Origin of the sequence: Spirulina sp. CCY15215, assembly GCF_016888125.1 — a bacterium.
GTDB lineage: Bacteria > Cyanobacteriota > Cyanobacteriia > Cyanobacteriales > Spirulinaceae > CCY15215.
Genome location: NZ_JACSWA010000621.1, coordinates 56,764 through 108,936 on the forward strand (window position 1 = coordinate 56,764; position 52,173 = coordinate 108,936).

At 41.6% G+C, this 52,173-nt stretch carries 54 protein-coding genes, 3 pseudogenes and 1 other annotated feature (1 of these 58 only partly in view); of the genes and pseudogenes, 26 read left to right on the forward strand and 31 right to left on the reverse strand.

Annotated elements, in window-relative coordinates:
- From nusG to rplL, 5 genes are all read left to right on the forward strand, one after another.
- On the forward strand, positions 1–650 hold the 3' portion of the coding sequence (nusG, locus tag JUI58_RS26140; RefSeq protein ID WP_204106796.1) for a transcription termination/antitermination protein NusG. 1 nt of this gene lie to the left of the window's left edge; only the last 650 of its 651 coding nucleotides appear in the window; its start codon straddles the left edge of the window (only 2 of its three bases are visible, at positions 1–2); its stop codon occupies positions 648–650.
- A 1-nt stretch (position 651) separates the two neighbouring features.
- Positions 652–1,077 carry a 50S ribosomal protein L11 gene (gene rplK / locus JUI58_RS26145; RefSeq protein ID WP_204106797.1) on the forward strand — a complete coding sequence of 142 codons (426 nt, stop codon included), beginning with the start codon at positions 652–654 and terminating at the stop codon, positions 1,075–1,077.
- A 142-nt stretch (positions 1,078–1,219) separates the two neighbouring features.
- On the forward strand, positions 1,220–1,930 hold the full coding sequence (gene rplA / locus JUI58_RS26150) for a 50S ribosomal protein L1 (RefSeq protein ID WP_204106798.1): 711 nt from the start codon (positions 1,220–1,222) through the stop codon (positions 1,928–1,930).
- 33 nt (positions 1,931–1,963) lie between these two features.
- Positions 1,964–2,130: a sequence feature (ribosomal protein L10 leader region), on the forward strand.
- Positions 2,131–2,154: 24 nt separating this feature from the next.
- Positions 2,155–2,724, forward strand: coding sequence for a 50S ribosomal protein L10 (gene rplJ / locus JUI58_RS26155; RefSeq protein WP_204106799.1), 570 nt, complete (start codon positions 2,155–2,157; stop codon positions 2,722–2,724).
- A gap of 84 nt (positions 2,725–2,808) precedes the next feature.
- Positions 2,809–3,210 (forward strand): 50S ribosomal protein L7/L12, encoded by a 402-nt coding sequence (gene rplL, locus JUI58_RS26160; protein WP_204106800.1) that lies wholly within the window; start codon positions 2,809–2,811, stop codon positions 3,208–3,210.
- A gap of 90 nt (positions 3,211–3,300) precedes the next feature.
- On the opposite strand, the gene JUI58_RS26165 is transcribed toward rplL, so the two are convergent.
- The 8 genes from JUI58_RS26165 to JUI58_RS26200 form a co-directional block, all read right to left on the reverse strand.
- Positions 3,301–3,618: a hypothetical protein gene (locus tag JUI58_RS26165; RefSeq protein ID WP_204106801.1), complete on the reverse strand. Its 318-nt coding sequence runs from the start codon at positions 3,616–3,618 to the stop codon at positions 3,301–3,303.
- A 25-nt stretch (positions 3,619–3,643) separates the two neighbouring features.
- Complete coding sequence (locus JUI58_RS26170; protein WP_204106802.1) at positions 3,644–4,096, reverse strand: thioredoxin domain-containing protein; 453 nt, start codon at positions 4,094–4,096, stop codon at positions 3,644–3,646.
- Positions 4,097–4,131: 35 nt separating this feature from the next.
- On the reverse strand, positions 4,132–4,746 hold the full coding sequence (locus JUI58_RS26175; RefSeq protein WP_204106803.1) for a hypothetical protein: 615 nt from the start codon (positions 4,744–4,746) through the stop codon (positions 4,132–4,134).
- Between the two features lie 113 nt (positions 4,747–4,859).
- Positions 4,860–5,513: a DUF3365 domain-containing protein gene (locus JUI58_RS26180; RefSeq protein ID WP_204106804.1), complete on the reverse strand. Its 654-nt coding sequence runs from the start codon at positions 5,511–5,513 to the stop codon at positions 4,860–4,862.
- A 55-nt stretch (positions 5,514–5,568) separates the two neighbouring features.
- Positions 5,569–6,375, reverse strand: a complete 807-nt coding sequence (locus tag JUI58_RS26185) for a cytochrome c3 family protein (protein ID WP_204106805.1) — start codon at positions 6,373–6,375, stop codon at positions 5,569–5,571.
- Positions 6,372–7,058: a cytochrome c3 family protein gene (locus tag JUI58_RS26190; RefSeq protein WP_204106806.1), complete on the reverse strand. Its 687-nt coding sequence runs from the start codon at positions 7,056–7,058 to the stop codon at positions 6,372–6,374. The genes JUI58_RS26185 and JUI58_RS26190 overlap by 4 nt, the downstream gene beginning before the upstream one ends.
- 10 nt (positions 7,059–7,068) lie before the next feature.
- Positions 7,069–8,298 carry a globin family protein gene (locus JUI58_RS26195; protein WP_204106807.1) on the reverse strand — a complete coding sequence of 410 codons (1,230 nt, stop codon included), beginning with the start codon at positions 8,296–8,298 and terminating at the stop codon, positions 7,069–7,071.
- 295 nt (positions 8,299–8,593) lie between these two features.
- Positions 8,594–9,496: an ABC transporter ATP-binding protein gene (locus JUI58_RS26200; RefSeq protein ID WP_204106808.1), complete on the reverse strand. Its 903-nt coding sequence runs from the start codon at positions 9,494–9,496 to the stop codon at positions 8,594–8,596.
- Between the two features lie 18 nt (positions 9,497–9,514).
- On the opposite strand from JUI58_RS26200, the gene JUI58_RS26205 reads away from it, so the two are divergent.
- Positions 9,515–9,916: a thioesterase family protein gene (locus JUI58_RS26205; protein WP_204106809.1), complete on the forward strand. Its 402-nt coding sequence runs from the start codon at positions 9,515–9,517 to the stop codon at positions 9,914–9,916.
- A gap of 83 nt (positions 9,917–9,999) precedes the next feature.
- On the opposite strand, the gene JUI58_RS26210 is transcribed toward JUI58_RS26205, so the two are convergent.
- Positions 10,000–10,989 carry an RNA polymerase sigma factor, RpoD/SigA family gene (locus JUI58_RS26210; RefSeq protein WP_204106810.1) on the reverse strand — a complete coding sequence of 330 codons (990 nt, stop codon included), beginning with the start codon at positions 10,987–10,989 and terminating at the stop codon, positions 10,000–10,002.
- A 516-nt stretch (positions 10,990–11,505) separates the two neighbouring features.
- Between JUI58_RS26210 and JUI58_RS26215 the strand changes: the two genes are divergently transcribed.
- Positions 11,506–11,835 carry a hypothetical protein gene (locus JUI58_RS26215; RefSeq protein ID WP_204106811.1) on the forward strand — a complete coding sequence of 110 codons (330 nt, stop codon included), beginning with the start codon at positions 11,506–11,508 and terminating at the stop codon, positions 11,833–11,835.
- Positions 11,836–11,875: 40 nt separating this feature from the next.
- Here JUI58_RS26215 and rpsN read toward each other — a convergent pair whose 3' ends face one another.
- Positions 11,876–12,178 (reverse strand): 30S ribosomal protein S14, encoded by a 303-nt coding sequence (gene rpsN, locus JUI58_RS26220; RefSeq protein ID WP_204106812.1) that lies wholly within the window; start codon positions 12,176–12,178, stop codon positions 11,876–11,878.
- 129 nt (positions 12,179–12,307) lie between these two features.
- On the opposite strand from rpsN, the gene JUI58_RS26225 reads away from it, so the two are divergent.
- Positions 12,308–13,144, forward strand: a complete 837-nt coding sequence (locus JUI58_RS26225; protein WP_204106813.1) for a Uma2 family endonuclease — start codon at positions 12,308–12,310, stop codon at positions 13,142–13,144.
- A 6-nt stretch (positions 13,145–13,150) separates the two neighbouring features.
- Here the strand turns inward: JUI58_RS26225 and JUI58_RS26230 are convergent, their stop codons facing one another.
- Complete coding sequence (locus JUI58_RS26230) at positions 13,151–13,612, reverse strand: DNA phosphorothioation-associated protein 4 (protein ID WP_204106814.1); 462 nt, start codon at positions 13,610–13,612, stop codon at positions 13,151–13,153.
- A 149-nt stretch (positions 13,613–13,761) separates the two neighbouring features.
- Here JUI58_RS26230 and ilvN point away from each other — a divergent pair, with 149 nt between their 5' ends.
- Positions 13,762–14,283, forward strand: a complete 522-nt coding sequence (gene ilvN / locus JUI58_RS26235; protein WP_204106815.1) for an acetolactate synthase small subunit — start codon at positions 13,762–13,764, stop codon at positions 14,281–14,283.
- 93 nt (positions 14,284–14,376) lie between these two features.
- On the opposite strand, the gene psaC is transcribed toward ilvN, so the two are convergent.
- Positions 14,377–14,622: a photosystem I iron-sulfur center protein PsaC gene (psaC, locus tag JUI58_RS26240; protein ID WP_204106816.1), complete on the reverse strand. Its 246-nt coding sequence runs from the start codon at positions 14,620–14,622 to the stop codon at positions 14,377–14,379.
- 262 nt (positions 14,623–14,884) lie between these two features.
- Between psaC and JUI58_RS26245 the strand changes: the two genes are divergently transcribed.
- Positions 14,885–15,388, forward strand: a complete 504-nt coding sequence (locus JUI58_RS26245) for an Hsp20/alpha crystallin family protein (protein ID WP_204106817.1) — start codon at positions 14,885–14,887, stop codon at positions 15,386–15,388.
- A 34-nt stretch (positions 15,389–15,422) separates the two neighbouring features.
- Here JUI58_RS26245 and JUI58_RS26250 read toward each other — a convergent pair whose 3' ends face one another.
- The 3 genes from JUI58_RS26250 to JUI58_RS26260 form a co-directional block, all read right to left on the reverse strand.
- Positions 15,423–15,731 carry an urease subunit beta gene (locus tag JUI58_RS26250; RefSeq protein WP_204106818.1) on the reverse strand — a complete coding sequence of 103 codons (309 nt, stop codon included), beginning with the start codon at positions 15,729–15,731 and terminating at the stop codon, positions 15,423–15,425.
- Between the two features lie 69 nt (positions 15,732–15,800).
- Complete coding sequence (locus JUI58_RS26255; protein ID WP_204106819.1) at positions 15,801–16,793, reverse strand: glycosyltransferase family 2 protein; 993 nt, start codon at positions 16,791–16,793, stop codon at positions 15,801–15,803.
- The gene (locus JUI58_RS26260; protein WP_204106820.1) at positions 16,790–17,689 is read right to left on the reverse strand and encodes a lysylphosphatidylglycerol synthase domain-containing protein; all 900 of its coding nucleotides are present in this window, start codon (positions 17,687–17,689) and stop codon (positions 16,790–16,792) included. Before JUI58_RS26260 ends, JUI58_RS26255 begins: the two co-directional genes overlap by 4 nt.
- Before the next feature lie 206 nt (positions 17,690–17,895).
- Here JUI58_RS26260 and JUI58_RS26265 point away from each other — a divergent pair, with 206 nt between their 5' ends.
- Positions 17,896–19,368: a glycosyltransferase family 39 protein gene (locus tag JUI58_RS26265; protein WP_204106821.1), complete on the forward strand. Its 1,473-nt coding sequence runs from the start codon at positions 17,896–17,898 to the stop codon at positions 19,366–19,368.
- 139 nt (positions 19,369–19,507) lie between these two features.
- The gene (locus tag JUI58_RS26270) at positions 19,508–21,664 is read left to right on the forward strand and encodes a histidine kinase dimerization/phospho-acceptor domain-containing protein (protein WP_204106822.1); all 2,157 of its coding nucleotides are present in this window, start codon (positions 19,508–19,510) and stop codon (positions 21,662–21,664) included.
- Here the strand turns inward: JUI58_RS26270 and JUI58_RS26275 are convergent.
- Complete coding sequence (locus JUI58_RS26275) at positions 21,654–22,256, reverse strand: alpha/beta hydrolase (protein ID WP_204106823.1); 603 nt, start codon at positions 22,254–22,256, stop codon at positions 21,654–21,656. The genes JUI58_RS26270 and JUI58_RS26275 overlap by 11 nt on opposite strands.
- 25 nt (positions 22,257–22,281) lie before the next feature.
- On the opposite strand from JUI58_RS26275, the gene JUI58_RS26280 reads away from it, so the two are divergent.
- Positions 22,282–22,608, forward strand: a complete 327-nt coding sequence (locus tag JUI58_RS26280) for an STAS domain-containing protein (protein ID WP_204106824.1) — start codon at positions 22,282–22,284, stop codon at positions 22,606–22,608.
- A gap of 54 nt (positions 22,609–22,662) precedes the next feature.
- Positions 22,663–23,472 carry a tetratricopeptide repeat protein gene (locus JUI58_RS26285; RefSeq protein WP_239121725.1) on the forward strand — a complete coding sequence of 270 codons (810 nt, stop codon included), beginning with the start codon at positions 22,663–22,665 and terminating at the stop codon, positions 23,470–23,472.
- A gap of 28 nt (positions 23,473–23,500) precedes the next feature.
- Here the strand turns inward: JUI58_RS26285 and JUI58_RS26290 are convergent, their stop codons facing one another.
- The 5 genes from JUI58_RS26290 to JUI58_RS26310 form a co-directional block, all read right to left on the reverse strand.
- A complete protein-coding gene (locus JUI58_RS26290) occupies positions 23,501–23,842 on the reverse strand; it encodes a hypothetical protein (protein ID WP_204106825.1) in 342 nt (113 codons plus the stop codon).
- 95 nt (positions 23,843–23,937) lie between these two features.
- Entirely contained in the window at positions 23,938–25,524 is a 1,587-nt protein-coding gene (locus JUI58_RS26295; RefSeq protein WP_204106826.1) for a hypothetical protein, read from the reverse strand.
- Between the two features lie 435 nt (positions 25,525–25,959).
- Positions 25,960–26,556 (reverse strand): hormogonium polysaccharide biosynthesis acetyltransferase HpsU, encoded by a 597-nt coding sequence (gene hpsU, locus JUI58_RS26300; protein ID WP_204106827.1) that lies wholly within the window; start codon positions 26,554–26,556, stop codon positions 25,960–25,962.
- The gene (locus JUI58_RS26305) at positions 26,543–27,556 is read right to left on the reverse strand and encodes a glycosyltransferase family 2 protein (RefSeq protein WP_204106828.1); all 1,014 of its coding nucleotides are present in this window, start codon (positions 27,554–27,556) and stop codon (positions 26,543–26,545) included. Before JUI58_RS26305 ends, hpsU begins: the two co-directional genes overlap by 14 nt.
- A 57-nt stretch (positions 27,557–27,613) precedes the next feature.
- Positions 27,614–28,351 (reverse strand): hypothetical protein, encoded by a 738-nt coding sequence (locus JUI58_RS26310; protein ID WP_204106829.1) that lies wholly within the window; start codon positions 28,349–28,351, stop codon positions 27,614–27,616.
- A 179-nt stretch (positions 28,352–28,530) separates the two neighbouring features.
- Here JUI58_RS26310 and cobU point away from each other — a divergent pair, with 179 nt between their 5' ends.
- Positions 28,531–29,109 carry a bifunctional adenosylcobinamide kinase/adenosylcobinamide-phosphate guanylyltransferase gene (cobU, locus tag JUI58_RS26315; protein WP_204106830.1) on the forward strand — a complete coding sequence of 193 codons (579 nt, stop codon included), beginning with the start codon at positions 28,531–28,533 and terminating at the stop codon, positions 29,107–29,109.
- 75 nt (positions 29,110–29,184) lie between these two features.
- Here cobU and JUI58_RS26320 read toward each other — a convergent pair whose 3' ends face one another.
- Positions 29,185–30,405, reverse strand: coding sequence for an aspartate aminotransferase family protein (locus JUI58_RS26320; RefSeq protein WP_348539980.1), 1,221 nt, complete (start codon positions 30,403–30,405; stop codon positions 29,185–29,187).
- Positions 30,406–30,824: 419 nt separating this feature from the next.
- On the opposite strand from JUI58_RS26320, the gene JUI58_RS26325 reads away from it, so the two are divergent.
- Positions 30,825–32,027, forward strand: coding sequence for an argininosuccinate synthase (locus tag JUI58_RS26325; protein WP_204106831.1), 1,203 nt, complete (start codon positions 30,825–30,827; stop codon positions 32,025–32,027).
- Between the two features lie 156 nt (positions 32,028–32,183).
- Here the strand turns inward: JUI58_RS26325 and corA are convergent, their stop codons facing one another.
- Entirely contained in the window at positions 32,184–33,335 is a 1,152-nt protein-coding gene (corA, locus tag JUI58_RS26330) for a magnesium/cobalt transporter CorA (protein WP_204106852.1), read from the reverse strand.
- Positions 33,336–33,411: 76 nt separating this feature from the next.
- Between corA and JUI58_RS26335 the strand changes: the two genes are divergently transcribed.
- Entirely contained in the window at positions 33,412–34,539 is a 1,128-nt protein-coding gene (locus JUI58_RS26335; RefSeq protein ID WP_204106832.1) for a pentapeptide repeat-containing protein, read from the forward strand.
- Between the two features lie 45 nt (positions 34,540–34,584).
- Here JUI58_RS26335 and JUI58_RS26340 read toward each other — a convergent pair whose 3' ends face one another.
- Positions 34,585–35,094 carry an ASCH domain-containing protein gene (locus JUI58_RS26340; RefSeq protein WP_204106833.1) on the reverse strand — a complete coding sequence of 170 codons (510 nt, stop codon included), beginning with the start codon at positions 35,092–35,094 and terminating at the stop codon, positions 34,585–34,587.
- Position 35,095: 1 nt separating this feature from the next.
- Positions 35,096–37,252, reverse strand: a complete 2,157-nt coding sequence (locus JUI58_RS26345) for a GNAT family N-acetyltransferase (protein ID WP_204106834.1) — start codon at positions 37,250–37,252, stop codon at positions 35,096–35,098.
- Positions 37,253–37,628: 376 nt separating this feature from the next.
- Here JUI58_RS26345 and JUI58_RS26350 point away from each other — a divergent pair, with 376 nt between their 5' ends.
- Positions 37,629–37,826: a hypothetical protein gene (locus JUI58_RS26350; RefSeq protein WP_204106835.1), complete on the forward strand. Its 198-nt coding sequence runs from the start codon at positions 37,629–37,631 to the stop codon at positions 37,824–37,826.
- Positions 37,827–37,840: 14 nt separating this feature from the next.
- Here JUI58_RS26350 and JUI58_RS26355 read toward each other — a convergent pair whose 3' ends face one another.
- Positions 37,841–38,479: a hypothetical protein gene (locus JUI58_RS26355; RefSeq protein WP_204106836.1), complete on the reverse strand. Its 639-nt coding sequence runs from the start codon at positions 38,477–38,479 to the stop codon at positions 37,841–37,843.
- Between the two features lie 528 nt (positions 38,480–39,007).
- Here JUI58_RS26355 and JUI58_RS28305 point away from each other — a divergent pair.
- From JUI58_RS28305 to JUI58_RS26365, 3 genes and pseudogenes are all read left to right on the forward strand, one after another.
- Positions 39,008–39,622: pseudogene (locus JUI58_RS28305) on the forward strand (DUF4912 domain-containing protein); the annotation flags it as partial.
- A 1,464-nt stretch (positions 39,623–41,086) separates the two neighbouring features.
- Positions 41,087–41,476, forward strand: a pseudogene (locus JUI58_RS28310) (hypothetical protein); the annotation flags it as partial.
- A 110-nt stretch (positions 41,477–41,586) separates the two neighbouring features.
- Complete coding sequence (locus JUI58_RS26365) at positions 41,587–42,489, forward strand: ABC transporter permease (protein ID WP_239121728.1); 903 nt, start codon at positions 41,587–41,589, stop codon at positions 42,487–42,489.
- Positions 42,490–42,506: 17 nt separating this feature from the next.
- Here JUI58_RS26365 and JUI58_RS26370 read toward each other — a convergent pair whose 3' ends face one another.
- Entirely contained in the window at positions 42,507–43,607 is a 1,101-nt protein-coding gene (locus JUI58_RS26370; protein WP_239121729.1) for a spermidine/putrescine ABC transporter substrate-binding protein, read from the reverse strand.
- Positions 43,604–43,993 carry a hypothetical protein gene (locus JUI58_RS26375; protein ID WP_204106838.1) on the reverse strand — a complete coding sequence of 130 codons (390 nt, stop codon included), beginning with the start codon at positions 43,991–43,993 and terminating at the stop codon, positions 43,604–43,606. Before JUI58_RS26375 ends, JUI58_RS26370 begins: the two co-directional genes overlap by 4 nt.
- A 176-nt stretch (positions 43,994–44,169) precedes the next feature.
- Between JUI58_RS26375 and JUI58_RS26380 the strand changes: the two genes are divergently transcribed.
- Both JUI58_RS26380 and JUI58_RS26385 read left to right on the forward strand, forming a co-directional pair.
- Positions 44,170–45,831 (forward strand): CocE/NonD family hydrolase, encoded by a 1,662-nt coding sequence (locus JUI58_RS26380; RefSeq protein WP_239121730.1) that lies wholly within the window; start codon positions 44,170–44,172, stop codon positions 45,829–45,831.
- Between the two features lie 16 nt (positions 45,832–45,847).
- Entirely contained in the window at positions 45,848–46,114 is a 267-nt protein-coding gene (locus JUI58_RS26385) for a hypothetical protein (RefSeq protein ID WP_204106839.1), read from the forward strand.
- A gap of 55 nt (positions 46,115–46,169) precedes the next feature.
- Here the strand turns inward: JUI58_RS26385 and JUI58_RS26390 are convergent, their stop codons facing one another.
- On the reverse strand, positions 46,170–47,885 hold the full coding sequence (locus JUI58_RS26390) for a cytochrome c biogenesis protein ResB (protein ID WP_204106840.1): 1,716 nt from the start codon (positions 47,883–47,885) through the stop codon (positions 46,170–46,172).
- A 317-nt stretch (positions 47,886–48,202) separates the two neighbouring features.
- Here JUI58_RS26390 and JUI58_RS26395 point away from each other — a divergent pair, with 317 nt between their 5' ends.
- The gene (locus JUI58_RS26395) at positions 48,203–48,898 is read left to right on the forward strand and encodes a PHP domain-containing protein (RefSeq protein WP_204106841.1); all 696 of its coding nucleotides are present in this window, start codon (positions 48,203–48,205) and stop codon (positions 48,896–48,898) included.
- On the opposite strand, the gene JUI58_RS26400 is transcribed toward JUI58_RS26395, so the two are convergent.
- Positions 48,887–50,263 (reverse strand): ATP-binding protein, encoded by a 1,377-nt coding sequence (locus JUI58_RS26400; RefSeq protein ID WP_204106842.1) that lies wholly within the window; start codon positions 50,261–50,263, stop codon positions 48,887–48,889. The genes JUI58_RS26395 and JUI58_RS26400 overlap by 12 nt on opposite strands.
- A 188-nt stretch (positions 50,264–50,451) precedes the next feature.
- Here JUI58_RS26400 and JUI58_RS26405 point away from each other — a divergent pair, with 188 nt between their 5' ends.
- Positions 50,452–50,823 carry a hypothetical protein gene (locus tag JUI58_RS26405; protein ID WP_204106843.1) on the forward strand — a complete coding sequence of 124 codons (372 nt, stop codon included), beginning with the start codon at positions 50,452–50,454 and terminating at the stop codon, positions 50,821–50,823.
- Between the two features lie 53 nt (positions 50,824–50,876).
- A complete protein-coding gene (locus JUI58_RS26410) occupies positions 50,877–51,215 on the forward strand; it encodes a hypothetical protein (RefSeq protein ID WP_204106844.1) in 339 nt (112 codons plus the stop codon).
- A 707-nt stretch (positions 51,216–51,922) separates the two neighbouring features.
- On the opposite strand, the pseudogene JUI58_RS28315 reads toward JUI58_RS26410, so the two are convergent.
- Positions 51,923–52,173 (reverse strand): annotated as a pseudogene (locus tag JUI58_RS28315) (DUF433 domain-containing protein); the annotation flags it as partial.

The following is a 52,173-nucleotide window of genomic DNA, read 5'->3' on the forward strand; positions in this document are numbered from 1 at the left end:
TGAATGTGACGAGGGACAATCTCGAAGATACAAATCTTGAAGAAACCGATGAAGACTTCCAAGAGGAAGAGTCTTTTCCGACGATTAAAAATGCGCGTTGGTATGCCGTTCAAGTTGCCTCGGGTTGTGAAAAACGAGTTAAGGCCAACTTAGAACAGCGCATCCACACTTTAGACGTGGCCGATCGCATTCTGCAAATTCAAATCCCCCAAACCCCAACGGTTAAAGTGCGTAAAGACGGCACGCGAATTCATGGGGAAGAAAAGGTTTTTCCTGGCTATGTTCTCGTCAAAATGATTTTAGATGATGACGCATGGCAAGCCGTTAAAAATACACCTAACGTGATTAATTTTGTCGGTGCGGAAAAACAACGTCCCTATGGAAGAGGAAGAGGCCACGTTAAACCCGTCCCTCTGAGTCCGTCAGAAGTCGAACGCATTTTCAGACAGACCCAAGAACAAGAACCTGTTGTCAAAATTGATATGGCAGTGGGTGATAAAATAATGGTTCTGTCGGGTCCCTTTAAAGACTTTGAAGGTGAAGTGATTGAAGTTAGTCCCGAACGGAGCAAACTCAAAGCACTTCTTTCAATTTTTGGACGGGATACGCCAGTGGAATTGGAGTTCAATCAGGTCGAAAAACAAAGCTAAAATGGCAAAAAAAGTAGTTGCATTGGTTAAGTTGGCACTTCCTGCGGGAAAGGCTGCTGCTACCCCACCAGTTGGTCCCGCTTTGGGTCAACATGGTGTCAATATCATGGCATTTTGTAAGGAATACAATGCCAAAACTGCGGATAAAGTGGGAATGATTATTCCTGTGGAAATCTCTGTCTATGAAGATCGCAGTTTCACTTTCGTTCTCAAAACCCCTCCTGCTTCAGTTTTAATTAAAAAAGAAGCGGGAATTGAAAAGGGTGCGAGTCAACCCAATAAAGAAAAAGTGGGTTCTATTAGCCGCGAACAATTGCGGAAAATTGCTGAAGTAAAAATGCCCGATCTCAATGCGAATGATATTGATGCTGCCATGAAAATTGTGGCAGGAACAGCTAGAAATATGGGTGTTAGCATTACTGATTAAGGATGTTAATTTAACATTCCTGCATTAATGTTTTAGTGTCCTGTTTTAGCGCAATATTTCAGTTTCAATCTCGAATTTCAGATATTTTGCCACCTTATATTGGGGAGAGGCGATCGCTTCGTTAGAACCCAAGGAGTAAACCATGACCAAGAAGATTTCTCGTCGCTTGAAAGCAGCGATCGCGAAAGTAGAAGAAAGAGCTTATGAGCCATTGGAAGCCATCAGCCTGTTAAAAGAAACAGCAACGGCTAAGTTTGATGAAACTGCCGAAGCGCATATCCGCTTGGGAATCGATCCTAAATATACCGATCAGCAGTTGCGGACTACAGTGAGCTTTCCTAAAGGAACCGGGCAAACTATCCGGGTTGCGGTTATTGCTCGCGGGGAAAAAGTCAACGAAGCAACAGAAGCTGGAGCAGATTTGGCGGGATCGGAGGAATTAATCGAAGAAATACAGAAAGGGATGCTGGACTTCGATAAACTAATTTCTACCCCGGATATGATGCCGAAAGTGGCTAAATTAGGGCGCTTATTGGGTCCTCGCGGCTTGATGCCTTCCCCCAAAGCAGGAACCGTTACCACAGATTTAGGGGCGGCGATCGCCGAATTCAAAGCGGGAAAAATTGAATTTCGTGCCGATCGCACGGGCATCGTTCATGTTATGTTTGGAAAGACATCCTTTGCGCCAGAAGATTTGTTAGCAAATCTGAAAACACTACAGGAAACTGTCGATCGCAATCGTCCTTCCGGGGCAAAAGGTCGTTACTGGCGCAGTGTCTTTGTTTCCGCTTCGATGGGACCCTCAATTGAAGTAGACATTAGTACATTACGGGATTTAAAATTGTTGGAATAAGGTAGGCAATACCCCCTCGATCCAACTCAATAAAAATTCATCAAAGGCAAACCGAAGACCGCAGGAGCCATCAGGCTTAATCAATATCCTGCCGAGGCGAGTTAAATGATGGTAAGCAAATGGGATAGTTAATATCTTTAGTTCTTGCCGCATTTAGACCCCGACCTCGGCACCAGAGGCGGGGTTTGATTTTGGAGTTAATTATGAAAAGGAGGTGAAACTGAATGGGAAGAACCCGAGCGAATAAAGAAACGGTAATTGCCGATATTAAAGGACTTTTGAGCGAGGCTCAATTGGCTGTTGTCGTTGATTTCCAAGGGTTAACCGTTGCCGAAATTACCGATTTGCGCGATCGCCTGCGTCCTACGGGGGCAGTGTGTAAGGTGACTAAAAACACCTTAATGCGGATCGCCGTTGAGGAAAACGACGAATGGAAGCCGATGACAGAATTTCTGTCCGGTACCAACGCCTTTTTACTCGTTAAAGACGATATTGGCGGTGCTGTCCGCGCTTACCAAGACTTTAGAAAAGCGGCCAAGAAAAGCGAATTTCGCGGCGGTGTCATGCAGGGACGCGCCCTGAATGAAGAACAAGTCAAGGCGATCGCGGATCTACCTTCCAAGGAAGAACTCATGGCGCAAATTGCTGGAGCTATCAACTCCATTCCGACGCAATTGGCTGTGGGTATCAAGGAAGTGCCGTCTTCTCTGGCGCGGGGTATCAACGAAGTGCCGTCTTCTTTGGGTCGCGCAATTCACGCGATCGCCCAAAAAGAAGAGCAAGATGCAGCGTAAGCCAAATTTTGCTCGCAAACCAAGTTCGTTAAGCAAACGGACTCGAAATTTACAAGTTAATCTTTACTGACAAGGAGTTTACCAATGTCTGCTGCAACTGAAGAAATTCTCGAAAAGTTGAAATCTTTGACCTTACTCGAAGCCTCTGAATTAGTCAAAGGAATCGAAGAAGCCTTTGGCGTAAGTGCGGCTGCACCTGCTGGCGGTATGATGGTGGCAGCGATGCCTGGTGGCGGCGGTGCTGCTGCGGCTGCCGAACCCGAGGAAGAACAAACCGAATTTGATGTGGTCCTCACGGAATTCCCTGGGGATAAGAAAATTGCCGTTCTGAAAGTGGTTCGCGCTATTACTGGTTTGGGTCTGAAAGAAGCCAAAGAGGTTGTAGAATCGGTTCCCAAGGCACTCAAAGAAGGGATTACCAAAGATGAAGCTGAAGCCATCAAGAAACAGTTGGAAGAAACTGGCGCAAAAGTTGAAATCAAGTAATTTTTGGTTGGCTGCGATCGCCTAAGCGATTAAAGTGGGGATGGTACTTGCTACCATCCCTATTTTCTTGTAGGAAAATTAAGTATTTTTTTATAATTCTATCTTATCTAATTCTCCTAATATTTTCTGCATAAATTCTTCTGGATTTTGTGTAGGAAGTTCGCTCAACGCGACATATTCTTCTGGTGTATATTCGCCATCACTTTCCATTGCTTCTTGAATGAAATCTGATAAAATATTGGGATGTTCTAAAAGATCGCAAGCCATTTCATAAGCCGTTTTTCCTGTTGGTTCTGACTCCACTTTTGTTGCTAGGCAAAAGTTCAACAATTTTCCCAGATTACTCTCCGGGCGAATTGACATCAGAAAAGACATGGTTTGAGCGAGAACTTGTTTTTGCTTATCCATTTTTACTCCATTTTTTATTATATTTTTATAAAAGTTTGGCAAAATATTGAGTCATAATCGATCGCGGTACTTTTCCGACTAATGTTTTCTGTGTGTGGCGATCGCCATCTAAAAAGGTAAACTGAGGCACTCCTGTGACGCGATATTGTTGAATAATATCCACCCATTGAGGATCGTCAATATCGAGCATCACGAAATTGAATTTTTCTCCATACTCTGATTCTAGATTTTCCATTGTCAACGCCATTCCTTGACAAGTGGTACACCAGTTAGCATAAAATTCTAAAATTGTTGGTTGATTATTTTTCATGGCTAAATTGTAAGGAGTAGAACGTTCTGCCATATTTTTCATAGTCACTAAACCCGCTAAAGAAGAACTCGAAAAAAGTCCCGCTTTTGCTTCAGGAATGAATAATAAACTATTTAAAAATAAACAGAAGAGCAATGCGATCGCAATTTTTCTAAAGTTCAATAACATAGTTTGAGATAAATCAATAATGAATCAATGTTCCCTCACTGATAATAATAAGCGAGAAAAATATGAAAAACAAGCATGACGCAAAAGACAGCGACTAGAAAAATATGGGTATTCAGCCACCAAGCACGCATATTGCGAATGAGTGCAGCTTTAGAAATCAGGAAACGGCTCTTATGCACCTCTTTAGTATCTTGAGGTATCCACCCAAAATAACGCCGAGAAGACTCTAAAACCCCCGTTTCTGCAACAGCACCAACTAAAGCCGACAGCGTGACCCCAAAAAAGACCCAGAGAAATATCGCATTAAAATTTAAACCTCGCGATCCAATAGTATGAATAAGAGTCGTTCCTAAAAGCGCAATACCGAGAAAAATATGCAAACTGCGCCAAAATTGTAACGATCCTGGGAGTTTAATTTTAATCAGCCAACTTCGCCCTCGTTTGCGAGCCATTAAAAGCATTTCTAGGAAAACAAATAATAGAGAACTATACCCTGTAATTTGCTTATAAATTTCTCCTTGTAGAATCAGATGTAACTCAAAAGCGCGATCGCGGAGATTGGGCAAATAGTAGGGACTGAAAACAAAAGGAGCGAGCAGAATTGCTGCCAATAGGGTCAAAATAATTAAAGTTGAAAATTTTGGCTTCATTGCAAAATCTTGAGAACTTAATTTTGTTTTTGTTCGCGCGATCGTAGCATTAAGGGACGTTGCAGAAAACGTCCCTACAGAATTTACAGAAATTAGAGTCAAACCAATTGGGATTAAGTTCCTTCTACAGGTAAATTGATGACAATTCCCCCCATAACTTCTCCCATTTCAAATTGCTTATCAGGATAGCGTTCTTGGTGAACGGGATGGGTATTATGACAAGTAATGCAAGCCTCAGCTACTGCTTTGTCGGGATAGACCGCAGAGAAGTATTTCTGACTGCCAATTTCCTGATAATCTTTGTAAGGTTCTCCTGTTTCAACAACTTTTGCCATTGCTTCTTTTTCAAAGTCTGTTTTAGGGGCTTGGGAATCATTAATATTCCAAGGAGAAATTAAACCGTAAGTAAATGTTCCTTCTTCAGCCGCAATTTCCGAACCCAAACGAAACATCTGTGCGGGAAGAGGAATACCACCTGTTTCTTTCCAGGCTTCTGTTGCTTCTGCGGGGACAACTCCATCTTCTTTTGGTTTTCCTTCTAAGGTTTTCAAGCGGTTAACAACGTGCTTGGTATAAGCTGTTCTGTCTGCTAATAATACCGTGTGAATGTAATCGACAACCACTTCGGGATTAATGCCACTGCTACTCCCTTCCGCTTGGGGTGTAGGGCTACCTCCAGCACAGGCGATCGCGGTAAAACAAATTGCAGCTGCTAAGGTTAATAAAGCGATAGTTTTCGCTTTCAAGTTACGCAAAAAAGCAAACATTGTAGGTTCTCCTCTTCAATTAAAAAACTGTCTCGAAATACGCAATTTTGCGTAATTAATTCTCTGTCCCCGATCGCTTTTCCTCGAGAGCTTTGACCATCTCTAAAGTTTGTAAATATTGCGTCGGGGGCGCAGCAAAATTTGCCTCCACTAACTCATCATCAAAGATACTATTGTAGGAATATTCCATGCCGTGACAATTCATACAAACATCTTTGACCATGCGATCGCGAGGCAACAAATTGTAAGTATTGTTGTGGTTGACAAATATAGTTTTTGTCCCTTCAATTTTCTGTCGGGGTAAGTGACAAGTGGCACAAGTTACTAAATCTGCTGTAGGTTTGGGCAGCGATCGCCCTTGGTCAAATAATAAGCCGTGTTTTGACTTGACATAATTCAAGGAATGTGAATCATTATGACAAGTCAAACAGGAATCAACTGAAGCCGTAAAAGTGTTTGCAGAATGAACATCGTGACAGGTATTGCAGTTCATTTGGCGATCGCCTGCCGCTTCTTTCATCGGTAAACGTGCCATTGCTGGAGTTAGAGGGGACAGACCTTCTTGCAAGCGAATGCCATGTTTTCCTAACAAAAATGTTTCTACTTGTTGTTTGTGACAGCTTTGGCAACTTTCATGGTTTGGCGAAACAATTAATTGTTTAGTTTCCGGTTGTAGGTGGCAACTCGAGCAATTAACATCAGCAAAAGCATGAGCGCTATTTTGCCATAAAAGGTTAATTTCTTCGATATGTTTTTCCGTAAAGCTACCAGCATGGGCAGTGGGAGAAAAAAACAGTAAAGACCACCACAAAAATAAGCCCATGAAACAAACTATTAATTGTTTGGTTTTGCGACCTTTCATTCCTTCCCTCGACTGGCTAAATTAGCATTTTGAATCTCAAATTTTGCTTGCAAAAATTCTTGGTTCAAGTCTGGTTTAGGGGGTTTAGTCGGGCGATCGCCTTCTTTCAATACCGGAACTTCCGGTGTGGGCAATAATTGCGGTGCATTCATATTTTGCCGCAAAAATCCCGTTGAAATTGAGCGATGATCGTGAAAATTGTGACATCCCGCCGTCCAACAACCATCTGGTGCAAAACCATCGTGACTTGCTAATTCCCCCGTAATAATCTCCTCGTGACAGTTCATACACAAATCGGGTTTTAGATGAACGCCGCGAGCGAAAATATGTACGTGTTCCACATGACAAGCCGTGCAAGTTAAAACATCAATTCGGGTTAATAAATCAGCCCAACGGGGATCGCGAAACTTTTTCGGTCCGTGAGCATCTTCCGCCATTTCTGCTTCGTGACAGCGCAAACAAGTTTCATTGGTTACAGGACTAAATCCTTCATGACAAGAACTACAAGAAGCCTCAAAAAGAACGTGGCCAGGGGAAGTTGTACCAGGCAGAAAAATAGTGCGCCGATCCAAAGCAAAAGCGACAGAAAACCAAACAACAAGTAGCACAATAATTCCGAGAATGGCAAATTTAGATTGTAAAAATTGACTAGGCTTGAAAGCCCTACCGAACAGATTTGCCATCTTTCAAAAATTACAGCAATAGCAGCAAGAAAACGAGAATTCCTGCACCCACAAAAACCCCTCCAAATAAACCCCAATTTATTTCGCTTTCTGGCGAAACTAATGTTTGTGGTTCATTTATTTCGTTTTCTGGCAAAAATAATGTTTGTGGTTCATTTATTTCGTTTTCCGACGAAACTAATGTTTGTGGTTCATTTATTTCGCTTTCCGACGAAACTAATGTTTGTGGTTCATTTATTTCGCTTTCCGACGAAACTAATGTTTGTGGTTCATTTATTTCGCTTTCTGGCGAAACTAATGTTTGTGGTTCATTTATTTCGCTTTCTGGCGAAACTAATGTTTGTGGTTCGGGGCTAACATCAGGGGTTTTTAGCGTCACCTCCTCAGTAGAATAATCTGCCCCTTCTAGCATTAATTCAGTGATAACACCATAGGCTTTTACCCATGCCTGTTTAACTTCTTCTGTCCAATCTGTACCGAGATATTGCCCAAAAGTGGTCAAAAGAGCATTCCCAACCAGGGGATAATGTACTGGCAATGCACCGTATTTAACGTGCCTTGCACCTAATCCTTTTAATGCTTCGGTTAATTTGTCTGGGTTGCGTAGATTTTCGACAACTAAAACCAAAGAACCGAGGAGTTTTTTCTTTTGAGAAGCCATATCCGTACTACCAAATAAAGGTTTGGCTTCCGGATTAGTTGTAAAGAGATTTTCGTAAAAACTACTTACAAATTCATCGGCTTGGGGTTTGATTTTTTCAAAACTGGTTTCAAGTAGTTCTACTGCTAGTGGAGATTCTTCTTGAGGAGAATCTAAAGCAATTTCTTCAGTAGAATAGTCTGCTCCTGAAAGCATTAATTCAGTAATTGCTCCGTAGGCTTCCACCCATGCTTGTTTCACTTCCCCTGTCCAATTTTCACCGAGATATTGCTCAAAAGTGGTCAAGAGAGCATTCCCAACTAGGGGATAATGTTCTGGCAATGCACCATATTTAACGTGCTTTGCACCTAACCCTTTTAAGGCCTCACTCAATGTGTCTGGTTTGCGTAGGTTTTCGATAACCAAAACAAGAGAAGCGAGGAGTTTTTTCTTTTGAGAAGCCATATCCGTACTGCCAAATAAGGGTTTGGCTTCTGGATTAGCCGTAAACAGGTTTTCGTAAAAACTGCTCACGAATTCGTCAGCATTGGGCTTGATTTGCTCAAAACTTTGTTCTAGGGTTTCAATCTGTAATGACATGAGAATTTAGACTCCATTTAACACAATCATCTCATTTTAGGCAAAATTTATCTTGCAAAATCTATAAATTTTACAAAGTTATTTTGTCTTTTAAAATTGGAGATTGAGTTATGATGTTCGCGCGATCGCTGAAATGTATTTATAAGGGCTATATCAACTAATTTTCGTAACTTTTATTACAAAAAAAGGTATAGTATTACGTTTTTGCAATAAAAAAATGCGAGAATCGCATGAATAATATTCTCAGGGGTCTGAATATATAGAAAACGCGATCGCCTCTCTGATTTTTCAAGTATCATTTTAATGAGCGATCGCAAGTTATTTCTAGATAAATATGTTCCAGTCCCACGGGTTGACGGGAAATCGAATCTAAGGAAATGTTCTCAAAACAAGCAATAATTTCTGTCAATTCTAATACTTTTGGCAGCCAAAATGCCAAGCGTCCCCCATAATAGCGATGAGGAAATCCCAATTCTTGTCCTCGAGCGATCGCGCTATCCTCATCTTGGGTTTGTATGCTAACAATTTCTTTGGCTTTGACAAATCGGCGCAATTGTGAAATATTCCCTTCCGCTAAAAGTTGTCCCGATCGCAAAATAGCAAGGCGATCGCAGAGTTTTTCCGCTTCATCTAACAAATGCGTAGTTAATAAAATCGTCATTCCTTGCTGTTTTAATTGGCGAATTAACACCCATAAATCATACCGCGTTTCAATATCTAATCCTGTTGTCGGTTCGTCCAAAATCAGCAATTTGGGTTGATGTACCAAAGCGATCGCCAAATTTAACCGTCGCTTCATCCCTCCACTCAGGGTTTCTACAATACTATTGGCGCGATCGCTTAAATTCACAGCCGCTAAACTTGCAGAAATGCGATCGCGTTGTTGTTGACCTGTTAACCCATAGAGACGAGAAAAAAAGTGTAAATTTTCTCGACACGATAAACTTTTATAGAGTAAATTTTCCTGCGGTGCTACGCCGATAAGATATTTTGTTGCATTGGAAATGGGTAAACCATCTAGTAAAACAGTGCCGCGATCGGGTCGCAACAAATTGCATATAATATTCAAAGTTGTGGTTTTTCCTGCCCCATTAGAACCAAGAAGTCCATAAATTTCTCCAGTTTTAATTTCCAAACTTAAGTCTTGCAAAACCGGATTTTTATGATAAGATTTGCTCAAATTTTGAATACGCAACATTTCGATTATTAATTATCAATGAATTCTTACCAGCGTACTATTCATTTAGCGGATACAGACGCAGCCGGAGTGGTTTATTTTGCTAATATTTTTGTGCTGTGTCATGAAGCCTACGAGGAAGCATTAGCGCGATCGGGGATGAATCTTAAAGTTTTGGTCAGTCCTTCGGGAATTGCTCTTCCGATTGTACATAGTTCGGCAGATTTTTTGCGACCTTTGTTTTGTGGCGATCGCCTAGAAGTTCAACTCACTCCCAAACAACTAGGGGAGACAGAATTTGAGATTACCTATCAAGTATTATCTCTGACAACACCTCAAATAACCCTAGCACGAGTTATTACTCGTCATGTCTGTATTAATGCGGCAAATCGCCAGCGATCGCCCCTTCCTGAAGAGATTTTGCGATGGGTTAGTGGTTAGTGGTTAGTGGTGAATTATTTCTCTGAAAATGGGGAGGTAGCAAGCATTGCAAACCTCCCCTTCTTTGATTATTTTACGATTTTTTAAGCCATCTGATAAATATACTCTTTCACTTTACCCCGACGTTTACGGAGATGAGAGAGAGCCTGACTTTCAAGCTGGCGAACCCGTTCGCGACTAATATTGAGTTGTTTGCCAATTTTGGCTAAAGAGAGGGCTTTACCATCCTCTAAACCATAGCGTAGGGCAATAACATTACGCTGTTGGGGCGTTAATTCTGCCATCATATTCCCCAAATCTTGTCGCAAAGATTCTTGGGTTAAGTAAATATCGGGAGAGGCATTTTCATCTTCTAATAGTTCTGATAATTCTGTATCTTGGTTATCTCCTACTCGCATATCAAGGGAAATGGGTTGACGAGAAATACTCAAATATTCTCGAATTTGAGCGGTTTCTAAGCCTAATTCTTGCCCAATTTCTTTGGGTGTTGCGCTACGTCCCATTTTTTGCGAGATTTCTCTCTGAACTCGCTTGATTTTATTGAGTTTTTCGGTAATGTGAATCGGTAAGCGAATCGCACGAGATTGCTGGGCGATCGCGCGAGTAATAGCTTGACGAATCCACCAATAGGCATAGGTGGAAAATTTGTATCCTTTGGTGGGATCGAATTTTTCTACACCCCTTTCTAATCCTAGGGTTCCTTCTTGGATTAAATCCAAAAATTCCATATTGCGCTTTTGGTATTTCTTGGCGATCGCCACCACTAAACGCAAATTCGCTTCGATCATTTTTTGTTTGGCACGTCGCCCTTGATACAAGAGCTTCTCTAGTTCTTCTTCACTCAAATTGACTCGTGCTGCCCATTCTTTTCGAGTCGGTTGATGTTGCAATTCTTCTTGCAATGTTTCTTTTTCGTCCAACAATAACATCAATTGTTGAACTTGCTTTCCGTAGAGAATTTCTTGTTCGTGGGACAGTAGAGGAACTCGTCCAATTTCGCGCAAATAGGTGCGAACCATATCGGCAGAAATTGCTAGAGATTTAACTTTTGTGTCGAGTTTTGCGGTTGGCATCTTGCTTGTTATCACTCCTTAATCTTGGAAATGTATTCTGTTAGCCCGTTTTCCTCTGATGGGGAAATGCCCTGCAAAGTTCAGTTTGATTCTGGAGAAAAAAACAATCAGGCGGTTCTCTACTTTTTCCGATCGCGGGTTTTTACTCTTGCTTGTTAATAAAATTTCAACGGGGATTGTTAAGCGAAGTCATTATGACTTTTCTTTCAGTCTACTACATCTATAGACCCATGTAAAGAGGTAATTGTTCATTCTTTCTCGCCAGTAGGAAAATACTTGTATTACCATAATGGCTTGATTGGGGAGTGAAAGGAAGTGTAGATGAGGGCGGATCGCCGAACCCATTTAAGGTATAATGGAGTGGAGTTTCGGATATTCCATTCCACTACAGCGTTCTGAGGAGACATTCCGAACGCTTTTAGAAAAGTTTTAAAAAAATCTAGATAAAAATCTAGGTAAAATTGAGAAAGAAAAGTTGAAGAAATCACACTGACTGGCGCGATCGCAAACCTGAAAATGCCTAATCCAATACCTCCGATTACTCTTCCTCCCATCACAGATCACCAAAAGGAAGGGGAGTGGTTACTACAAACCTTACAGACTTGGCTCGATCACGAATTTCTTCCCGAACCTGTCAATCGAGAAATTGCTAGACGTGCATCTCAAATCTTCGTGCGTCAGCGTTTGGAGGGAGAAAACGATTTGGGGTCTTTGGTAATTGCGATCGTGACGGAAATGCAAGAGTTTGATTTTAGTCAGAGCTTTTATGGAGAGTTCGCTGTAGCCAATGCAGTCAGCGATCTGATCCTGGAGAGTTTGGGGATCGATCGCTGCTGTGGGGCATGATATAAATTTAGCTTAAACTTAGCTTAAATCTAGCTTAAATTTACCAACTGGATTTCACTACTCCAGGTAAAAGTCCTTCGTGAGCCCATTCCCGGATAACATGGCGGGAAAGACCAAAATCGCGGTAATACCCTCTAGGACGACCGGTAAGCCAGCAACGATTGCGAACGCGAATCTTAGAACTGTTTAAGGGTAAATTTTGTAATTGTCTTTGAACTTCCAGACGCTCTAAAGGAGTTTTTGCCTTTCTCACTTGTTCTTTGAGATCCGCTCGTTTAGCAGCGTATTTCTCAACTAATTTTTTGCGCTTTTTTTCGCGCTCGATCATGCTCTTCTTGGCCATGTTTGCCTAGGTTCGTAAATTTTTACAGTATTTTCTAGGATAGCATTTTTTCGATCGCGATCGTTTCCTCTCGACATTGAATTTCGATTGCGGTATAGTTGTTCTTATCGAGATTGAGGGAATGTCATTATGTCTGTTGAACTAATTCGCGAACAAGCGCCTCCAGATCGAGCGATCGACGAATTGACTCACCATCACCCTCCTACCGATTTACCCTATGACGACGGAGAACCCTTGGAAAGCAATCGCCACCGCATCGCTATGAATGTTTTAATCGACTCGATCCAGCAAGCCTATCAGGGACGAGATGATTATTATGCAGGCGGAAATATGTTTATGTATTACAGTAGCGCACAGGTCAAAAATAAAGATTTTCGCGGTCCTGATGTCTTTGTGACGTTAAATGTGGATGGGACTCGAGAGCGTCGCAGTTGGATTGTTTGGGAAGAAGAGGGACGTTATCCCGATACGATCGTAGAGTTAATGTCTCCCTCAACAGCAAGTGTGGATACAGGAGACAAAAAGCAACTTTACGAACAAACTTTCAGAACGCAGAATTATTTCGTTTACAATCCTTTCGATCGCGAATCCTTACAAGGTTGGCATTTAGGTGGCAATTTGCGCTATGAAGACCTAACACCGGATGAGCGAGGTTGGTTGTGGTGTGAAAGTTTGGGGTTATGGTTGGGAACTTGGGAAGGGACTCTGAGAAAAGAAACGGCAATTTGGTTGCGGGTTTACGATCGCTCTGGCAATTTAGTTTTATTACCTGAAGAAATTGCTCAACAGGAACGAGAAATTGCAGAACAAGAACGGGAAAGAGCAATTTTAGCTGAAGCCGATCGCGATCGCCAACGACAAGAAAAAGAACGTGCTGAGGCTATTGCAGAGGAAGAACGCAGAAAAAACAAAGCACTGCGCGATCGCCTGCAACAATTAGGAATCGATCCCGATGCGATCGGCTAATTCCCCTCAAAGAAATTGAGTCAGATCGAACTCTCCCGAGGGGACATCCTCCGCAAAACGTTCTGCATTGAGAAGTAATAATAATCGTTCTGTATAATCTACCGCACCCCTCAACTCCTCTTGCAGCAACGTCAATCCAGCGTTGGCATATTCTTCAAAAATTGTAATTCTCTCTGACTCGCTTTGGGGATTGTAAGCTGAGAGAATGGCCGGATCTTGGGTTTGCGCGATCGCAATGAGTTTGATAAGGCGATCGTAGCCGCGAGAAATAAAAATATCGAGTCCGATCGGTGCGGGTTCATTTTTAGAAGCAATGTCAATAGGAGTGCGTTTTTGCGCCTTAATTCCCAGCAGTGCAGCAAAAACCAACAGATCTGCATAAGTCTGAAAAGTCCCCTCGCGTCCCGATACCAGTGCTTGGACAAATTCAGATTTATCTTTTGAGACGCGGATTCTACTTGCACCCATTTCCAAGAAAAATGAACAACGATCGGCGATCGATAGGGATGAGGGAAAACGAATCTGTTAAACTGAAAAGTTGTGGTTTACAGAGACAAACTCTCAAACCGAATCCCCCTTGACCCGATATTGCCAAATTTTATCGAACTATAACCCTGATGAAACATACTATTTCTGTTTTAGTTGAAGACGAAGCAGGAGTTCTCGCTCGCATTGCTGGATTATTCGCCCGCCGAGGCTTTAATATTGAGAGTCTGGCTGTCGGTCCTGCCGAAAAAATGACCGTATCCCGCATTACGATGGTGGTATCCGGGGATGATAGCGTGATCGAACAAATCATCAAGCAACTTTATAAGCTCATTAGCGTTATCAAAGTACAGGACATCACTCAAACTCCTGCGGTTGAACGAGAGTTAATGTTAGTCAAGATTAATGCGACGACATCTAATCGCGCTGAGGCGATCGAAATCGTACAAGTGTTCCGCGCTCGCATTGTTGATATTTCTGAAGAGACATTAACTATTGAAGTAGTCGGCGATCCTGGGAAAATGGTGGCGATCGTGCAGATGCTCAACAAATTTGGGATTCGCGAAATTGCTCGCACGGGAAAAATTGCCCTAACGCGAGAATCTGGAGTCAATACTGAATATCTTAAGTCTTTAGAAGCGAAAGTCAGTTAAGAGGAGGGCGATCGCGCTATCCTATCCAATATATAAAAAAAGCAGGGACAATGAATAATCGTCCCTGCTTTGCTTGTGGCATGAAGGTTTTATTTAGTATGCTAAACCCATGCTGCGGGTGGTTTCTGCACCGAGATAAACTCGAATGCTTAGGAAGTCGGTCGGACAAGCCGTTTCGCATCGCTTACAACCCACACAGTCTTCTGTGCGAGGAGAGGAAGCGATTTGAGAGGCTTTACAACCATCCCAAGGCACCATTTCTAAAACGTCGAGAGGACAAGCTCGAACGCACTGAGTGCAGCCAATACAGGTGTCGTAAATTTTTACGCTATGAGACATTAGAACTATCCGCTCCTTAGCGAGGGTTTTCTTAACGAATTTTTACTCAAGGGTTAGTTTACCTCAGAGGTTAATCTCTACTGATAAAAGATGACAGAACCGTTAAATTCTGTAACAATTTATCGGAAGTGAAGGGGAAATCGCAACATTATGTTGGAAAACTCGGCTATTTCTGTCGGTTTCCCCCAATGGCAAGGAAATGCTCCTCGGAAGAAGATAAAGATGCGAGCGATCGCACTTATCTCTCTGGAGCATTGGAAAAATGTTACGAACCCAAAGATATTCCTACCCCGATTTAGCTTCTCTACGTCGCCAGATGAACCAATTGTATCGCGATGAGAGTGCCAATCATGGGCGCAATGACAGAGAAACTCCTTGGAGTCCTCCCGTTGAATTAGAGAACTTTAGCGATCGCCTTGTGTTGCGGGTTTTGCTTCCTGGGATCAGTTCTCAAGATATCGATATCAGTGTCCAAAGCAAAATGGTCACAATTCAGGGAAAACGTCCCTATCAACAAAAGGCCGACAGTCGAGGATTCTTTCAAGCAGAATTCCCCTATGGCGAATTTGAGCGCAAAATCCCTTTACCGTTAGCCGTCAGTCACGATGGTATTGAAGCGAGTTTCGCTGAGGGAATACTCACTTTGAATCTTTACAAACGGGAAGCACGAGAAAACCGTGCTGTTAAAGTCAATCTCAGCAAGACCCAAACGAGCGATCGCATTGTAAGCCAATCGGAGGCGATCGCGGATCCTTGGAATGATTAAGTTATCTAAACGGGAAACAAAATTAATAATGAAATTAATCTAATTTCCCGTTTATGCGTCCATTTAGCCCATAAACTTCGCGACTTCCCGCTAGGGTGACTAATTCGACTTCTTTTTCGTCTCCTGGTTCAAAACGGACTGCGGTTCCTGCGGGAATATTGAGACGCATTCCTTTGGTTGTCTCGCGATCGAAGTTCAATGCTGAATTAACCTCGTAAAAATGGAAATGGGAGCCAACTTGAATGGGTCGATCGCCGGAATTGCTCACATTGACGGTTAATGTCTCGCGTCCTTCATTTAACGCGATCGCCCCTTCTTCTACCAATAGTTCCCCTGGAATCATTTTTTTTAATTTGCAATTTTTCAATAACTAATTATCAACCATCAACTATCAACTATCAACTATCAACCATCAACTATCAACTACTTCGCGCACGCGATAGATGGGTCTTCCTTGGGATTCGTGGTAAGTTCTCATCAATAATTCGGCCAATAAGCCAAAACTAAATAACTGGACTCCCGCTAAAATCAGAATCGCTACGAGAATGAGGAGAGGGCGATCGCCAATTTGCTTTCCCAGTCCAAACTTGAGAAAGGTTAAATATCCCCCCAACACAGTTCCCAAAACTGTACAAATGATTCCCAATGAGCCAAAAACGTGCATGGGACGGGTGAGGAATTTTCTCATAAAGAAAACCGTGAACAAGTCCAAAACGACTCGAATCGTGCGTCCCAAACCATACTTACTGTGTCCATATTTACGGGCATGATGGCGCACGGGCAATTCTGCAATTCTGGCTCCTTCAATATAAGCTAAAGCAGGCAAGAAACGATGCAATTCCCCGTATAAGTTCATATCGGCGACTAACTCTGCCCGATAAGCCTTCAGAGAACAGCCGTAATCGTGAACTTTAACCCCCGTCATGCCCCCGATCAGCCAATTTGCAATCTTAGAGGGTAAAAGGCGAGTTAACGCATCATCTTGGCGATTTTTGCGCCACCCACTCACTAAATCGTAACCCTCCTCCAGTTTGGCTAATAAGAGGGGAATATCTGCCGGATCGTTCTGTAAATCTCCATCTAGGGTCACGATCGCCCGTCCCCTCGCATAGTTAAATCCAGCCGCCATTGCGGGAGTTTGTCCATAATTGCGCCGTAGCAATACTCCACGCAAATAAGGTTCTTTTTGCGCCAATTCCTTCAATAATTGCGTAGATCCATCCGTGGAACCATCATCAATACAGAGAATTTCATAACTCAACCCTGTCTCTTGCAATACTACATTAATCGCTGCAATCAACTCGGGTAAACTCTCTACCTCGTTGTACAGAGGAATTGCTACCGAAACATCTAAATCGGTAATAGGCAATCGTTCATCAATCAGGGATAATTGTTCCTTGTTCATTGTTTAATTAACCATGCGATCGCTGCACCAATTGCTTCTGCTGAAGTTCCAATCAGGCGATAGACGGCGATCGCCATGACAAACTCTCCTTGTAATAAGGCGATCGCCGTCCCCTCAAATACGCCAATTCCTCCTGGTGCCCCTGGAACAATCATTCCTAATAACCAAGCAAAAATAAACACGCCGAATAACTGAGGAACCTGCTCAAATTTTAAAGGATATAGTGCCAAGACAACCATTAAAAAACCACTTCCGCGCAAACCCAGAAAGATGAATTCCCCCAAAAGAGGCAAAACAGGATAGTTTTGTACTTGTGGGATTGATTTTTTGGTTGCAATGTGTTTGTTTTTTCCTTTGAGTTTGCCCGCGATCGCCAAAGCAGGATTGAGAAAAATGGGATGAATTCCCACTAATACCCCTCCTAAAAAAAGCAATTGCCAACCGAGGTTAAACTGAGGATAACTCAATAAAGCCCAGATAATCGCCGCCGCCGCCATGAGTAGTGACTCGAGTAGGATGCTAATTGTTGCGATCGCCAAGGAAATTTTCTCTTTTTCGGCTGCGCGAATGCGTCCATAAAAATGCCAAATATTACCGGGAATATATTTAGCAATATTTGTCGTCAGATAGACGCGAATGCTCCATTCTGGGGCAACGGGATGCTTTAAAAATGATAAAATCCAACCCCATACCCATCCCGTCCAACAATGTGCTAGAAGTGTCACTAGCAAGGCGATCGCTAAATAACCCCAATCTATATTTTCAATACTTGTCGCTGTCACATTCTGCCAATGAACTCGCAAAGTTTTCGCAACAAAAAAGCAAATTCCCGCCAAAATTGCCCAGCGTAAAAAGGGTTTGAGAGAAGAAATAACGGATTTGAGGGAAAATTTCATCGTGCTGCGAGAATCGACAAAGACAAAAGCACTTTTTGATTATTGAAGTTATTTTTTTGGAGTTATAGCTCGTCTTTTGATCTATGATAGAGCAAAATTATCTGATCCTCATCCTTTTTTTCAATACAATTGTTCTTAAAACGATTTTTTCAATCCAGAGAATTAGGATATCGTGTAGTGATTGGGAAAATACTCTTCTCAAGGAAATGATAGTCAAAATTAAAATCACTGTTTATCAACTATTATCTAAAGCTAAATCAAAAGGGATTTTGATATTTATAATTCTGGGTATTTCGACTTTTTTGTGTTTTTGTAAAATTAACTATAGAGGTTTGTGGATTGATGAGTTTATTAGTATTAGAGATGCCCAAAATCTTGGCTTCAAAAAAGGAAGGCTTTTATATTATGTTCTTTTGAATCCTTGGATGAATATCTCTAAACATGATATTTGGCTGAGAAGTCTTTCAGTTATCTTTGCTTTAGCAAGTGTTTATGCTATTTATCGGTTAGCTCAACAACTATTCGATCAAAAAACTGCATTACTATCTTCTTTGTTTCTGAGTATATCTCCTATTTTTGTCAATCATACACAAGAAGTTAGATATTACATCTTGAGCGTATTTTTTGGAATTATTGGAGCAATTTATTTTTGTAAATATCTCTATCAAGATAATAGAAAACAGCAAAATATTAGTCGGTATGCTTGGATATTAGCTAGGGTTCTCGCTTGTTTTACAACACCTTTAAATCTCGTCTTTGTTCTTTCTGATTTCTTTATTTTCATTATTTATTTTATTACTCGAAAAAGAAGATTAACATATCAAAATATATCTAAACTTACGTCAGATTACTCACTGATTGCATTGGCTATTTTTCCCGTTGCTGTATCCGTTTATATAGACGTTAACTCTCATAAATTAACCCCGCCAATTCCAGGATTAACAGATGTTTTAAGACAAGTCAGAATTTTGACAGTTTATGCTCATCCACCCTCATCAAAACTTACAGCATTGTTGCTACAATTTATTGTTTTGATGATTTTGGCGATTTGGGCTTTTTCTTTATGGCGAAGTAGGAATCGGAAATATGTTATCTTGATTGCAATTTGGGCATTTTTGCCAATCTTTATCGTCTTTGTGTTTTCACACGCATTTTACTCGATTTGGATAAGTCGCTATATTATGTCGAGTTTGCCCTACTTTATGATTCTACTGTCTTTAGGATTGATTGAACTTGCAAAAAAATTCCGCATACTAGCAATTGTAATGTTGGGATTTTATCTGTTTGCATCAGGAGCAGGTCTAATGAAATACTACAATACAAAAAATAGATATATTGGTGCTTCCGATCGCTATCGGGATATTGCTCACTATATTTGCAGCGATCGCCACAGAGGAGATATCCTTGTTTGGTCGATTATTCATAAAATGACTCTGCCTTTTACACATTACTGCGATCGAGATTTATCAATTTATCCACAAAACTTACCCAATAAATCTTCAGATAGTAAAGAATTAGCCGCTTGGGTGGATTCGATACCAACAACAAAAGTACCAATTTGGCTCGTTTATGGTCAAAAGTCCAAACCTCTTTTAGAACCTCTGCAAAAAAAATTCACTATTGAGGAACATAAAGAATTTGATGGATTTAGTGTTTTTGTACTTCAGAAGAAGCGGTAGGGATAAAATATTGAGACAAAAACGATCGAGGGAATCCTGTCTTGGGGTTTTTTCGCGATTTCCGTATGATAGATAAGGGGATAATATCAGGGTGAGTGCTTTTCAGACTGAAATAGAGTGACGATTGTGGAGTAGAATTATGAAAACGCTGATTATTACCGATGAATCCGTCAATCTGGCCTCGCTCGATCGCGCTTTGCGATCGCGTCATCACGAGTTATTTTTGCTCAACCGCGCCACGGTAGAAGAGAATTTGTCTCATCCTCTCTATTCCTTGATTTTTATCGCTTTATCTAATCCTCTTGAACAAGGATTACCACTCTGTCGATTCCTCAAGCACAAATTTTCTAGTTCTACTATTATTCTCTGTGTAGAAGAAATTAATAATGAGATATTACAAGAATTTCTGGGAGTTGGGATTCATGATTACTTAAATCTTCCTTTGAGCGATCAGGAATTAAATTTACGTTTATCAGTAATTGAAAAACAAATTGAGGAAAATATAGCAAGAAACACTAAAGCGAGAACCGCTAATGGCTTCAGAACAGCAGCACTACAACAATTTCCCTATATAGTCAGTCATCATCTGAGACAAACTTTAATTCAAATCAAAAAACAATTAAATGAACTCCTGATTCAACCCAGGGAAATTCCTTTTGATATTGAAACAAAAGCATATCTTGGACAACTCCTAGAACGCACTCGATTAATGCACCAATTAATTAGCGAAGTCTTAATCGATCATAACCAAAACTTAAAACAAGGTATTTCAGAATCACCCATTTCCCATCAAGATTATTTACTGGTCGATCGCAATTTCATTATTCAAGAACATTCGGATGGTATTAATCGCTATGCAGAACAAGATATTGTTATTTTTAAAGGGGAAGATGTGCGAACGAGTTTTCCAGAATTAACGGGAAGCGAAGAAACTTTAACCAAAGTTATTCAGGCTGAAATTAACAATTTTGGAATACCTGGAATTGCCAGAGTTGCTGAACGAAATTCTCCCTTATATTTTGATATTTATGTCACCAAGTATATGGGAGATTTTCTGGAGAATCCTTATCTGATTATTCTTTTAAATGATGCCACAGATCGAATGATTTTTCAACAAAAATTAGTTCAATCTGCCAATGAAGCGGAATTATTATTAAGGAGACTTAGGGGGATTAATGATTATATTGATAAAATCATTAATTCTATGGCTGATGCTCTTATTGTAACAACGCAGGCAGGAATTATTAAAAAAGTTAATCGAGCAACAAAAGAACTATTTGGCTATAGCGAACGAGAATTACTCGATCGCCCCTTGACAAAACTCCTGTGCGATGGTGAGTTATTAAGTCAAGTTAAAGATATTAATGTCAAACCTCGAGTCGAAATTGCTTGTCTTCGTAAAACAGGAGAAAAAATAGCTGTTGCTTTTTCCTGTGGATCGATTCAAACCGTAGACGATCGCCCAGAATATGTTTATGTTGGTCGAGATATCACCGAACAAAAAAAAGCAGAAGCAAGAATTCGCAAACTTTATGCGTCTCTACAAGAGAAAACCATAGAATTACAGAATGTTAATGAAGAACTAGAATCATTCTCTCGAACTGTTTCCCACGATTTGAGAACGCCGATTTCTCACATTGAGTTTTTTAATCAAATGCTGCTTGAAGAGTATGGAGACAAATTAGATGAAGAAGGCAAAGATTATATTCAGCAGATTGAAAAATCCTGTCAAAGGATGAAACGCTTAATTGAAGATTTATTGCAACTCTCTCGTATTACTAAAAGCGATCTTCCCTTAACCGAGGTCAATTTAAGCCAAATGGCAAAAAATGTTCTTGACTCTTTAAGAGTTAATATGCCTCATCGCCAAGCAGAATTTAATATTTGTCCCGATTTAATCGTTCAAGCAAATGAACCACTTCTACACATTGTTTTGGATAATCTGTTGGGAAATGCGTGGAAATATACGAGTAAGCGCGAAGTTACAAAAATAGAATTAGGGGTGAGTATTCCGCCGTTACTCAATTCGGAAAAGTCAAATTCAAGAGAACCTTTTGTGTATTATATTCGCGATAATGGTGCGGGATTTAATATGGATCATGCTGCCAAATTGTTTCGTGCTTTTGAACGTCTCCATTCTCCAACCGAGTTTGAGGGAACGGGGATTGGTTTAACAACTGTTCAGCGTATTATTCAACGGCATGGGGGCAAAATTTGGGCGGAAGGGGAAGTCAATCTCGGTTCAACATTTTATTTTACATTAAATAGCGATTCGGTCATTGAAACTAGCGATTGAGGTCTTGAATGAAGGAAAAAAGATGTTGGTGAAATGCTTCTGTTGCTTTCATGTAACAAGCATGACCGGCATTTTCGAGGATTACTTTTTTGGCCTGCGGGATAAGTTCGACGAGAAGATCTGCTAATTTTGGTGAAACGAGATGATCGTTGCTTCCCCAGATGGCTAAAACAGGCAGTTTAATGCCGGCGATCGCGTCTTGATAGCGATTAATACCAACGGGGGCAACGGCAACGAATCCTCGCAATTTTTCGGCAGACTGGGTAATGAATGGCAAACTGTATCCACCACTCATGGAAGGAGACACAAGCACAGGGCGATCGCATTCAATACCCGCCAGTAATTGCCCGAGGAATTCTTCTCGGGGAAAATTGATGCTTTGGGAAGCCCCATATCCTGGCACATCGATCGCGATCGCCCGATAACCGCGATCGGCAAAATAAGCTAAAGTGCCAATCTCTTGCCAAGTATGTGCGGTAAAACTCGCACCGTGTAAAAATAAAATGGTGGGGGAACTTATGTCTCCTATTTCTAAATAATGAATCGTCGAACCTCGAATTTCTAAAATGTGCGATGCAATGACGGGGGGCATGGTTTTAATCAATCAGGAATAACTTATGAATATCGTACTGCGTCCGCAACGAGATTTGGATATTCGCGGAGCATCTCTCCTACAACAAAAAGTTGTCAATTTAATGCCCGTACCGGAAAATTCTTGTTGGGCGATCGATCTGGTACAAGTTAATACTATCGATCATTTTGGTCTAACTGCGCTGATGGCGGTGCGTCGGGCGGCAAAACAGCATCAATGTCAATTTTATTTACTGAATCTCAAACAGCCGGTTCGTTATATGTTAGAAATTACTGAACTCGATCGCGAGTTTAATATTGTTGAAAGTCTCGATGATATTTTTCAATCTAAAATTCGTTTGTTATTGTGTTGAGAGGCAAGAGGCAACGGGCAAGAGGCAACAGTTCATTATTAATTGGTACTCGATATGCGTTGGATAGTTAGTTTTTTCTGTTTATTATTACTGTTTTTTGTGCCGATGCCTGCTTTTGGTGGGGAAAATGCTCCCGATGCAACGGTTTTGGAGCAGCAGTTACAGGAGGGGGAGGCCTTAGCAGAAAAGGCGATCGCGGCTCTCGAGGGCGGGGATTTGGCCACAGCAGAGGGCTATTGGAGCGAACTGATCGATCGCTTTCCCGAAAATCCGGCGGTTTGGAGCAATCGCGGGGGGACGCGGGTACTGGAAAATAAACTGGAGGAGGCGATCGCGGATTTCGATCGCGCGATCGAACTTGCTCCTAATGCGCCAGATCCCTACTTAAATCGAGGTATTGCGAAAGAAGGACAAAAACGCTGGGAGGAGGCGATCGCGGACTATAACCGGGCTTTAGACTTAAATCCAGAAGAGGGGATGGCTTACAATAATCGGGGTAATGCTCGAGCTGGACAAGGACGCTGGGAGGAGGCGATCGCGGACTATCAAAAAGCCTCGGAATTGTCCCCAAATCTAGCTATTTCTCATGCTAATTATGCCTTGGCTTTATATCAAAGCGATCGCCAACCAGAGGCGATCGTAACAATGCGAAATCTTGTTCAGAAATATCCCATGTTTGCTGATATGCGAGCAGCATTAGCGGCAGTTCTTTGGGTACAAGGAGCGCAAGGAGAAGCGGAAAGTAATTGGGTTGCTGTTGCGGGTCTTGATAGTCGCTATCAGGATATAAATTGGGTTAAAAATATCCGTCGCTGGCCGCCACTTATGGTTGATGCTTTAGAACGGTTTCTCAATCTTGATTAAATCCCAATCTATTTTGAGTTTGAGAAAACTATTGAATAATTTTGTTCATTGCCTCATTGAACTCTTCTTCTGAAATTAATTCCGCTTCTCCCATAATTGAGACTTTAGGAAGTTGCGTTTCAAAATTAATGAATAAAAGCTCGATTTTACTTTTATTGATTCTAGCTTCGTGACAAGAATAAGAGATGGGTTCTTGGGTGGGAGGAACAATAATATAAAAATCAAATTTTGAGATAAACTCGACTGTATTTACTATTCCTAACTCCTCTGTTTCTGTATAGTAAAAATTTTTGATAGGTGTAGTAAAAAATGTTGTTGGTAGGGGAATTTTTCCGAAGGATGTAGACTTAAAAACGCATTTAATTCTCATATTTTTTAGGCTTCTCGATCTGATAATTTACCATCGAAATTTTTAGAAACGAAAAGGGGAGCAAAATGCTCCCACGTGCAGAATTTTCGCAACAGTTAGATTGCTTTTCTACTTAGTAAAGGTGAAGAAGCCTGCAAGAAATCTTGCTTAAAACCAAACTCAAAGGGATGATTGCCAAAGTCTAACTCGGGTAATTCTTCAAAGGTAGATTCTAGCGTAAAAATATCATCATCTTGCCAACTCAAATCCGGCATTTCTCCGGCAAAGTTCAAAGGGGTTTCTGCCAGCAAATTAGCAGGTATTAAAGTCTCTAAATCTTGGGTTAAATTGGTGTTACCGATCGCAGTTTCCCAATTTTCCAAAACTGCATTAAATGCCGTTTTTATTGTCTTTGAGGAGGAAATATTGAGAAAACTACCATTGAAAAAAGAAGTGGCGATCGCCTTTCCTTTAAACAGTTCTGTATCGAAGATTTTTAACCCTAGTTCGCTCAAATCTACCTCGAACAGTTGCGGATCGATTGCATTGGCGATCGCCTTCGCATCAATGAGATCCACAGCAAATTCATTCTCGAAGTTAGCTCCTTCCTCAAATTTAGTCGCCCACTGTTCCAATTCTGCCGAGGAAATTGTCCCATAATCATCCTTGAAACTCACTTGGTAAGCCTCAAAAGAAATCGGTTGGGGCATAAAAATGGGGGTATTCAGAGATTGACTAGAAACAATTTCAGCTTGGTCTCGCAGACGGCGCAAATCGGCATCGAGGCGATCTAGGAGAGGGGTTTCAACTTTAGAATCTAAGGCGATAATTTCGGGTACGGAATTATCTTCCGCAGCAGCGATAATCTGTTCTGGAGGTAAACCTGTTGTTTTCTGTCGGTGTTGTTCTAGTGTCGGGGAAATGAGTTCGCTGAGGGTGCGATCGTCCCGAATTAAGTCCTCAGAAGTGAGTTTAGCTACCTCTGCTTTGGCGTTTTCTGGTTCGAGAACTGCTTGGAATTGGGGATCGTCTTCGAGGTTTCCCTCGTACTTATCTGTAGCGAGTTCGGAGGTGGAAGCATCCTGGGAGGAAATAGCGGGAAGATTTTCCCCGGTTGTAGAATCCCAGTTCTCCGAGGCTGCATCGGGGACATTTTCCCATTCTGCTTCGGCGATCGGTGTGGAAGAGTCCCATTCTTCTAAGGTTGTATCGGGAAGATTCTCCCATTCTGTCTCGGCTGAGGCTGCATCGGGAAGATTTTCCCATTCTGTCTCGGCTGAGGCTGCATCGGGAAGATTTTCCCATTCCGTCTCGGCGATCGGTGTGGAAGTGTCCCATGCTTCTGAGGCTGCATCGGGGACATTCTCCCATTCTGCTTCGGTTTCTGTCGGGAGAGGTTCGGAAGTCTCCCAGATCGGGGTATCTTCTTGCCAAGATGGATCGGAATATTCTTCAAATTCAACGCGATCGCGTAATACTTCTGTTTCTTCCTCTATCCCTTCTTCTTCCAACAGAGAGGAATCGCAAGTTAGGGTATTGAAATCGGTAGAACTCGCCTCAGCAGAAAGCGTATCAAAGGTTTCGCAATCGTCCAAATTGTTTTCGGGAACAAGAGATTCCATCGCGAGGGCGGTATTGGCTCCGATCCCCAGCAGACAAAGGGCTGCTGTTGTTGATTTGGTGGTTAACCAAAATTTTGTCATTTTTTTCCTCACACAAATAAAAGTCAGTGAAATTCGGGAATCGAAGCAATCCCCATGTATTGTTGTTCATTTTATCGAGAAGAAACCCAAATTGGCCTGTTTCTCTGAAATATTGTTACAAACGCGATCGCCACAAACCCCTCAACCACAAACTATCAGCTATCAGCTATCAACTATCCACTATCCACTATCCACTATCCACTATCCACTATCCACTATCCACTATCCACTATCCACTATCCACTATCCACTATCAACCACAAACTATCAACTATCAACTATCAACTATCAACTATCCACTATCCACTATCAACTATCAACTATCAACTATCAACTATCCACTATCCACTATCCACTATCCACTATCCACTATCCACTATCCACTATCCACTATCCACTATCCACTATCAGCTATCAACTATCAACTATCAACTATCAACTATCCACTATCTTACGTTCGTAACGAGGACGACAGGGATTGCCAAAGGCGACTTGTGCTGCGGGAATATCGCGGTAGACGCTACTTCTGCCCCCAATGACTGCATTTGCCCCAATTTTAACCCCTGGTGCGATAAAACAGTCCGTTGCGACCCATGCCCCATTGCCAATGAAAATCGGTTCGGTTTGTAGGGCAAAAGCGCGATCGCTAATGTCATGGCTTCCCGTACATAAATAACATTTTTGTGAAATAACGCAATGTTCCCCAATCCAAATTCGATCTAAACTGTATAAAACGACATCATCCCCAATCCAACTGTAATCCCCAATCTCAATTTTCCAAGGGTAAGTAATACGAGCCGTGGGACGAATAATTACCCCTTTGCCAATTTTTGCACCAAACAAACGCAAAATTTTACAACGAATTGAACTGAAATTATGTAGCGTCAAAGGAAATGCGATCGCCTGCACAAACCACCATAATAAAACATACCAACTCGGTTTGCCGCGATCGTATCCCGATTGGTCGTAATTGCGTAAATCAATCCAAGGTTCGGTATCGAGAAGAGGAGAAGATGGGTTAGTTTGCTTCATTAGTTTCTAACTGTTTTGTTTGTGTCTTCTCTAATTCTGTAACTTTCATTTTTTGACTATTATTTTGACAATTCCGCATCTCATACCATTTAATCCCAATTTGAGCCTCATAGTGACTAATTAAACGAGCGTAAAAATAACCTGCTCTCCCGTCCAAAAATCCTAACTTTAAAAAGTAGACAATAATAAAACGTAATAAGGGTCTTAAAGGAAGCCAAACCCAAACCTTCCTGATAAAACGCTTCTTTTCTAAAGGAGTTCCTTGAAACAATTTAGGCTGAATAATCCTGCCTTGATGTGATGCGACAGATTTTTCGTAAACCCCTTCACGAAGATTATCATAAAACCTCGCTTCCCAATTAGAATAACGATTGTGACGAGCTAACCACGCAGAAATACTTTTGAAATCCATGTGGATCATCGGCGCATTTTCAATAAAACCTTCTTGGGAATCCTTATCTAAAATAACGTGTTCGTGAACTTCATTATCTCCCGTGTCAGAACCATCTTCTGTTAATAAATTCTCGTAGCGACCCTTTGCGTGTTTGAATAAACGCAAATTCCAATCGGGATATTTTCCACCATATTTAATCCAGCGATCGAAGAAATAAACTTTACGATTGATATAGTAACCATCGTATTGAGGATTTTTGAGAATATTCTCAATTTCTCTCCAAAGTTCATCCGTAATCTGTTCATCACAATCAACAATTAATACCCATTCGTGCTTGAACTTCAAATTTTCTAACGCCCAATTTTTCTTTTTCGGCCAGCTTCCTCGTTCATAATCAAATTGAACTATTTTTATATTATAGATTTCACTCTGTTCTTTACAAATTTCTATTGTGCGATCGCTACTATGGGAGTCTACAACAAAAATTTCATCTGCTCTAGAGACACATTCCAAACATTTAGGCATATTTAATTCTTCGTTCTTTGCCGGAATGAGAACCGAAACAGGAATTTTCTTTTCAGATTCAGATGTAGAATGTTGGGTCATTATCTTGGTTGTTAGAAAAGGTTGAGAACGAGAGAACAGATAAAAAGTGGGCAATATTTAAACTTCTTCTTTTAGTTTGCCGTGAACCATCACTAATGTTTCGGCAAGATTGCTGAGTCGATTCTCAAGTGTTTGTTTGCTTTTGAGCAATTGGCGCAATTTTTGGTAACGAGAGATGGCTACACTAACTCCTGCAACTTGCTCGGGGGGACAAGTTCTCGACCAGAGACGACCATTTTCATCCAAACCGCAAAGGCGATAACCGGGGCGATAAGATGAGTTAGATTGTTCTAAACTTAAGGAAGGTGATGGGGAGGCGCGATCGGGAAGGGGAGATTGAGATTCAAGCCAGCCATCAACAATGGGACCTTCGAGATAAAGGTCTTGAATGGCAATCAAGACTTTTTTGAGTTCTCGCTGCCAATTCATGGTGATTTCCTCAATTTCTTTGAGCAAGTTAGTTGCAAGGGCTGGATTAACTCCGTGGCGATGCTTGCTAATTTGCACCGCTTGCAATCGCGGTAGGTTTGTGAGTTGACTTTGATACGGTTTAGGAAAGGATGCTGTTGGGGTCTTTTGAGATTGAGGGAGTCGGGAAGGGGATAATTGGGAAGGGGATAATTTAGGCTGGGAGAGTTGAGGGGAGGGTAATGAGATGGGCTTGGCGAGAGCAAAAGAGGGATTACGTGCTTCTTGCCGAAGTGGGAGTTTTGTTTCTCGATAGTTTCGCCCCTCTCGGGGATTTCTGTCGAGTTGAGCTAAAGCCGTTTCGATGCGTCGTAGTTCTGGTCTCATGTTGGTCTCTCGCCACTATTTAACTTTGGCCTGATTTGGGATGGCAATTAAGTTGGCTGCTATCCGCGATCGCCAAGGGAAATTTTTCTGGTTTTGAGGTTATCCTCTCATCCCGTTTTAAATTTCTCTGCTCCTATTGTATTGGTTCTTCTTTGCATTCTTCACCTTAATTTTGAAAAATGTCTCTAAAAAAATCATCTCGGCCTTTAATTTTAGTGATCGGTCCGGCTAGTTCGGGTAAAAGTGCTTGGGCGGAACAGTTGGCGCGAGATTCAACAAAAGCGGTGAGTTATGTGGCCACGGCGCAGGAAAATCCCGAGGATCCGGAGTGGAATGCTAAGATTTACCAGCACGTTTTACGTCGTCCGGTGGAGTGGAAAACCTTACTCGTTCCGGTGGAATTGGCTGTAACGATCCAGGCTATGCAGGAGGAGGATTGTTTTTTGGTGGATTCTTTAGGAACATGGTTGGCAAATGTTCTCGATCGCGGGGAGGAAGAATGGGAGGCGATCGCCGTCAACTTGTTGGCCAGTTTGCAGCAAGCGCGGGGAGAGGTGATTTTAGTGGCAGAGGAGACGGGATGGGGTTTAGTTCCTGCTTACCCCCTCGGTCGCAAATTTCGCGATCGCCTAGGTAATTTAACGCGACGTATTGGCGCGATCGCTTCAACGGTATATCTAGTTACAGGAGGATATGCGATCGATTTAACTCAAATTGGCACCCCCATCTCTCACAATATTTTTAAAGAATTATCGTGATACTCAAACCCTAACATCAAACCCGCACTCACCAAAGCGATAGTACGGGTTTGATGTTATTTCGATGCCTTGTTCTTAACTGAGAAAAGAAGCGATCGCTCTTTCGAGTTTCTCGATCGCCTCATTCACTTCTGCTTCAGACACGATCAAAGGTGGCAGGAAACGCACAACTTTTGGACCGGCAGGCACGAGAAGCAAGCCTTCATCCATTGCAGCTTTCACCAAATCAATAGAAGTTAAATCACGATTCTCCGCAATTTCTAGCCCATTAATTAAACCCCAACCCCGCACCTCAGTGAATATCTGGGGATAGAGTTGGATGATCTCGTTTAACTTCCCGCGCAGTTGTTCCCCGCGACTTTGAACATTATCGAGAAGATTGTCTGCCATCAACGTTTTTCCCACAGCCAGACCTGCGGCACAAGCAAAAGGATTGCCCCCAAAGGTACTGGCATGATTGCCTGGTTCAAACACATCGCAGGAATTCTTACACAGCATTGCACCGATGGGAATGCCTCCCGCTAAACCCTTAGCACTGGTGAAAATATCCGGTTCAATGCCCAGATTTTCATAACCCCAGAGTTTCCCAGTGCGTCCCATGCCCACTTGTACTTCATCCAAAATCAAAAGTAGGCCATTTTCATCGCAAACTCGGCGCACTTCTTGGAAGTATTCCCGAGTCCCAGGACGAACTCCCCCTTCTCCCTGTAAGGTTTCTAGTAAAACGGCTCCAACGCGACGGTTGCCCTCATCAATGTCCCCGATCGCATCTTCCAAAGCCTGGATATTATTAAACGGGACATAGGCAAACCCATCCACCAAGGGTTCAAAGCCCTTTTGATATTTAGGTTGACCCGTTGCGGTAATCGTGGCCAGAGTGCGTCCGTGAAAACTGGCCTTAGCAGTTAAAATAACAGGATATTGGATTTCTTGGACTTTGTGAGCGTACTTGCGAGCGAGTTTGATCGCCGCTTCATTGGCTTCTGCACCGGAATTGCAGAAGAAGACTTGATCGGCACAAGAGTTATCGACCAGCCATTCCGCCAATTCTCCTTGTTCCGGGATGTAATATAAATTGGAAACGTGGTGTAACTTTTTGATTTGTTGGGTTAGGGCTTCAACAAGAACGGGATGAGCATGACCGAGGGTACAAGTGGCAATACCTGCAACAAAGTCGAGATATTCTTTCCCATCGGTATCCCAAACCCGGCAGCCTTTTCCTCGCTCTAGGGCGATGGGAAAGCGCCCATAGGTCGTCATCACGTTAGCATTGAAGCGGTTCGTATCAAACGCCATTTCCGAGGATTGCGGGGTTGAGATCGGCTCTTGAACGAGGGTGTTTAAACTCACTGGCTCACTCCTAATCGAGACAGAATGGGTATTAGCGATCGCGATCGCCATTTTTTTATGGTTAGAGATATTTTCTTACATTAACGCAAGGGATTCTGTGAGTTGCCTCACTTCGTCCCTAAAACTGTCAGCAGCTAATTCTCTAAACCTTTATATTTAACACAATTTACGGCTTTTGCTACCGTATCGAGAATAACGCGATCGCAGAAATAACTGGGAAATGCGATCGTTTCCTGTGGTTTGCCCATTACCGAGAATATCTCTCAAGGGGAAATTTGAAAAAGCAAATGGTAGCGGAACGATCGAAGGAAACGAAAGCAATAGGCTACAATACCCCCTTAGTTGTTTTTGGGAAAAAATAAATCATGGGTCGCGCCAACAAAGTCGTTCTCGCGTATTCTGGGGGAGTCGATACCTCCGTTTGCATCCCCTATCTCAAAAAAGAATGGGGGGTAAAAGAAGTTATTACCCTTGCTGCTGACTTGGGACAAGGGGACGAACTCGGTCCCATCCAGCAAAAAGCCCTTGACTCTGGGGCTTCCATCTCTCTTGTGGAAAATGGGCAGGAAAGTTTTGTTAAAGATTATGCTTTTGCTGCCATTCAAGCGAATACTCTCTACGAAAACCGCTATCCTCTCTCTACTGCCCTCGCCCGTCCCCTCATTGCGAAAATGCTGGTAGATGCTGCCGAGAAATATGGTGCCGATGCTGTCGCCCACGGTTGTACTGGAAAGGGAAACGATCAGGTGCGTTTTGATGTTTCGATTATGGCGCTTAACCCGTCGATCAAGGTTCTCGCCCCGGCCCGAGAATGGGGGATGGGTCGAGAGGAAACGATCGCCTATGGGGAACAGTTTGGCATTCCCTCCCCGGTGAAAAAATCTTCTCCTTACAGTATCGATCGCAATCTTCTCGGTCGCAGTATTGAAGCGGGTCCCCTGGAAGACCCCATGATGGAGCCTCCCGAAGAGATTTTTGCTATGACTAAGGCGATCGCGGATACTCCCAATGAGCCGGAATATGTAGAAATTGGTTTCGATCGAGGTATTCCTACCAGTGTCAATGGGACTTCTTTGCCCCCGGTTGAATTGATTACGCAATTGAATGCGATCGCTGGAAAGCATGGGGTGGGACGCATCGACATGATTGAAAATCGCGTGGTGGGGATTAAATCGCGAGAAATTTACGAGGCTCCTGCTTTATTGTTACTCATTCAGGCTCACCGCGATCTCGAAAGTTTGACTCTCACGGCGGATGTTACTCAATATAAGCGAGGCATGGAAGATACTTATGCAAATTTAATCTATCAAGGACTCTGGTATTCTCCTCTCAAAGAATCTTTGGATGCTTTCATTCAAAAAACCCAAGAGCGGGTTACGGGAATAGTTCGGGTTAAATTATTTAAAGGGAGTGCCAGAATTGTCGGTCGTCGGTCTGACTATTCTATCTATTCCCCCGACCTCGCTACTTATACGGCTGATGACCAATTCGATCACAAAGCGGCGGAAGGATTCATCTATATTTGGGGTTTACCTACCCGAGTTTGGTCGGAAAAAACCCGCAAATAATCCCTGAATTATTTTCTCGCAGGAAACCGGGCGATCGCCTGAAATCCTATAGCGATGTTGTCTTGCTTGGTTGGATAAGCTGAGAAAACCTCAGCATCCCCCAAGCGCTGTATACAACATCGCTACTTAAATTTGCGTACATTTTTGCTAACAAAATTAGCGTTTTTTCTCTTTACGAATGAAGTAAAAACCATCAAACCAACCTCGCCGCCAAAAAAAGATAATCAAGGCGATCGCAATCAAAATCATAATTCCCCAAATGGTTGCATAACCCCATTTCCAATCTAGTTCTGGCATAACTTTAAAATTCATGCCATAAACGCCAACAATGAAGGTTAAAGGAATAAAAATAGTCGAAATAATGGTCAATAAATTCACGACTTCATTGACCTTATTATTCACCGCAGACATATAAACGTCCATCAAACTAGAAGATAATTCTCGATAAGTTTCTACGATATCCAATAATTGAATGATGTGATCGTAACAATCACGGAAATAAACCTGTACTTCGGGACTAATTAAAGAAGTATCCTCGCGGATTAACGCATTAATTGTACTCCTCAAAGGCCAAATTGCTCGTCTCAAGGCTAACAATTCTCGGCGTACATCGTAAATATCTTCCAGTATTGCCCGTTGAGGATTTTTCAGTACTTCATCTTCTAAAATATCAATACGTTCTCCATAATCTTCCAAAACGGGGAAAAAATTATCGATCACTGCATCCAATAATAAATAAGCTAGATAATCAGCACCCAATTGACAGACTTTACCTGTATTACTCCGAATGCGCGATCGCACGGGTTCAAAACAATCTCGAGTTGGTTCTTCTTGAAAAGTAATTAAATAGTGTTGTCCTAAAACAAATCCCACCTGTTCGTTAAAAAAACCTTCTTTACCAGGATTGGGAAGTACCATTTGGACAATAATCAAAAGCTGTTCCTTGTAATCCTCCATTTTCGGTCTTTGGGGAACATTAACCACATCTTCTAATACCAAAGGATGGAGTTGGCAGATTTGTCCGACTTGTTGTAGGATATTTTCCGTTCCTAAACCTTGTACGTCAAACCAAGAAACAGATTCCGTGTCTAAATAGGGAATGCACTCTTGGGGGGAGATATCCGTCCGGCGAGTGGCGCGATCGCTGTTATAGTCAATGAGAACGATTTGCGTGGGAAGGGCATCTGGGTCGATATTAAGGGTCCCTGGTTCGCTTCCAGGGCGATCGAAGTAATAATCGAAATAATCCTCTTCTTCCTCTAGTATCGGGTCATCCTGTTGGTTTTCTTGTTTTGGCGATCGCGTCATAATGTCTCCTTCTGTTGAAAGCATCCGAGTAAGATTTTAAATCTTTTGTTGCGATCGCCGCACCGAGGGAACTTTGATGATAAGAGTTAAAGATATTCCTCTTGCTAAAACTCATCCCATGTCTTTTTCCCTTGAATCCCACAACTCTTACCCCGATTGCGTTCGACTCGATTTACAAGCAATTTCCTCTCCAAGCGATCGCGTCGATCTCTGGCTAACTCTTCACTTTAACCAGCAATGGGAATCTGTTTTGCAGGGTCGTCTCTGTTTTGCGATAGTTGGGGGAGAACTTAAGTTAACACTCGGAGAAGGGACGGAATTAGTACCGGGGTCGGAATTGTCGGGGGATTTATTAGGAGGTGTCGGTCTGACAGTAGAAGCGATCGCCCCGATTTCTCCCCAGCATCCACGCTGGATATTTGCGGCTAAACCTGGAGAATTTGTTCTCCAAGGAAGTTTGGAGGAGATAAAATTAGCAACTGTGGCGATCGCGGATTCTAAACTGCACCTTGAAGCGACATTAACGACGACTTCAGCCAATGTGCAGATTGTAGCAGGAGAAGGACTTTGGCCTCGCGATATTGGTCCCAACAAACACGCCATTTTAGACCGGATTTTAGCCCGTTTTCTTGGGCAAGAAAAACTCACGCCTTATTTAAGCACAGTAACATCATCGGTGAGTTTTCATACAGAGATAAAAGAGAGTCTAAAACAGAAAAGCGATCGCCTACAAAAAGTCGTCAATGCGATCGTTAAAGCAACAACAGATAATATTCTAGAACTGGCTCAAATTGCCGAACTTGACCCGAAGCAAGAGTTTGCGGGAGGAAATTTCTTGGCTGCCAATTTAAGCGCGATCGATCTCAGTGGTGCAAATTTAACCCGCATTAATTTGCGCGGTGCCACCTTAAATGATACGGATTTAAACGAAGCGAATTTACAAGGAGCAAAATTAAGCGGGGCAGATTTAAGCGGTGCTTTTTTGGAGAATGCGAACTTGAGAAATGCAAACCTACACCGAGCCAGTTTAGCATTGGTCAGTTTAGCAGCAGTGGATCTCAGAGGGGCGAATTTACAAGAGGCAAATCTGAGTAAAACTACTTGGACGGGGACGCAAGTGGAAGGGGCAAAATTTAGTCGTGAGTGCGAACTTTCCGAGGAAATTAAACAGCAACTCCAGCAACAAGGGGCGATTTTTGTTTGAGGCGATCCTTCTAAAAATAACTGAATTTTGAAAAGATAGTGCAGTTTAGTCAACAGTATCAAAATTCATATTGAGTTGCTTATATTTGGATTTAAAACAAGGAAATTCATATTGAGCAATTGTTTCAATACACTCGATTTCGTCGGGTTTAAGATATTGGTAGTTTTGGGGTGGATGAAAAGATTCTGACAATCCCATTCTTAATTCTTCTAATTTGACAGGTTTAGGTAGCACCTGGGGATTCTTAATAAATATGCCAATTCCGACGGAAGCTCCTTTATAGTAGCGATCAAATTCTGGGCGTTTAAGTCCAGAATACTTTCCTACCACTCTCCAAAAATCATTTAAGTCTTTTGGTAAATTGTAAACAGTTTTAATCCAATCTACTTCAAACCATCCCATTAAAGATTTTTGAGGAGATGATACATAAACAAATACTAAATCCCCTTGTTGTAATCGAGTCCGAATTCGGCGCAATTCAACAGTTTTCTTGCCCCCAAAAATCTGATTTGCATATTCAGGCTTTATTGATAGTAGCAAGACTTTAACAGACATTCTAAAAATTTGTTTCTTTAATGTTTAGACCTAACTTATAGATTATAGCAAATAATTCTTTAGGAATCTCGCTAGTTCCTACAACTGATATATTTTTATTAGAAACTTGTTGTGATAATTTTTGCAGTTCATCATGAAATATACAGCGATCGAATAACTCAGTATTACTAAATCGAATTGCCATAATTTCAGTATCTTCATTTCCCTTTTCAATCTCCAGAACATTCTTTTCTTCAAACACTCCTAGATTACGAAAGCGTTTATATAATTCTCTTGGTTTTCCCACAACAACTTCTTCAAGATGAGAACAAGCCCGAATGGCACTTATATTAGTATAACCTCGATCTTTATCATTTTTTGTGACATACCATAAAATTCTGCCATTGATACAATTTCTATGAGGAGGCACATAATTTTTCTTATAATAAACAGCTTCTCGATTGATTGTTATTTCCGGCTTTGAAAAGAAATTTAAAGTTTGTTCTGCCAACTTTTTATCAAATAAATTTTCTGCCCAAAAAGGCTGAATTGGAATGATAAAATTAGGAATCTCCGCATCAATTATTTTCATTGGATGTAAAAATTTTTCCATCATAAATAATATATTTGTATCTTTTTTGTCTAAACTTGCTGTTTTCAATATCTCTCCAAATTGCTGAAATATCTCATAGTCTCTATTCGTCTGTGTTATTAGATAGATAATGTTAGAACCAAGATTATTTGCGGTATCTGCCATTTTAAAATTGGCTTTTATCCAGCTATTACCAACTTGTAAAAAATGATCTTCCTGGATGAGTTGTAAAACAATTGGAGAAATTGATAAATCGGTAATTCTTGTAAATTTTCTATCCTCTTTGACAGCAGTAGAAATTGTCTGAAAAATGCTATGCTTCATAATTGTTTTAATTAAAATTTCATTTCCTTTTCCAACTCTAATCATAGGAATTTCTAATTCATCTTCATCGCTGCGATCGTAAACAATCAACATTAAAAATCCCGATGAATCTTTAATTATAACAGATTCAAATTTATCCTTTTCTATAACAAAACGGCGCATTTTTTGTTGAAATTGAGATTTTGTTTCATGCCGATCTTGTTCTTGAAACCAAAAAATATTGGAAAAGTCATCAATTTTATCATTGGTAAGTTTTTCTTGTCGTAGATCGGTTAAACCAGCAAGACGAATAGGCTGATATTCTTGATTTTCTTGAAATTCGGTTAATTGTATAATTAAATCTGTTGGACTCTTGATAGAAATTTTGAATTGTTGATAAAGAGTATTTGCTAAATTTAAAATTTGAAGATCGCGAGTTACTAAAAAAGAAACATCTGATGCCAGTGTTTGAGCTATATATTTGATTTTATTATTATTAATTTCTACATTTTGACTACAGAAAAATTCTCTTAGCTTTTGATATTCAGATATATATTTAGTTTCTTCAAAGGGAAAATTTGTGAGATTCGCAGTAAAATTCCTGTATTTTTTGCGTTCCTCTTCATTATCAATAATGTTAATGCAATCAAAAATTTCATTGACAAACCCTAATTTTAAAATATCTTGTAACCAATCTGCAAGCAGTGCCTTTGATTCTTTAGAATTCTCTATATTTTCAGAAACAAGTTCAAAGAGAATGGAAAAATCGATAATAACTCCAAGATTTGACTCGAGATGTAAATCTAGCAACATTGATAATAGTTGTGGAGTTTGAAAATCAAATCTCCAAACTGTATTTATTTTTCCTGGTGTTTTTGCATCTTTTTCGATTTCTGGTACGAATCCAAATGTAGACCACATTCTATCTAATCTAAAGTCTCGACGGCAAGTTAATTCAATTCCTCTAGTATTACGAGCCATATACTTAAGATATTCTATACATTGACGAGCAATCCCTCGAGAGCGACAATTTCTATCAATACATAAATGCACTAATTTAAAAAGATCGCGAGATCGATTATAATTATATAAAATATATCCAATACACTCTCCTTGAGTATTAATTACTACAACAATATTTCCTTTTGCTGCATTATTGATAAAAGCGCCTTTAGCCAAAAAACCTAAAGTATCTGAATTAGCATCACCAAGATTAATAACTGTTTCTAAATAGGGAGATCGATGATTGATTTTTTGAAATGTAATTTCGGTATCTCTAGTCATAGTTGTTTTTATTAATTCAAAAAATAGTACGGTGCATTGAATATAACTCACTTTTCCCTAAGTGATGTTTTTCTGTATCAAATCTTAAGATACTGCCTTGCCAGGTATAAATCAACGATCGCAGATGAATCATTCTTTTACAAAACGGCGATCGCGATAACCCTTCAAACTAAACCTTGACTGTCATTGCGATCGCGATCGCACTCCCTTAACCCTTTCCATCACCTCTAAATCTGTTTGAGTTCACCCTGCCTTGCAGAATAGCATCACCCGCGATCGCGACGAATTTCACGCTTCAACAGTCGATGCGATCGCTTCCCTTTCCCCGCAAAACTGAGACTATAAAAACATTGAGAAAACCAACCTCCCAAAAACAATGCTTAACTTTCAACTCTTCCCCAATGCACTTTCGGAAATTTTCGTTTCTGCTACCCAAAACGGCACCCTCAGCCCCAGTATTTGTAAGAGTTTGATAGTTGCAACCCAAAATAATAGTTTCAATGAAGAAGAGAAAGACATCGCCAAACGTCTCCTCTGGGCGGTAAAAAAAGGTAAAATCCAAGTAGGCGCATAGCTTCTGGTTTGCAATTATTCCTTCTTCCCTACACCATTTTCGCGACCAGAAACACTTTCCAAAGCCGCGATCGCCGCCCCAGAACCTGCAATAATATCCCGTTCCTCTCCCCCCAAATACAACCGCCCAAAACTGCCGATCGCCGACACCTGTAAGATATTAATATTCGCCGCCTTTTCCGCCTCATTAGCCGCCAACGCCGCATAAGCCGCCGGAGTCACCTCCAAAACATACAAAGTTTGCCCCGCCAAAAGCATCTGCCCTCGACGAGTCCGATTAATTAATTGCGCTTGATGTGCGTCGATATTACGAATAATCTGACTAGAAACCACTCTGGGCTTAAGGCGTTCCCTTTCCGTCACTCCAAGGGCATCTAAAATCGCCTTTCCTGCCGTTCTCGTTTCCCCTTGACGGGGAGAGTGAATTTCCAGCAAACCATATAACCGTTCCACAAACTGAACCCCAGGACGCACCGATGTTGACTTGAGGGCGACATCCGTAATGCGATTAATTTCAATGCCAGGGGAAATCTCAATCCATAAAGACGTATCCCCAGGTAACGGCAAAAACCCCAAAGCCACCGTCCCAATATAAGCCGCGTGCTGAGATTGAAGATTATCAAGAAAGACGTAACTGCGTAGGTCAATACCCAAAATCGATCGCTCCTAGAAAAATAGGAAATGCTGCTCCCTGTCCAGTGATAGCTTATATCGGGCATTCGCACAACTGAAAATCCATGAGGAGGCCGACCAATCCCAGTAATTCCCTGGTTTGTCAAGAAACAATAACAGAGCGATCCCGCGATCGCCTATAACTTCGTGAACTGTTTGAAAATCCTTTCCAGATGACCTTGACCGAACCTCAATAAATTTTGTTACATGAAGTTAACAAAGCGATCCCCAATCGAGATGTGACCCCAATCCCCAAAATTTCCCCTTACCCAAAGGAAAATCAAAGGGAAGAGGGGGGGAATACACACCAAAACAGCGATCCCAAAAAAATCTGGAGGGTCTGCCAAAAATACCAAATTTGGTATCTGGAATAACCTCTCCTTGGGAAATGGGGGGTTGTTAGCAACCGACTCGAAGAAACACATTTTCGAGTACGGACTTAAAACCTAAACGACCTATCGCTAGTACTTCAAAAAAACAATGGCAAACGAACGCCTACCCTTAGAAGAAATGACATTGCGGCAACTTCGCAAAGTCGCCAGCAAATATAATATCTCCCGTTATAGTCGGATGCGGAAAGTACAACTTCTGACCGCAATTCGAGAAGTTGCTGAATACTCGGTCACTTTTCCCGAACCCAGCACTCCCGCCTATCCTATCAACTCTCATCCTATTAGTCCTCCAAAAGAAGAACCAGAAGTGGAAGCCTCAAAATTTCAAGTCGGTCAAGCAACCCCCGTAGAAGTAAAACTGGCCTCCGTTGACGAAGGACTGGCCGAACTACCCGGCGGCTACGGAGAGAGTATTATTGTTTTGATGCCCCGGGATCCGCAATGGTGTTATGCCTATTGGGATATTCCTAACAGTCATAAAGAGGAAATGCGCCGTAAAGGGGGACAACAGTTAGCATTACGAATTTACGATGTTACCAACATTAAGCTAGAAACCCAAAACCCCCACAGCGTTCAGGAATATCCTTGCGATGAACTGGCACGAGAATGGTATGTTCCCATTCCCGTCAGCGATCGCGATTACTGCGTGGAAATTGGCTATCGCTGTGTAGATGGTCGTTGGTTAGTCCTGGCAAGTTCGGGGATCGTTCGCGTTCCCCCCATTTATCCTTCAGACTGGATCGAAGACCAATTCGCCACAGTTTCCTGGGAACAAGAACTCGCGGGTAAAAAAGTCCTGCAATTAAGCGGTGGTGATGGCGCTACTGTTGTTGAAGAGCTTTACGAACAACGGCAAGGCGATCGGGTTTCCGGTTCCATCTTCGGTTCGATGCAGCAAGTTTCCGAAGAAAATGTCAGTTCCTATGTCTTTCCTTCGGGAGTTGGCAAGTGGGCATCGGGATCGGGAATGTCCGGTGCAGGAATGTCTGGTTCGGGAATGCAAGAATCTGGCGCGGGAATGCAAATGTCCGGTGCCGGGATGTCTGGTGCAGGACTAGAAACTATGTCCGGTGTCGGGATGGCATCGGGTATAGGATTGGAAACCATGTCCGGTATGGGCATGATGTCGGGTACGGGACTGGAAACCATGTCCGGTATGGGCATGATGTCCGGTGCAGGACAAGCTATGTCCGGCGCAGGTATATCTGGTGCGGGTCTAACCATGTCCGGTGTCGGTATGTCGGGTATGGGTCTTACTACTATGTCCGGTGCAGGCATAATTTCAGGTATGGGACTAGAAACCATGTCTGGGGTTGGCATGATGTCCGGTATGGGCATGATGTCCGGTGCAGGACAAGCTATGTCCGGTGCAGGTATATCGGGCGCGGGACTCACTATGTCCGGTGTCGGTATGTCGGGTGCAGGTCTAACCATGTCCGGTGTCGGTATGTCGGGTATGGGTCTTACTACTATCTCCGGTATGGGGATGATGTCCGGTATGGGACTAGAAACCATGTCTGGGGTTGGCATGATGTCGGGTATGGGCATGATGTCTGGTGCAGGACTCACTATGTCCGGCGCAGGTATGTCTGGCGCGGGTCTAACCATGTCCGGTGTCGGTATGTCGGGTGCAGGTCTCACCATGTCCGGTGTCGGTATGTCTGGCATGGGCATGATGTCCGGTGCGGGAATGATGTCCGGTATGGGACTAGAAACCATGTCTGGAGTGGGCATGATGTCGGGTATGGGCATGATGTCCGGTGCAGGTCTAACTATGTCCGGTATGGGTATGTCGGGCGCGGGTCTAACCATGTCCGGTGTCGGTATGTCTGGCGCAGGATTAACTATGTCCGGTGTCGGTATGTCGGGTATGGGTCTTACTACTATGTCCGGCATGGGAATGATGTCAGGTATGGGACTAGAAACCATGTCTGGGGTTGGCATGATGTCGGGTATGGGGATGATGTCTGGTGCAGGACTCACTATGTCCGGTGCAGGTATGTCTGGCGCGGGATTAACTATGTCCGGTGTCGGTATGTCGGGTATGGGTCTTACTACTATGTCCGGTATGGGAATGATGTCAGGTATGGGACTAGAAACCATGTCTGGGGTTGGCATGATGTCGGGTATGGGGATGATGTCCGGTGCAGGACTCACTATGTCCGGTGCAGGTATGTCTGGCGCGGGATTAACCATGTCGGGTATGGGGATGATGTCCGGTGCAGGATTAACTATGTCCGGTGCAGGATTAACTATGTCCGGTGTAGGAATGTCAGGTGTTGGTTTTTCCGCTTCGGCACCCCCCATCCGTCCTCGCAAATTTTGGTTGGTTGCTGATGCAGAATTAATTATCTATGGTGCAACCGAACCCGATGCTGTTGTCACTATTGGCGGCAAACCCATCAAACTCAATCCCGATGGAACATTCCGCTTTCAAATGTCTTTCCAAGATGGTCAACTGGATTATCCCATCATGGCAGTTGCAGCAGATGGGGAGCAAAACCGTTCCATCCACATGAATTTCAATCGCGAAACACCTTCGCGTAAAACCAATACGAAAGAAGATGCTACTTTAGAGTGGTTTTGATGGGAATTTCTGGTAAAAGTTGAATCTTTCCCCGGCCTTGGGTCGGGGTTTTTTGTTGTTGGCGATCGCATGGTATATTTGCAAAATCCATCACTTATAACTCACTATTCATGTTGCAGTTTTTTACCAAATTGGGTTATCTCTGTCGGGAATCTTTATCCAGTTTGCGACGGGGGGGCTGGATGAATTGGGCTGCAATTAGTACCGTAACGGTTCTTCTCTTTTTGTTTGGAGTGTGTTTGCAAACATCTTGGCAATTGGATTCGTTGCTGGATCATTTTGGCAATCAGTTGGAAATCTCTGTCTATCTCCAGCCAGAAACGCAAGGAGAGACTATTGTGCCAATGGTACGAGGTGTTCCTCATATTAAGGATGTGCGGACAATTCCCAAGGAACGGGCCTGGCAATCTTTACTGGAGGAATTAGGTATTGCTGATGTTGCAGAAGCCACCGAACAACTTGAGGGGAATCCTTTAGTTGATGAATTGAAGGCGATCGCGGATAATGCCCAAAAAGTTCCTGAAATTGTAGCACAATTGGATCGAATACCGGGGGTCGATCGCATTGTTTATGTGAATGAAGCACGAGAGAGATTGCAACAAATTCAACAAGGTTTGAGTTGGATCGGAATTGTTTTAACCAGCATTCTTTCTTTAACGGCGATCGCGGTAATTACTACGACTCTTAATTTAATTGCTGTAGCACGACGCAATGAGTTAGAAATTATGCAACTCGTGGGAGCAACTAAAGTTTGGATATTCCTTCCTTTTGTTTTTCAAGGAGTCATTTTTGGTTTAGTGGGGGGTGGACTCGCTTTAGCTTTAATTACTACTTTAAGAACCCTTTTATCTAATCTTTTCTTTGTGAAAACAGATTTTCTCAACTTTCTAACTGAAGGATTAAAATTAACTTCTTTACAATTAAGTCTTTTACCTATTATTATTTTTACTTTAGGAATTTCTGTGGGAATGGTGGGCAGTTTTCTGGCAATTCGTCGTTTTTCTTTGCGATAATTGATAATTGATTAACATTAATTACTGGTTAAAAGTGTCCAATAGCGATCGATCAGTTCGTTAGTTTCGTTATCTAAAGGCGATATCTCTTCACACAACATTAAGATATTTTGAGAAGGAAAAAGAATAGGATTTTTTTGGAATTGGAGTGGCAAAAGATTAAATGCGGCTTCGCTAGGAGTCCCAAAGCTCAAACGTTGACAAAGTTTTGCTAATACTTGAGGTTGTAATATAAAATTGAGCCAAGCATAACCTCCTGCAATATTAGGAGCGGTTTTAGGAATGACTAGATTATCAACTGCAAAAGAAGTTCCACTTCTAGGAATAACAAAAGCCAAATCTTCATTTTCTCGGATAATTCGATTGGCTTCGTCTGAATAACACATAGCAATTGCAATATCTCCCGTGAGAATTTGCGTTTTCCAGTCCTCAGTTGTAAAGGTTGCGATCGCACTTTTCAAGCATCTTAATTTCTCATAAGCAGCTTTAATTTCCTTGGGGTTACTAGAATTATAAGAATATCCTAGTGATTTTAAAGCTGCACCCATTACTTCTCGAACATCATTGAGCAATGTTATTCTTTTCGCAAACTCTTGTTGGTGTTGCCAAAGATAATCCCAATCTTCGGGAGGTTTTTTAACTTGATTTCGATTATAAATTAATCCGGTTAAACCCCAAGCTATGGGAATACTGTAGCGACTTTCGGGATCATATTCAGGATTTTTAAACCGGGGAAATAGTCGATCCTCAACCAAGATTTTAGACTTATCCAATTCGAGTAAAAATCCCAGATCTATCATTTTTTTGACCATATAATCGGAAGGATAGAGAATACTATATCCTCCACCTCCACTGACTTGAAAACGAGCCAGCATGGTTTCGTTAGAATCAAAAATATTGGCAATACTGTGAATTCCTGTTTCTTTTGTAAATTGCTGTAAAAGTTTTTCGTCAACAAAAGCCGTCCAAGTATAAATATATAACTCATTCGATAAGTTTGGATTAGTAGCAGCAGCTTGAATATTAGCTAAAGTCCAACCACATCCCGATAGGAATAAATTTAATAAACTAATTCCGGACTTGGTTAAAAATTGACGGCGCTGCATTATTCTCATCATGGGGATTCATGATGGGGAGAGTTTTCATATTTCATCTCTTCTCCACCATGATGTTCGTGGTTTTCGCGATCGCCGTGTTCGTGATGAAGGGGAATTCTAATATTACCCATACCCTGATTTCCCACACTAACGATACCCATAGATTGAACCCCACCCGTTAAAACCCCCATCGCAACTGCTCCCGCAGAGAAAAACCCCATCGCAACAGCACCCAAAGAAATAATCCCCATCGGGACAACACCAATTGAGACGATTCCCATGGGAACAATGCCAATAGAAATATAGCCGATGGGGGCAATACCGATAGAAATGAGTTTCGGTTTTTCGGGGTGAATGTGCATGAGAAACTTATCCAAAAAATTTAAGCGATCAGTATGGAAAACCACGTCTTATATCTTGTCTAGATATTGAGCCTTTTGTCAAAAGACAGCCTGTAAAACTTCACCTCTCGATTTCTTGAAAATGAAGTTTGATTACAATAACTTGACAAGACTAAGTATTTCATTATTGCTATAAAATATATAGATATCGAACAAAAAACTAATCACTGCTGGGAAATATTTTGCAATATCACGTTATTAAAGAAACAGTTTCTCTGGTCACTGGCGATCGCCTTCGTCTTGATGCAGATATTTATCGTCCCGAAGCATCGGGGGAATTTCCAGTGTTATTAATGCGTCAACCCTACGGACGTGCGATCGCCTCTACTGTCGTCTATGCTCATCCTAAATGGTATGCTGCCCGAGGTTATATAGTTGTTATTCAAGACGTGCGCGGTCGCGGTACTTCTGAGGGAAAATTTGACCTTTTTATTAACGAAATTGAAGACGGGATCGAGACAGTAAATTGGGCATCTCAACTCTCTCAAAGTACGGGAGAGGTGGGAATGTATGGATTTTCTTATCAAGGAATGACTCAACTCTATGCCGCACAAAATAAACCAAAAGCCTTAAAAGTGCTTTGTCCTGGGATGTTAGGTTACGATATTTATGCAGATTGGGCGTATGAAAATGGGGCATTTTGTTTGCAGGCCAATTTAGGTTGGGCAGTACAGTTAGCCGCAGAAACAGCACGCTTGCAAGAAGATTTTAAAGCATATCAGGTTCTTTACGCGGCTGCTCGCGATTTACCATTTTATAATCCTTCATCATTTCTTAGAGAATGCTTGGGAAAATATGCCCCCAGTTCATTTTTTGATGAATGGATCGCACATCCTCAACCTGGAAAATATTGGCAGCAATTTAAACCTGATCTTACCAATGTAGATCTCCCCATGCTGCATATTGGTGGTTGGTTTGATTGCTATTTGCGAGGGACTTTACGTTTATATCGAGAAATGGCGCAACAATGCAGCAACCCACAGCATTTAATTGTTGGAGTTTGGGGACATTTACCCTGGGGAAGAAAAGTCGGTGCGATCGATTATGGTCAAGAAGCAGCTAGTCCAGTAGATGAATTACAAATTAGCTGGTTTGACCATTTTCTTAAAGGAAAAGATACGGGGATTTTAGAAAGCAATCCCATTCGTTTATTTGAGATGGGAAGCAATCAATGGAAAGATTTTAAAACGTTTCCTCAAGGAGAGAAAATTGCTTATTATTTAAACAGTAATAGTTTAGCGAGCATTCGTGATGATGGGGGAAAATTAAGTCTAAACGATTGCTTTGAAGAGCAGCAAGAAGATATTATCGTACACGATCCTTGGCGGCCTGTTCCCTCTTTGGGAGGTCATGTTGCTTTTCCATCAGGTTCTTTTGAACGCTCTCATATTGACTCTCGTAGTGATGTTTTAACTTATACCAGTGAACCTTTTGCTTCAGATTTACACATCGTTGGTAAGATTATTGTTGAGCTATATTATCAAGCCGATACACCAAGTTTTGATCTCTGTGCAATTGTCTCTGAAGTTCAACCCAATGGTTGTGTTTACAATTTTACTCAGGGTTATATTCGCATTGATTCGTCAGCCAATCCAGTGCAGATTCCTCTTCAAGAAACTTGTATTTGTCTCAAACAAGGGAATTGTTTACGTCTGAGTATTAGTGCGGCTTGTTTTCCAGCTTACTTGACTCATTCAGGTATGAATTTATTTAATAATGAAATTAATTGTAACGATGTAAATATCATAACAATAAGTCTTCAATCTGGCAGGAAATACCCTGCAAAACTATTGATAAACGTTTCTGATTTATTGGAAATATCGGCTCGGAATAAACTTTTTTAATCTAAAAAACCTTAAGATGGCGATCGCATCAGAACCTCCTCGCCATCGTCTTATCGTTTCGGATATACTCCCCAATCATATTTACAATACCTTTCTAGATGGGCTGATTTTACTATCATTTGTGATGTTGGTTCTCACAATTATTGAAAATATCACGGTTAATATGCTTTGTCTGCAAGGAAAAGAAACTTCTGCTAATTCCATCGACAATGTTTGTCGCTGGCTATTCCCGTTAACTTATCTGGGGTTGCTAGGTATTTTAGCTCTGGTTTATTTGGTTTGATTGCCTCTCCTTTGTCCTTGAATTTCTCATAATCTATTGTGTAGTTACAAATTCTTTAGGGTTTGGAGATCAAACCCTTACCGTAAAACATAGTAAATATCCCCAAAACAACTAATCCAGAACCGCTCCAAGTGAGTCCTGTAACCCAAGCTGGTTCTCGCTTTACTTGTAAGGTAGACTGTTTTAAATCGCCTGGATTCCATGAGGCTTGAGCAATCTTCCAACCTTGATACCAAGTGGGGTGATTCATCCATACTTTGCGCTCTTCAATGATATCTTGATGAGGGTCTTCAATGGCAATTTTGCTCGTCCACATTGCCACAGATTCCGATCCCTCATTGCGATCGACAATAAAATCTTCTAATTTAACAGCAAAAGGTAACTGTAATAATTTGGGACTAAATGCAGCAAATATTTCCTGATTAGGATCGTCGATCGCCGTAGGTTCTCCCCAAGATAACCAGGCTTTTGTTCCCGACTTTGTTTCCACTAACAAGGCTGGATTTCCCGCAGTATTAGGGTCAGAAATGGGAATCGTTTCTCGCTGCAATTGAGCCTTGGGAATATATGTTTCTAATGTAATTTGAAAATCCGCCCAACCTGGAGTAATAGACTGCCCGATCGCCAGTTCTCCCGATTTAAACTCCCGAGAAGATTTTGCTGCATAATATAATTTTCCTTCCTTGTCAAGAATTACTCGAAAATAATCTTCAGATTGTTGCGGAGGCAGAGAATAATTAAGATTAATTCCTGTTAATGATTCCCCAGAAATAAGGGAACGAACCGGGGGGAAATCGCGACCGAATACAAACCATTGTTCGACTCCGCGATCGCCGCTAATTTCTAATTGTAGGGCGGGATTATTGAAGCGATCTGAAACACTGGTGGGCTGCTTATTTCTGTTCAATTTAAAATCTGGGAAAAATTCGACTAAGCGGACTCGTAAATTGTCGTCGATTCCCACTTCTCGCTGTAAATAGGAGTCTACATCCAAAGAAATTTTGCCCGCATTAGCAACAATTTGCACTGTCCCTAAAGGATTATTGTTTTCTGCGATCGGCGTGTTTAATAATGCTTCTAACTCTGCTGAATTTCCCGATCGCACCATCTCTAAATCTGCGGGTCCCAAGGAGATTTTGCGGTAAGGAAGAGGCGCGATCGCTAACCAACGCTCTAAAGTTTGTCCCATGCGATCGCTATGCAAACTCAAACGCACTGCTGGATTTTCGACGCTTCCCCCTTCACGAAAACTTACAGTTTTGATAGCATTTTCGCTATAGCCTAATAAGGAAAGACCCGCGAAAGATTGAGGCGAAATTGAGCCATCTGCTTTGATAAAAATTCCGGTTTGTTGTACCTCTCCCTCTCGATTAGCAACTTCAAGTAAATCTCCCTCAACCCGAACTTGATTATTAGCGTCTAAATCTGTTCGTAAAAGTAACATTCCCTCAGCACCCAAATGAATCACCGCCGCCGAACCTGCAATAATAACAATCAAACCGAGATGAGTGAGAGCAAAACCAATTTTACGCGCCCCTCGCCAGGGATAGCGACTCAAAGCCGAAACACCCAAATTCAGTGCTAATAAGAACATTAAACCCCCAAACCAGGGACTTTTATAGATTTCCTGCTGTACCGTTGCTGAACCTACTTGAGACTCGTAAAATGTCGCCCCAATTAGGATGATGGCGATCGCACTCAATAAAGGAATAGCAAATTGAATCGAACCGAGAAAACGAGAAAGGCGATTGTGCATAGTGGTAGTTAGCAAGTTATTATCTAGACTGCAAAAAAACTTCCGAGTCTTACGGTAATTGGCACTTTAAGAATTTTTGTGTAGTTAATGTTGCAAAAAGAGAAAATGTATGAGATTCTTACATCAATATAATCAGTTTTAATCATACATGGGCGCGATCGCCTATCCTAGCTCGCGTTGCTTTAAAAAATTGGAATAGTAAACTCTCAGAGGTGTGTCATAGCACAACCTCTATTTTTCAATTTTGTTAAGCTAGAGAAGTGTTAAGAATTTTATCTATATTTTGACAAACACGATTTTTTCGGAATCGTTAATCGTATTCTCTGAAACCCATGATGGCAACCAAAATAGCTTCGGCATTCGTCAAGCAAAACCCCCAAGATGAGCGATCGCTCAAAGAAGTTTGGACAAATATCCAACCAGATAGCTGTCCTACCCACTACAATTTCCATCTCCATACTGTTTTCTCGGACGGACAGTTACAGCCGCAAGAAGTTATAGAACAAGTAGTTGCCATTGGTTTGCAAGGTTTGGCAATCACCGATCATCATACCGTTGATGGCTTTCGCATCGCGCAACAATATTTGGCAGAAATGGACTCATCGGCAAAAATTCCCCAATTGTGGACGGGAGTTGAGATTACCTCATTGTTACTCACCGTGGATGTCCATATTCTCGGTTATGCCTTCGATCCCAGTTGTCCGGCCTTGCTGCCTTATTTAAGCGGATCTGCGCCCAAAGGTAAAGCCGCACAAGCCGATCGCGTCATCGATGCCATTCATCAAGCGGGAGGATTGGCTGTTTTAGCGCATCCCGAACGATATCGCCGTTCTGCTAATAAATTAGTCCCCGCAGCCGTAAAATTAGGTATAGATGGCGTTGAAACCTACTACGCTTATCGTCACGTCGATCCCTGGCTGCCTTCCTGCAAACAAACTCAGCAAGTGAAACAATTAAGCGATCGCTACGGTTTATTCAACACTTGCGGCACCGATACCCACGGCAAAGATTTACTTTTACGACGTTAGTTTAACGGTGCTTAAATATGCTCTGATAATTTTTGCAATAGAAAAACTTATAGTTTGTTCTTCTGTGACTGTTTGTAGCCAAAGTCTTCGTTTTAAAGATTGGATTGCGTTTAAGATATGAGACGGAGAGTGCGATCGCCTTTGCAAAAGTGTTTCTAAAGAGATGGGTTGGGGATAAGCTGCGATCGCCTGGAGTAATTCTTGTTCTAGGTCAGATAAGCGCTTGAATTGGCGATCGTATTGTTCTTGTAGGGGATCGATTAACAATATTTCGTGTTCGAGAAATTGGCGAACATTGCCTTGAAAAAAGTCTCGGATGAGTCGAGAAACCCATTGCAACCAAAGAGGGTGATTTTGGTAGCGATCGCAGAGTTTTTCCCAGCATTCATCATCAGAAAGTCCTTCAGCTTGTAAAATCTGTGTGGCTGCATTTCCTAACCCTTTCAACTCTAAAATCTGGGTTCTATTTTGTTGTCTGTCCCACTCTACAAATTCCCTCGGTTTTTCATCGCCAATGAGAAGAATATGGCTTTTTCCTATCATTTTTTGCAAAAGTGTCCAAAAGGTGCGATAATTTTCTAGATTGGGCTTATAGTGTCCAGAAAGAGTTTGCGGGGCAAAAAGGGCTTGTAAATCGTCGAGGATGATGAAGGTGCGATCGCGTTGCAAGCATTCTCTCAGCTTTTGGTATTGCGTTTCGATGTCTTGGGGAATGTCCTCGGAGTCAGTGAGAAATTGCAAGAGATGGGTTAATGTGGCGGTTAAAGGGGGAGAAAATTGCAGACTGTAATAGATAATGCGATCGAATTCAGGTTTAATCGTTTCGATAAGTTTGACTGCGAGGGTTGTTTTACCAATGCCTGGAAGTCCGAGGAGGAAAATGAGGGAAGTGCGATCGTTAATAATCCAGTTTTTAAGAGTTTCAAGTTCTTCTGTTCGCCCATAAAAACGGGTAATTTCTGGTGCTGTTCCTAAATCAATTTGGGGTTGTTTAGTTCTGTTTTGTGCTGGTTTGGGGTTTTTAGAAGCATCAGGACAGAAATTAACATCTCCAATATGTTGCACAAAATCTTTACCAAAATGCGAAACATTAGAATAGTGCAATCTCTCCATTGTCGATCTAACATTAGACTTTCTTATATTCTCTCCTAACGCTTCCGATAAAATTTTCCACAACTGAGAAGCAACATCTCTCACATGACCTTCAGTAACACTGCGGTTTTGCGCGATTCTAGCGTACTTCTTACCCTGAAAGACTTCTCGCAAGATATCTTGTTGCAGATCGTCTAAATGCTCTCCAGTATGTGTAAAAACCAAATCGTCAGCCCATTCCACAATATTGTTCATTCTCATAACTTGAGACACTTAAGTTTTTCTTATCAAAACCCAACACTTTCCAATTATACCCAACACAATCCCACAAATTCAAGTTTTTTGTCTGCAACCAGATTAAAAATTTGCCGATATAATCCGACGTTTTGAGACTGGACAGTTATAAATTCTAGTTGGATAATTGACATTATGATTGAACTTTGTATTGCAGGGAGGCAAATATGAAATTCTCAGCAGATCGACAAGAAAAGAAAGGTCCCTTTGGTGGTGCTTATTATGAAACTGAAATTAAAGTCACCTTAACAGACAAAGAATTAGAAACTGCTCGAAGGCAAAACATTATGAGAGCCATTCTAGTAGGTGGCGATATGGAGGGAGAAGGAAAAGAAATATTCCTTCTCTGTGGTAAACAGCGAGTTTCTATGAATGACCTAATGATCGGAATAACAGCTAAAGTTGGGAATGGAAGCAAGTTGGGAACTTTAGCGAATTTTGAAGATCAACTCAGAGAAGCCTGTAAAGGTTTTAAAGCTAATCTTGAAGCCGATCAATTTTTTGCAGGTGGAGGTTCCAAATCTGAAGAAGAATTTTGATCGAGTATTTATAGAAAAATATTGAAGTCACAAAACAACGAGGAGAATTGATTATGAGTTATAGATTGGCGTGTCAACTTCAGATAGGTCCTAAGAATCTTGCAACATCAAAGGGTGAATTTAATCAACCTCCAACTAACGGCCAAGCTGTTAATGTTTGTAAAGGTTTGATTGCTGAAGGGAAAAAAGAATTTCCTAAAGATAATGGTCAAGCCTTTGAAACTGCTGTGGAGAAAATGATTAAGTGGGTTGAGAGCTTTAAAGATAATGGTTATCAACCCAAAGGTAATGGGGATGAACATCGGCAAGAATTCAATTATAAAAATGACTCATACAGAGTCGATATTAAAGTAGGAGGAAAAACAGCAGAAGGAAAATGGTTTTTAAAATAAACCTATTTATCTCTCTTCTGTCACTCTTGGAAAACCCTTATTCTTTCTGAATTCTAAAACTCTTATAAGGTCGGTGATTGCCATCTCCAAAAATGACAGAAAGAGGAGATTTAGAGGACTTCTAAAAAACAACAAAAATTTCAGGAGAATTAGAAAATGGGTAAGCGAAATGAAGTTGGAGGACCAGTATGTGGTCATTGTGGAAGCACAAGAATGACTTTTGTTCGGGAACGAATTATTAATAAATATACAACGCGTGTTGTGTACAAGTGTTTAGACTGTAAAGAAGAAACACCTATTGATACAGATTCTCCTCCCTAGAATTCTGCCGTCGCTGATTAAAAATTTAAACGACTTGTTGCGATCGCACTTCTTCCTTTATCGCTTTTTGCAGGAGATGGAGAAAAGGCGATCGCGTTTTTTCTTCTTCTAGAAAAGTGCTAAACATAAGACAAACAAGAGAAAAAAAAGATGTCTAGTGCGATCGCTGCTGCAATTTCCTGCATTTCACTATCTGTTAAAGTCCCCAACGGACGAACAAAACACTGTAGATCGACACTTCTCAACTAGCGATCGCAATCTAAATTAGTCCATTCGCGCCATTGAGAATCTTCTTGATAATGAGGTTCTATTTTATCAGCTTGTTTTGCTAAAATGTGACGACGTTCCACAAGAGATAACTGTAAAAAAGATTGCCGATCGCTACTTTGTTTAATAATTTCTTCATTTTCTCGAATTGTCATTTCAATTTCTTCTGAATTTGCCTCAGCATACGTCCAAGCATTAACCAGATCGATCGCGCTTAAACCAGGGAAAGCCGCTAAAATTTGCGCTTCACTCATCCCCTGACGGCGATCGTTGACCAATGACCAAACCGGAATTCTTGTTTTGCCAATACAAGCATCTCCTCCGCAAACTCCCGGTGTTTTTTGAATCCCCGAAAAAGATTGAGAAGCAA

Excerpts from the sequence above, each read along its gene's own strand:
- JUI58_RS26320 (WP_348539980.1), bottom strand. The coding sequence starts at position 30,405 with ATGGCGTTTGATACGAACCGCTTCAATGCTAACGTGATGACGACCTAT.
- JUI58_RS26245 (WP_204106817.1), top strand. The coding sequence starts at position 14,885 with ATGTTACGAACCCAAAGATATTCCTACCCCGATTTAGCTTCTCTACGT.
- JUI58_RS26180 (WP_204106804.1), bottom strand. The coding sequence starts at position 5,513 with ATGTTTGCTTTTTTGCGTAACTTGAAAGCGAAAACTATCGCTTTATTA.
- JUI58_RS26230 (WP_204106814.1), bottom strand. The coding sequence starts at position 13,612 with ATGGGTGCAAGTAGAATCCGCGTCTCAAAAGATAAATCTGAATTTGTC.
- JUI58_RS26265 (WP_204106821.1), top strand. The coding sequence starts at position 17,896 with ATGATAGTCAAAATTAAAATCACTGTTTATCAACTATTATCTAAAGCT.
- JUI58_RS26395 (WP_204106841.1), top strand. The coding sequence starts at position 48,203 with ATGATGGCAACCAAAATAGCTTCGGCATTCGTCAAGCAAAACCCCCAA.
- JUI58_RS26210 (WP_204106810.1), bottom strand. The coding sequence starts at position 10,989 with ATGCCAACCGCAAAACTCGACACAAAAGTTAAATCTCTAGCAATTTCT.
- rplA (WP_204106798.1), top strand. The coding sequence starts at position 1,220 with ATGACCAAGAAGATTTCTCGTCGCTTGAAAGCAGCGATCGCGAAAGTA.
- corA (WP_204106852.1), bottom strand. The coding sequence starts at position 33,335 with ATGACGCGATCGCCAAAACAAGAAAACCAACAGGATGACCCGATACTA.
- rplL (WP_204106800.1), top strand. The coding sequence starts at position 2,809 with ATGTCTGCTGCAACTGAAGAAATTCTCGAAAAGTTGAAATCTTTGACC.
- rplK (WP_204106797.1), top strand. The coding sequence starts at position 652 with ATGGCAAAAAAAGTAGTTGCATTGGTTAAGTTGGCACTTCCTGCGGGA.
- JUI58_RS26365 (WP_239121728.1), top strand. The coding sequence starts at position 41,587 with ATGTTGCAGTTTTTTACCAAATTGGGTTATCTCTGTCGGGAATCTTTA.
- JUI58_RS26290 (WP_204106825.1), bottom strand. The coding sequence starts at position 23,842 with ATGAGAATTAAATGCGTTTTTAAGTCTACATCCTTCGGAAAAATTCCC.
- JUI58_RS26270 (WP_204106822.1), top strand. The coding sequence starts at position 19,508 with ATGAAAACGCTGATTATTACCGATGAATCCGTCAATCTGGCCTCGCTC.
- JUI58_RS26190 (WP_204106806.1), bottom strand. The coding sequence starts at position 7,058 with ATGGCAAATCTGTTCGGTAGGGCTTTCAAGCCTAGTCAATTTTTACAA.
- JUI58_RS26335 (WP_204106832.1), top strand. The coding sequence starts at position 33,412 with ATGATAAGAGTTAAAGATATTCCTCTTGCTAAAACTCATCCCATGTCT.
- JUI58_RS26225 (WP_204106813.1), top strand. The coding sequence starts at position 12,308 with ATGTCTGTTGAACTAATTCGCGAACAAGCGCCTCCAGATCGAGCGATC.
- JUI58_RS26195 (WP_204106807.1), bottom strand. The coding sequence starts at position 8,298 with ATGTCATTACAGATTGAAACCCTAGAACAAAGTTTTGAGCAAATCAAG.
- JUI58_RS26275 (WP_204106823.1), bottom strand. The coding sequence starts at position 22,256 with ATGCCCCCCGTCATTGCATCGCACATTTTAGAAATTCGAGGTTCGACG.
- JUI58_RS26285 (WP_239121725.1), top strand. The coding sequence starts at position 22,663 with ATGCGTTGGATAGTTAGTTTTTTCTGTTTATTATTACTGTTTTTTGTG.
- JUI58_RS26385 (WP_204106839.1), top strand. The coding sequence starts at position 45,848 with ATGGCGATCGCATCAGAACCTCCTCGCCATCGTCTTATCGTTTCGGAT.
- hpsU (WP_204106827.1), bottom strand. The coding sequence starts at position 26,556 with ATGAAGCAAACTAACCCATCTTCTCCTCTTCTCGATACCGAACCTTGG.
- JUI58_RS26255 (WP_204106819.1), bottom strand. The coding sequence starts at position 16,793 with ATGAACAAGGAACAATTATCCCTGATTGATGAACGATTGCCTATTACC.
- JUI58_RS26175 (WP_204106803.1), bottom strand. The coding sequence starts at position 4,746 with ATGAAGCCAAAATTTTCAACTTTAATTATTTTGACCCTATTGGCAGCA.
- rplJ (WP_204106799.1), top strand. The coding sequence starts at position 2,155 with ATGGGAAGAACCCGAGCGAATAAAGAAACGGTAATTGCCGATATTAAA.
- JUI58_RS26185 (WP_204106805.1), bottom strand. The coding sequence starts at position 6,375 with ATGAAAGGTCGCAAAACCAAACAATTAATAGTTTGTTTCATGGGCTTA.
- JUI58_RS26325 (WP_204106831.1), top strand. The coding sequence starts at position 30,825 with ATGGGTCGCGCCAACAAAGTCGTTCTCGCGTATTCTGGGGGAGTCGAT.
- JUI58_RS26350 (WP_204106835.1), top strand. The coding sequence starts at position 37,629 with ATGCTTAACTTTCAACTCTTCCCCAATGCACTTTCGGAAATTTTCGTT.
- JUI58_RS26340 (WP_204106833.1), bottom strand. The coding sequence starts at position 35,094 with ATGTCTGTTAAAGTCTTGCTACTATCAATAAAGCCTGAATATGCAAAT.
- JUI58_RS26205 (WP_204106809.1), top strand. The coding sequence starts at position 9,515 with ATGAATTCTTACCAGCGTACTATTCATTTAGCGGATACAGACGCAGCC.
- JUI58_RS26250 (WP_204106818.1), bottom strand. The coding sequence starts at position 15,731 with ATGATTCCAGGGGAACTATTGGTAGAAGAAGGGGCGATCGCGTTAAAT.
- JUI58_RS26200 (WP_204106808.1), bottom strand. The coding sequence starts at position 9,496 with ATGTTGCGTATTCAAAATTTGAGCAAATCTTATCATAAAAATCCGGTT.
- JUI58_RS26410 (WP_204106844.1), top strand. The coding sequence starts at position 50,877 with ATGAGTTATAGATTGGCGTGTCAACTTCAGATAGGTCCTAAGAATCTT.
- JUI58_RS26215 (WP_204106811.1), top strand. The coding sequence starts at position 11,506 with ATGCCTAATCCAATACCTCCGATTACTCTTCCTCCCATCACAGATCAC.
- JUI58_RS26295 (WP_204106826.1), bottom strand. The coding sequence starts at position 25,524 with ATGACAAAATTTTGGTTAACCACCAAATCAACAACAGCAGCCCTTTGT.
- JUI58_RS26310 (WP_204106829.1), bottom strand. The coding sequence starts at position 28,351 with ATGAGACCAGAACTACGACGCATCGAAACGGCTTTAGCTCAACTCGAC.
- JUI58_RS26370 (WP_239121729.1), bottom strand. The coding sequence starts at position 43,607 with ATGATGAGAATAATGCAGCGCCGTCAATTTTTAACCAAGTCCGGAATT.
- JUI58_RS26305 (WP_204106828.1), bottom strand. The coding sequence starts at position 27,556 with ATGACCCAACATTCTACATCTGAATCTGAAAAGAAAATTCCTGTTTCG.
- psaC (WP_204106816.1), bottom strand. The coding sequence starts at position 14,622 with ATGTCTCATAGCGTAAAAATTTACGACACCTGTATTGGCTGCACTCAG.
- ilvN (WP_204106815.1), top strand. The coding sequence starts at position 13,762 with ATGAAACATACTATTTCTGTTTTAGTTGAAGACGAAGCAGGAGTTCTC.
- cobU (WP_204106830.1), top strand. The coding sequence starts at position 28,531 with ATGTCTCTAAAAAAATCATCTCGGCCTTTAATTTTAGTGATCGGTCCG.
- JUI58_RS26405 (WP_204106843.1), top strand. The coding sequence starts at position 50,452 with ATGAAATTCTCAGCAGATCGACAAGAAAAGAAAGGTCCCTTTGGTGGT.
- JUI58_RS26280 (WP_204106824.1), top strand. The coding sequence starts at position 22,282 with ATGAATATCGTACTGCGTCCGCAACGAGATTTGGATATTCGCGGAGCA.
- JUI58_RS26260 (WP_204106820.1), bottom strand. The coding sequence starts at position 17,689 with ATGAAATTTTCCCTCAAATCCGTTATTTCTTCTCTCAAACCCTTTTTA.
- JUI58_RS26345 (WP_204106834.1), bottom strand. The coding sequence starts at position 37,252 with ATGACTAGAGATACCGAAATTACATTTCAAAAAATCAATCATCGATCT.
- JUI58_RS26170 (WP_204106802.1), bottom strand. The coding sequence starts at position 4,096 with ATGTTATTGAACTTTAGAAAAATTGCGATCGCATTGCTCTTCTGTTTA.
- rpsN (WP_204106812.1), bottom strand. The coding sequence starts at position 12,178 with ATGGCCAAGAAGAGCATGATCGAGCGCGAAAAAAAGCGCAAAAAATTA.
- JUI58_RS26165 (WP_204106801.1), bottom strand. The coding sequence starts at position 3,618 with ATGGATAAGCAAAAACAAGTTCTCGCTCAAACCATGTCTTTTCTGATG.